The organism is Psychrobacter sp. ASPA161_9 (assembly GCF_051970275.1).
Lineage (GTDB): Bacteria > Pseudomonadota > Gammaproteobacteria > Pseudomonadales > Moraxellaceae > Psychrobacter.
Window position 1 is genome coordinate 1 of record NZ_JBEFNI010000005.1, and the last position, 57,671, is coordinate 57,671.

Sequence of the window (57,671 nt, forward strand, 5' to 3'; positions counted from 1 at the left end):
CTACGAAGCCGCGCACCTGATGTCAGGTATTCTTATCGTTATAGGCATGGTTATGGTGGCGCTGATTGCCAGTGTGAATAGGCTGAATGGGCGCTAATCTATACAAATCGTAAAAGTACATCTTGAAACGGTTATCCAATGATAGAGATGATATGCTAAATAGTATGATCATCGCCTGAGTCTATAACCCCTAAGCTATTGTATTTTAATGATTATAGGTGTGGATCTATAAGTCGGGTTGTACGTCCGTTACTGCAGCAGTAATGAGCTTGCTTAGTAGTCAGCTAGCAACGATTTCTGTAGTGACAGACGCAATGCAATAGCGTTATTGACGCGCATTGATAACTCTATCCATTCGATAATTAGAAATTTAAGGATGAATCATGAAAACAGAACAGCACGTTTTAGCCTGTATTGACGGCTCAGCGGTTACTGAATCGGTTTGTGATTATGCGGCATGGTATGCCAGCAGGTTGGGTCTACCGGTTGGGTTACTGCATGTTAGCGATGTTCCGGCGTCGACCAGACGTGACTTATCAGGAGCGATAGGAATCAATAGTCGCGAATTTTTGTTAGAAGAATTAACGGAACTGGATGAAAAAAGAGCAAAGGTTGTGAACAGTTATAGCAATGCCTTGGTACAAGATGCAAAAAGTTATCTGCAAAATAGCTTCGATGGTATAAAAGTCAATATCTATCAACGCCGCGGCAAATTGTTACCTGCCATTGAACATTTTAAAGAAGAAAATCGTGCCATCATTATGGGGCGTCGCGGCGAAGATCATAAAAATAGCCGCATCAATATCGGCAGCCAAATCGAAACTGTCGCACGGGCATCAAGCATACCTGTCTTGATTTGCTCAGAGAAATTTGAAGAACCCAAGTCATATATGGTCGCATTTGATGCCAGCAAAACCGCTATCAAAGCCACACAGATGGTGGCAAGAAGCGAGCTGTTGCAAGGGTTGCAAGGTCATATCGTGATGGTTGGTAATGACAAAGACGCTGCCAAAAAAAGCCTTGCTGATGCCGTTGAGCATTTGACGGCAGAGGGCTTTACAGTAGACGCTCATCATTTGCCTGAGCTTGATGCTGTTGATGGACTGTTGTCGTTTCAGATAGATAATGATGTCGATATTATTGTGGTTGGAGCTTATGGCCATTCTAAATTGCAGCGCTTGTTTCTTGGCAGTACTACTACAGAAATCATCGCCAGCACATTGACACCGGTGATTTTGGTGCGCTAAGACATGTCAGACGTTGAAATTATTGCAAGATAGCTAGGCGAGGTTGAAGGGTTAATATTGTAGTTAGGTCTACAATGACTACTGTAACTGCCTGCCGAATCAATGCCTGACATAGCGCGCGGGAAAGTTAGAGGAGATTGCTGCCCTTGCTGTATTCCTAGCCTCTGACGACTCTAACTACATGCATGGTTCTAACGTATTTATGGATGGTGGCTGGATTCTTGGTAGATAGAAATCATTTTGAGAATAAGCTTAAAGAACAACTTTAAAGAGAATTGATATCTCAAGAGAGATGTAGAGGCAGACTAGCTTTTGTGTCTCTTTTTGAGCTTAAACGACTGAGCAGTAATATACTGAGTAGTAATCTATATTCAAATCAGATTGTCATTGTTGAGGCGTAGCTAAATTATAAGCATATGGCTCCTGAGAGAAACTGGCTGAAGTAACTAATTGAAGAGGTAATACTAATGGATATTAAAGCAGCAGTAACTCATAACCAAGGCGCGGCGTTCGAATTAGAGCCTGTACAGCTTGCAACGCCTGAGATTGACGAGATACGGGTTAAAATCATTGCAGCTGGCGTCTGTCATACTGATGTGGTCGCGCGTGATATGGGCATCGCGCCATTTCCTATCGTGCTTGGTCATGAAGGGTCTGGGATAGTAGATGCTGTCGGTACAGGCGTGTCTGATTTGCAAGTCGGTGATCATGTGGTGCTATCGTTTGCGCACTGCGGTAATTGTGGACATTGCTTGACGGGTCATCCAACCGTTTGCGATACCTTCAACGACCTTAACTTCGGTGGTGCGATGGACGATGGCTCCCGTAGGCTCGCACAAAATGGGGAGGAGCTGGCGACTTTCTTTGGGCAATCCTCATTTGCCACTTATGCTATTGCCAAGTCTAGAAATGCAGTAAAAGTCGATCCAGACGTCGATCTAGCGCTACTTGGACCGTTAGGATGTGGTATCCAGACTGGCGCTGGAACGGTGTTAAATCGCCTGAAGCCAGAGTTCGGTTCTAGTATCGTGATTTATGGTGCTGGTGCAGTTGGCCTCAGTGCAGTGATGGCAGCCAAGATTGTGGGCTGTCAGCATATCATCGCCGTTGATGTACATGATAGTCGTCTTGAGCTAGCAAAAGAGCTTGGCGCGACTCATACTCTCAACGGTAAAAATGTCGATGTCGTAACAGAAGTCAAAAAAATAACTGACGGTGGCAGCCACTACGCTGTTGAAACCACAGGCGTGCCTACGGTTGTTAAACAATCATTGAATGCTTTGCGCTCTTTGGGAACAGTCGCAATTGTCGGTATTACACCAGAGATGAATATCGATGTCCATAATGACTTGATGGCCGAAGGTAAGAGCATGATTGGCGTCATCGAAGGCGACTCTATTCCTCGAGTATTTATTCCACAGTTGATTGCTTACTTTAAAGCTGGTCAATTCCCATTTGATAAATTGGTTAAGTTTTACGATTTTGAGGACATTAACCAAGCGTTTGAAGATTCGGCAAGTGGCATTACCATTAAGCCGATTCTGAAAGTAGGTTAATAATCAAAACGTTAGGTTAAATTAGTTTTGTATTAAAATAAAACCAAATTATTTAAAAATCTCAAAGGTACAGCTCTATGGCGATATACGTAGATTTTATGCAGATAGAATTTAAAGGCTATAAATGGTGCCACATGCTGGCAGATACCCTGCAAGAGTTGCATGATTTTGCCGCAATGATTGAAGTGGATAAGCGTTTATTCCACCGTAATGCCAGTTATCCGCACTATGATGTCACGGTACAAATGCGAGAGACAGCGATTGAATATGGCGCTATTCCTGCTGGTCGAAAAAAGATTATCGAATGTGCAAAGAAGTTGAAAGTAGAGTTACATGAGCAAATAGCACAATCTGAGAACTCCTAATAAGTTAATTTTCTAAAAACATAAAAAAGGTGGGAGTGCTTTTGCATCCCACCTTTTCGTTTGTTCAGATTTTCATTTATATTTTACTTTGCAATAGCTGCTTTACTGACACCATCAAAGGCTTTTGCGATATTCGCTAACTGGGCATCACAACCTTTTATATTATGACGGTCTTTGAGATATTCAGGATTGTTGTACGACAACCAAACTTTTTTATCAGCATCTTCACTGATGAGGATTTTTTGCGGTAAGTCGATAGCGACGCTTTGCTCGCAATTCATCAATGGCGTACCCGCTTTCGGATTACCAAACATAATCACTTGCGTCGGTCTTAATGTTAAATCGACACCTTGCGCATTTTTCTGATGATCGACGCGCGCAAATACTTTCATGCCTTTGCTTTCAATAATTGCCGCTAGCTTATCAGCGGTATCTTGAACGGAGTGATTACTTTGCATCGTAATCAGACCCTTTTCAGCATTGATAGCAGTCATCGTTTCTGGCGTCGACTGCACCTTATCCGGCGCGTTTAAAATATTTTCAACACTGGCGCAAGAGGATACGGCCAAAGCTAGGGCAGCGATAGAGATAATCTTAAGCATAAAAAAATCCTTTTTTATTGTGGTCGTTTATTCAGCGAGTGATGGCTGACAACATCGAATATTCATTGTGAACCATAACATTGTGAACCATAACATTGTGCGTAATAAACTGCGTATAGTAAAGGGTCGCATTACAACACCTCTTAAAGAATGACTAAGCCAAAACTAATTACACAGCCAAACGCTCTGCTAGATAATCTACGAGCAACCTAATCTTTGGTGATAAATGACGGTTGTGCGGATAGACGGCCCAGATACTTTCCTCGGGCTCTCTATAGTTATCTAGTAAGCTGACCAGCGCGCCTGATGCTAAGTACTTTTGCACATAATAATCAGGTAGCTGCACAATACCCAGACCTTTTAACGCAGCATCAACTAGGCTATGACCACTGTTATATTGCACCGTGCCAGACACGCGCAGGTTTTTTTCTTTATTAGCATCTTTGCCAGAATCTGTTTTTCTAGAACCTGTTTCTTTAAAATCTATAAAGTGCCAATAATCACGAGTGCCAAGTAAGCAGTTATGTTGGCTTAGCTCGGACAGAACATGAGGCGTGCCGTATTTTTCGAGATAAGCGGGCGCAGCACAAACGAAGTTGGTACGACGGCTGAGTTTTTTTGCCATCATGGTCGAATCGCTTAATTTGCCAATACGAATTGCCAAGTCATAGCCGCCATCAACCAAATCAATTTTTTGATTGCTCAAAAATGCCGTCACTTCGATATCACTATATTGCACCATGAAATCATTGACCAGTGGTAATAACTGCTGCTCGCCATAAGTGACAGGGGCGGTCAGTTTAATTCTGCCTTGGGGCTTTGACTGTAAGTTACTTACTGCTTGCTCAGCAGCATCCAATCCATCGAGCACACCGCGGCAGTGCTGATAAAACACGCGGCCTTCTTCAGTCAGTGATACCTTGCGCGTCGTGCGATACAGCAATTTAATATTCAGTCGTTTTTCTAAAGCGCTTATCTGTCGACTGACTTGCGCGGTTGAGACGCCCAACTCTTTTGCAGCGCGTGTGAAGCTCTCGTACTCCGCCACATAGACGAACTCGCTAATACCGTCCCAGCGCATGATTATTACCACTGTGTAAAAGATATTTTCAAATATAACACATTGTTATCATTTCAGAAACGACTATAATGGTAAGTATAAAATCAAACCTTTTACAGACTGTGACAACTGTGGCTTGCCTCTATACACTAAGCGCTATAAGCTAAATTGGTCTGCGTTTAATCAACAATAAAATTAATTAGAAGAGAGAATATTATGTCAGATAAATTTATTAAATCTAAAGCCGCTATCGCTTGGGGCCCGAACCAGCCACTATCTGTTGAAGAAGTGGATGTCATGCTACCGCGCAAAGGCGAAGTATTGGTAAAAATCATCGCCAGTGGCGTCTGCCACACCGATGCCTTTACCTTATCTGGTGAAGATCCAGAAGGCGTATTCCCAGCTATCTTAGGTCATGAAGGTGGCGGTATCGTTGAACAGATCGGCGAAGGCGTGACCAGCGTCCAAGTCGGCGATCACGTTATTCCTTTATACACCGCAGAGTGTGGCGTCTGTAAATTCTGCTTATCAGGCAAAACAAACCTTTGCTCTGCCGTACGTGAGACTCAAGGTAAAGGCTTAATGCCAGACGGCACCACCCGTTTTTATAAAGACGGTGAGCCAATTTATCATTACATGGGTTGCTCAACTTTCTCTGAATATACTGTCTTGCCAGAGATTTCATTGGCCAAAGTGGACAAAGACGCACCGTTAGAAAAAGTTTGTTTGCTAGGTTGTGGCGTGACCACCGGCATGGGCGCGGTTATGAATACCGCTAAGGTTGAAGAAGGGGCTACCGTTGCTGTTTTCGGTCTTGGTGGTATTGGCCTCGCCGCCATCATTGGTGCAAAAATGGCAAAAGCCAGTCGTATCATCGGCGTTGATATCAACGAAGATAAATTTGAGTTGGCTAAGAAGCTTGGCGCGACTGATTGTATTAATTCTAAAGACTATGACAAGCCTATCCAAGAGGTCATCGTCGAGATGACTGATGGCGGCGTAGACTATTCGTTTGAGTGTATTGGTAATGTCGATGTCATGCGTTCAGCGCTTGAGTGTTGCCACAAAGGCTGGGGCGAGTCGGTCATCATCGGTGTCGCTGGTGCAGGCAAAGAAATCTCAACTCGTCCATTCCAGCTAGTGACTGGTCGCGTCTGGAAGGGTTCAGCATTTGGCGGGGTCAAAGGACGCAGCGAATTGCCAGGCTACGTCGATCGTTATATGCAAGGTGACATCCCATTAAATGACTTTATCACCCACACTATGCCATTAGAAGACATTAACGAAGCCTTTGACTTGATGCATAAAGGTGAGAGTATTCGTACGGTTATTCACTTTTAACAGATGCTTTCTAAAAGTAATGGTTAACGATATTGGTTGTAAATTTAGCGTTATAAAATAACAATGCCGCTCCTAATGGGGGCGGCATTTTGCATGATGAAATAGCAGTTTTAAAATGTTTATTTTAAGATGTGCTTACGTTACAAAGGAAATTTTGCAGAGAGTATGAATATATTGTCTAGAAATTTTTAAAGAGTGACAGAAATATAGCCATTTTTAACGCATTAGAGGTTCACTCGTTCAGATTGAGAACACGCTCTATTTGTCATTAATGAACTTGACCAAAAGCTCGGCCAATTTCTCGCCTTGATCTTCTTGGAGAAAATGTCCGGCGTTGGCAATAGTCGTATGATTTTGGCCTTTGGTTCCGGGAATAAGCTTTTGCATTACTCGATCACCGCCAGTAGTAATCGGATCAGAATCGCTAAATAGAGTAATAAAGGGCTTAGTCCATTTGCTCAGCTCAATCCAAGCAGTGCGGTTATTCTCAGAGGCAGGGTCATCCGGAGTTATAGGTACTAGTAATGGAAACTGCCTAGCACCCTCCTTATAAGACTCATGAGGAAAAGGTGCATTATAAGCGTCGATTACCGCCTGTGATAGCGGTGTAGTAGTACCACTCTTTATAGCGCCTCCCACATTAAATTCTGGTGTTTCCTGTGAGAATTTCTGCCATTTTCGAAAACCTTCACCTGGATCGTGGTCGCCAGTGGGGAGCATGGTATTACCAGCCGCTACCCGAGCAAACCGATCTGGATGTGCGGCAACTAAGCGCAGACCGATCAGGCCGCCCCAGTCCTGACAAAACAAGGTGATGTCCTTTAGATCTAACTGGTCGAGTACTGATTGCAGCCAGTCGACATGACGTTGGTAGGTATAGTCAGTACGGGACGCGGGTTTGTCTGAGCGTCCAAAACCGGGGAGGTCTGGTGCAATCACGCGGTGTCCTGCTGCAGTCAGTATTGGGATGATTTTACGATACAGATAACACCATGAAGGTTCCCCATGGAGCAGTAACACCGGATAGGCGTCCCTTGGGCCCTCGTCGAGGTAATGCACGCGCAACTCACCCCCTTCGCTATCGTCAACCATTAAGTAGTGCGGGGCAAAATCATAATCGGGCAGATTCGCAAAACACGAATCGGGGGTTCTGAGCGTTTTCATGTGTCGTCCTTGAGTTAGGTAATTGAGCGCGCATTCTCACACAGCTGCTGGAAATCCCATTTATTCATAACAATATTATGAATAAATGAGTGAATCTAACTACTTCTATCGATGAGAGTTTTAGATTAGATAAAATTATATCTAACGATGCGTACCACGAATAGGGTAATCGTTTTTTCGAACAAAGGATAAACCATTCGCAAGGGCTTCAAGTTCAGGTCTAGCAAAAGGCGCGTTGGAGATATCGACGATTTGAATCTCTCCATCAGCATTAATGACAAACAAACCAGGCTCCGCAAAGGGATGATCAGTCTCTTTCTCTGAGCGTGGGTCAGAAATGTAGAGCCCTAGCGTATCCATTTGCTCAATAGTTAAACCATAAGCAATAGGAAAGTTGATATCTAATTTTTCTAAATGACTCTCTAATTGCTCTTTACTGTCACCTGATATCGCAATGATATCGACACCCGCCTCAGCAAATAATGCTTTTACGGTTTCTAACTGATTGAGGTATTTTGTACAAATTGGACAATGTTGCCCTCGGTAAACAACGACTAATTTCCAATCGTAACCGTTTTCAGGCTTGCCAAGCGACTTCATATCACCATTTAGCATTTGTACATCTATATTGGGAAATTTGACACCAGCTTGAAGTTTTTGTGCGTAATTTGATTGCATGATTTATCCTTTATTTAATGGTTTGCATGAATGTGAGTAATTCGTGTTGAGACATAGAAGGCTTGATAGGTAAATTAAACCTTCTACAATAAGTTGGCTATTTTTAATAAGCTTCAATGTTTAAAAACGAGCTTGGCATAAGCTTTTTACGAGTTCTGACTTTTAGCAATGATTTGCTCAGCAAGCGTGACAAGATCTGAGGCCATAAAGTTCGGTGTTGGCACATTGGAGGCGGGCAACATGGCGTTATAAGGACGTTTGAGAAATGCCCCTTGGCAGCCAGCAGCTTGAGCGCCAATCGTATCCCAAAGATGACAAGCCACTAAGCATAAATCTGACATTTCAACAGCCAGCTCTTTAGCTGCCATTTGATAAGTCTCAGGCGCAGGCTTGAACTTCGCAACCTTCTCAACGCTAAAAGACTGCTCAAAGAACTCACTCAATCCTGCTTTTTCAAGTGGCGTAGGAGAAGCACTACTGGCTGAATTGGTCAACGTCACTAGTCGAAACCCTGCATCACGTAGTTTGGTCAATGCTGATACTGCATCAGGATGAGCAGGCATTTTGCTCATAAGCTCTTTTAACTCATTAATATCGTCATCTGTCAGCGTGATTTCATGGATATCAGCTGTCATCTGTAACGCACCAACGCCAAGCTCCCCAAAAGGCGTATAAAGGCCTGATAAAGTCATGGTTTGCGAATAAAGCACCAATTGGGCAAACCACTCCCTTAACATGTGCTTGTTACCGAACAGGCGAGCGAATAAAGGCGTAAGGGTATCGATATCTAGTAGAGTCTCATTGACATCAAATACGATAATCGAGGGTGATTGGTTAGAGGACATAAAAGATCCTTTTTTAATAATGGTAAATTGCGTCTGTGAGGGAAGTAGGCTGATAACTACAGTTATAATTATAAAACTGATTAATTTCACTTTAAACTAGCTTGAGCAGTCATTCAAGATGAATTTGAGTAATCACTCAAATTATATTGTTATGCTTTGTTATCATATGTAAATGATATGATTTCAAAAAACAGAGAAATTGGATTGTTTACAGGGTAGATAACGCTTCATCCTTGTTAGAGTTTACTGAATCGAAATCTTTAGAGGGTCGGCACTGGAGTGTCAATAAATTAGAGTTAGGATGTAATTGAGTGTCTTGTTTGGCTTCAAATAGCATGTTTGGTCCAGATCACAACTTTGCTATTCGTCACTGTAGCGCTTTACGAAAATTTTGGAATTCCTCAGATTGATCAAGTAAGTTGCTGCCTAACTCCCGCAACTCATCAACTTGTTTAGGCTGTAGATGAAAAGTGGTTGGCATGGCATCGAACTTTGCGCGCTCTTTCTTATTCTCAACTTGATCGAAAGTTAATATGGAAAAATGCACCTCAACTTGAGGCGAGTCAGAGCTGCGCTGTGCATTCACGTGCTCACCCCATTGCAAAAATTCTTTTTTAGCTAATGAGACGGTCTCGTTATTTAAAATACCTAATGCCACTTCGCTAGAAGCTGAAACTGTCTCGAAGAACCCTGGGTCTTTACCTTCCAATGACCATTTATGCTCAGAGTAAGTTTGAGCATTGGCGACTACGACCAGCACTTGTTTAACTTGGCGGAATTTTTCAGGGCTAAACGCACCAGCCATATTGGGCACATCACCATACTGAGTCACTGGACTCATCATAGATCCACGCACACCCAAGTTATCGGTTACCCCGCCATCTACTAAGCGTAGGACGGGCATACGCTCTGGATAAGAATAACGCTTTAACGCCCGGGCTACCGCATAATTGCGCGGCAAATGACTGTCTTGATTTAAGGCATCCTCGACCCACGACTGGTAACGCTGAGGGCAGTCGGAAAAATTGCGCAGCGCTATAGGTGCAAAGATGCCAGGTACTGAGGAAGATGCCATCACAGCATTTGCCACCGGATAACTCGACAAATCTGAACACAAAAAATCAAAATGCTGCTGGGTAAAGGAAAATGTCGTTGAATTATTTAAGTCACTGGCATTCAGGATAACGTAAGGTAACTTTCCACGCCCCATATCGGCAAAAGTTTTTTGCTGAAACAGACTATGATTTAAGTTATTCGCTACCAGATCGCCACGATTGTATTCAGAGCTGCTCATCGCTATAAGGCTTTGCGGACGTATCGCGAGCTTTATCAGTCGAGACTGCCAGTCCTCATACAAAAAATCTGGCGCAAACTGCTTAAATATATCATCGCCAAATAAGCCGTAGTAGGCTGCTGTGTAGCTACCGCCCGATACCGAAGAAATAACATCCACCTCATCTAACAGTCGACGCTCCACGCCGTTTATAGTCACTGGTGTGTCGCGGAGCTTTTCTAGCACGCCGTAGCTAAGCGCTGCCGCTCGTGTACCGCCACCAGAAAATGCGAGCACAACAAAGACGTCATCTGAGTTTTTAGGTAAGTTATTGCGAAAATCGTAGCGACTTGTGGTGGTCTTATCCGTTATTGGCTTGTTCCAGATTCGTTTCGTACAACCCGTCAACAAGCTGGATATAAGAGTAATGGCTAATAGGAAGAATGCGGAGCATAATCGAGACGAAATTTCCTTATTTGGAAATCTCTGAAGCTGATTGTCACAGAAAGTAGATATATTTATACGCATTCAAGCTACCCCAAAGTGTTTGGACTACTGTGAAGCCTACGTTCTTTCGTCCTTTACCTACTGTATTATAGCTATGCAGGAAAGCTATGCAGGAAAGCTATTCAAGACACTTTTAACTCGGATTTTAAAAGCAGTTAATACCTCTATTATACGTACAGCTTATGCGGACAACCTAGTCGGCCAAAATTGAATCAGACAAGATGCAAATCGAAAGTGCTGATGATGTGCTGATACAGTAACGACAATCCTCCTTTCTCCTTTGCTTATTTATTCAGTATTATTGTGGCTAGTCGTTCTCGACAATCAATAGTCTGAGCCTTGTTAATAAACTTTAACTGGACTGTAATAGCTAGTCAAGATAAAATTGAGCAGTCACTCAAGTTGTACAGTCATGCTCATTTCATTATATGACGCTAAGGCTGTGAGAAAACGGAATATATTATGTCACGCACCGCACTTTATAGCCGACAAGAATCTTTAGAACGAGCTTTACAGCTGTTCTGGCAAAAGGGTTTTCATGCGACGTCTTTAAAAGATTTAGAAAAAGCACTCGATATGCGACCGGGGAGTATTTATGCAGCTTTTGGTAGCAAGGATGGACTGTTCCAAGAAGTACTAGAGTACTATGCTCGTCTGACACTGACCGAGCTAGAATATACTTTGAAGACCCATAGTTCGCCATTGATGGGGCTAGCTGCCTACTTGCGACAGCTTGGCGGAATTCTCGATAAGGGGCTGCCAAGTCGCGCTTGTATGCTGGTCAAAAGCTTGTTGGAGCTTGGCGCCCGTGAGCAATCAGCCTTACAAAAGGTTGAGGCCATGCTGGCTGGTATGGAAGCGCGATTTATTGACTGCTTTACGGAAGCTCAGCGCATAGGGGAGCTTGATAGTGAGCTTGACCCTGTTAGGCTGGCTCGGCGTTTACAAGCTGAAATAATGGGGCTGCGCGCTTTTGCACAGCGTGATGTAGATAGTGCTGCCGTACATGAGCTTGCCGAAGATATGGCGCAATCGATAGAAGCATTGCGTAATAACACGTTTGCTGGCTAGTTCGCTAACTGGCTCTGAATAATAGGTCTAGTTAAGTGTGCTTGCTAAGTTAATCAGAGGTCAAACTGAGAACTAATTAACAGTGTAAATCACCCTTATAAATTGATGAAACCATAAAAAAGGCTACTTGAAGTTTCAAGTAGCCTTTTTTATATCTAAATTTTAATGGCCAATTTTCAATGGCCAATTTTTAATATTCATCAAAAGTGTCGTTTATTCTGGCAGATCTGCCAATTGCTGTAAGATACTTTTGAAGTTCTCAACCCCTTGTGCACCGCTAACCAAGTGTTTTTGATTAAAGATAACAGAGGGTACGCTTTGAATACCTTGCTGACGCCACTGTTGTTGAGCTTGACGTACTTCTTCTGCAAAGCGTTGATCCTTTAATACTGCTACCGCTTCGCTACGATCTAGCCCAATCTCTGCTGCAATATCTGCCAGCACTTCTTTATCCGAGATATTGCGACCATTAGTAAAGTGAGCGGCGAACAAGGCTTGCTTTAGGTCGTGCATACGGCCTTGCTGATCTGCCCAGTGCAGCAGCTGATGCAAATCAAAGGTATTATAGGTGCGAGTCTCCTCAGTGAAATTAAACTCAAAGCCAACCTCGCTACCAGCCTCAGTCATTCTAACTCGGCTAGCATCAGATTCTTCTCTGCTTGAGCCGTACTTCTCAGTGATATGCTCGCGCAAGTTCTGACCTTCGATTGGCATATCAGGATTTAACTCAAACGGATGCCAGTGAATTTTATGCTCGGTATTGGTTTGCTCAAGCGCTTCTGCCAGCTGGCGGTAGCCGATGACACACCAAGGGCAGACCACGTCCGATACAATATCTATGCGCAGTGGTTGCTCTGATGATAACTGCTTTGAATTTTCCATATGACCTCTCGTTAGCTACTATTTATGATTCTAACTGATATCTGTAATTCTAACTGATACGTATGACGTTAACTGAGAAAACAGCTGCTCGAACATTTTCCGAACAACAGCTTCTTGAACAATAATCTCGCATCGTTAACGTAATGGTTAATCTGCTTTATTAGTCGGCTTTGTGCCATTCAAACTTTTGAAAAGGCTTATCGATTGGCGTGTTGGCCAGATGGTTGGTGTAGTTGCTCATCACTTTTTGCGCGGCAGCAAGGACGACTTCTAAAATCTGGCGCTTGGTGAAGCCTGCATCTAAAAATGCTTGTACGGCATCATCATTAACGTTACCACGATCACGGACAACAGAAAGCGTAAAGTTACGTAGCACTTCTAATTTATCAGTCGGTAGTGGGGTTTCATTACGTAATGCTTCGGTAATCGCGTCATCTACTTTCATACTTTTGGCAATACCAGTATGCGCAGGAACGCAGTAATGACAAGCGTGCTCAACGTTGATAGTTTGCCATACAACAGTAACTTCTTCATCATCAAAACTACTGTCTAAAAACAATTGATGTAGACGTTGATAACCTTCGAGTAAGCCCGGCGCTTCGGCCATTACCGCGTGTAAATTTGGAACCATGCCAAAAGCATTGATAGAAATATCAAGCAGCTCTTTGCTATCTACTGGTGCGCTCTGTTTGTCGTGTAAAGTAAATTCAGTCATGTAAAAACCCTTATTGTGGTTGTTAATTATTTAATGATTACTAAAGTAAGGTAGCTCAATCAACAATAGACGTAATATTATATTTGAGTGATTGCTCAAATTGATAGGTGATGCTTGCCTAAGTAAATCAGCTAAAGCCACTATAAATGATTTTGAGCGAACGTTCAACCTTGATTGAGTGATTGCTCAATCAAGTTACAAATCAATTAAGTGACGAATCAATTAGCTTATAAACATAGCTACTTAATTGTTATCTCATTGATAGCAACGCTAATTTGACAAAATAATTTAATGAAGTAGCTTAAAAAGGTGGTTTTACACTTAGCAAGTTAGCTCATTTTAGGAAGATATTGAAAGTGTTTCCGGCTATAGCTACTTTTTGAAGCACAACACTTTCATTACAATGGGTGCTATTACGATGGATAAAATAGTACACAAATCCAAAACTTGAATAATAATTTAAATAACAACTCAAACAATAAGGACGTCTCATGACTAAGACTATTTTAATCACTGGTAGTACTGATGGCATTGGCAAATTGGCAGCTTTAAAACTGGCAGAAGCGGGACATCAAGTGTATGTGCATGGCAGAAATGCCGACAAACTTGCCAGTGTCATTGCAGAAGCCAAAGCAGTAGCGACAGGCGCAGCAGTAGATAATATTGACGGGTTTGTGGCTGATTTCTCCGATTTAACCGCTGTACTCAAGATGGCAGCAGAAGTGAGCGAAAAGCTGCCAAAGCTTGATGTACTCATAAACAATGCAGGGATTTATACAACCGCATCGGCAACGACTAAAGATGAGTTGGACATACGCTTCGTGGTCAATTACTTAGCGCCTTACGAGTTAACCAACGCCTTATTACCACTACTCAAAAAGTCTAGTAAAGCTCGTATCGTAAATCTAAGCTCAGCGGCTCAAGCTCCGATATCCTATAAGGCATTTGCAGGACAGGACCGTCTCGCTGATAAAGATGCCTATGCTCAAAGTAAGCTAGCATTAACGATGTGGACTATGGATTTAGCTGACACAGTCGTGGCAGATGACATCAATGTAATTGCTGTGAATCCAGGCTCGCTATTGAATACAAAAATGGTAAATGAGGCTTATGGAGAATATTGGTCACCAGCGGATAAAGGAGCGAACATCCTAACTGAACTTGCCATCTCGGATGAGTTCGCTAACGATACTGGTAAATATTTCGATAATGATATTAAAGATGGCGTACATGGTGACGCAAGAGGAGAGTTCGGACAACCGCATGCAGACGCTCTAAATAAAGAAGCCATTGCAGAGCTTGAACGCCAGACTCAGACAGTATTGCAGTCGCTTTCTACATAAGATTTATATCTAGCCGCATCAATTAATGGTTAGAAATTAAACCATTACAAAGTATCTCATTAAACTTATCATCAAAAACTGGGACATACCCTTATGCAAACTGTCAAAGCCATTGGTTATCAAAACAACCTACCTATCGATGACGAACAAGCGCTACAAGACATTACTCTTGATAAACCGACTGCTTCAGGCCATGATATTTTGGTAGAAGTTAAAGCCATATCCGTCAATCCGGTAGATTATAAAATCCGTGCATCGCGTCCTGCACCAGAGGGTGAGTATGCTGTTATTGGTTGGGATGCTGCTGGTATCGTAACGGCTATCGGTGAAGAAGTCAGTCTGTTCTCAGTAGGAGATAACGTTTATTACGCTGGAGATTTGACCCGTTCAGGCAGCAATGCTGAGTATCAGCTGGTCGATGAGCGTATCGTTGGCCACATGCCGACATCCTTATCTTTCGCTGAGGCAGCGGCGCTTCCGCTCACTACAATTACGGCATGGGAGATGTTATTTGACCGTTTGCAAGTACCTGTTTCTGATAGTTCGACGGATGAAAACGGTAATGATGAGGATACTAATGACATTTCAGTATTAGTGATTGGCGCAGCGGGCGGGGTAGGATCAATATTAACCCAACTATTAAAATCTCAAACAACAGCCACCATTATTGGTACCGCTTCAAGGGATGAGAGTATACAGTGGCTCAAAGATTTGGGCGCTGACTATGTTATCAATCACCGTAATGCATTGTCTGATGAGCTGCAAAAAACAGGCATTGCTGAAGTAGACTATGTCGTGAGTCTCAATAACACCGAAGAGCATTATGAAGAAATTATTAAATGCTTAAAGCCCCAAGGTAAACTTGGACTGATTGATGACCCAGCAACATTAGACGTCCTACCGCTTAAGACTAAAAGCTTAAGCCTGCATTGGGAGTTTATGTTTGCGCGCTCAATGTTTAATACGCCAGACATGATTGAACAGCACCATTTATTAAATGCAGTGGCAACATTAATTGATGCTGGCGAGATTAAAACCACGGTTGCTCACAATCTTGGCACTATCACAGCCGAGCATTTACGCAGTGCGCACCAAATGCTAGAGAATCGTCAAGCACATGGCAAAATCGTATTAGAAGGCTGGCCTGTATAAAGCGTTAAATTATCGTTTAGCTTTACAAGTCTAATTTAACGCTTTGAGCAAATATATTGAACCTGCTTAAATGAATTTATTTGAAATAATTATAATATTAAAACATAGGAAGAATTTATGAACACGCAAGCAAACAAGCCACTCACCATCGTTGCTACTATCAAAGCCAAACCTGAGCACGTTGAGCGAGTCAAATCTGAACTACTTAAACTAACAGCAGCATCACAAGCTGATCAAGGTTGTATCCAATATGACTTACATCAAGACAATGCAAATCTTAATGGATTTATCGTTTATGAGATTTGGGAAAACAATGAGCTTTTGCAGCAGCATGTACAAAGCCAGCATTTTCAGAACTATGTAAAAGTAACAGATGGCATGGTCGATGAATTTGTCATAACTGAAATGACCGCTATTTCGTAAATTTCACCTGTGCATTTATCTATCATTAATAATAAGATAGATAACGATTCCACTTTAAACTTAAAACATTTGAAAATGTACGAACAGGAATAATGTATGAAAGATATCACTGATGCGATGAATTGGCGCTATAGCGTTAAAGACTATGACCCTACCAAAAAGCTGTCAGCTGATGACTTTCAGCGTCTAAAAGATGTGTTGCGCTTGAGTCCTTCAGCGACCAATATTCAACCTTGGCACTATGTGATTGCCGATGATGATGCTGGTAGAGCTAGAGTTGCTAAAGGGACTGATGGGCATCACGAGGCTAATTCATCAAAAATAAAGAATGCCTCACACGTTATCGTTTTTTGTAGTCGTGCTTATGCAGATGATGAGTATTTGAGTGAATTACTCGAAAAAGAAGACGCTGATGGTCGTTTTACTGAACCAAAGCGCAAAATACAAATGGATGAAAAACGTAAGAAATCGGTTAATAATCACCGTTTTTCAAAAAAAGATGAGCCGTTTTAGTTGGCTAAGCAGGTTTATATTACGATGGGTGCTTTATTGCTTGGAGCGGCAACGCTCGGTATTGACGCGACACCGATGGAAGGTGTTGATTTTGAGGTGCTCGACGAAGAGCTTGACTTGAATAGTAAAGGCTTAACCGCTGTAGGCGTTGTCAGTCTTGGTTATCGTAGTGGTGATGGCTATAATGTAGAATTACCGAAATCGCGCTTGAGTGAAGAGGTTGTTTTTAGCAAAATATAAGTTTTATCAAGATATAGGTTTTACTAAGCTATAGTTAGTTCAATATAAAAAGAATACGGTGGAACTGGAATTAATTTTTTGCAGCCTCTGTCTACGTAGGCACAGCAAGCAAAAAAATTATCAACCATCAGTGATAACTAACCTCATAAATGAGATATATTTATGAGGTTTTTCTATGATAAATAATACTGGATTTAGCATTAAGACTCGTAACTGCTATATAGTAAGCCAATCAATGTACAATCAATCAGTGCCTAACAGGAGATAATCTCATCATGATTTGGCTAAAAATGCTTGTTGGCGCGTTGGTGGTACTGTTGATTCAACTATTCGCTCAAAGCAGGTTCTTTTATTTGGCAGCACTTGCGCCACTTTTTCCGACCTTTACTTTAATTAGCCATTTTTTAGTTGGCACTCAGCGTAGTGCTGCAGATTTTAAAATTGCATTGATATTTAGTATGCTAGGTGTGATACCGCATCTCATTTATACGCTGATTGTATTTTTTAGCTTTAGCCATATTGGCTTGTACAAAGCATTATTACTAGGTGTGGCAGGCTGGTTGATCGCTGCTGCTGTTTTGATATTTGCGTGGCAACATCTACAAATATAATAAAGGGTGTACGAGCTTATTAGGCGCTTCTTTTGTTGTTCATACAATCGAACCATGCATCGTCATATACGGTAGCAGCAGAATCAAAGTGCACGTATATTTTTTCATTATTCAATGTCGCATACCAATGCTCATCGTTATAGCCTGTGAGCACTTGAAAATACTTTTCATTCACAAAGTCACCTACAACGTAGGTATTTCCTGCTGCATAAAAAGTATTGCCAGCCGTACACAGTAGTTTATCACCAGTATTTATCATAACATTCTACTTGTATATTTTAGTATATTCGGAAAAGGTAATATATTATTCTAGCCGAATATAGCGTGAAATACTACAATGCGGAATGCAATCAATACGTTTTGTAACGTAATTTTTTATCGGGTGTCTCATGTATTTGCAAATTTAAACATGAATAATTGGAGTATTATCAAGGTACTGATTAACTGAAAAACAGGCACGATTTTGCTGTGCCAAAGTTTAAAAATAAGTGTTGAGTAAGTGAATCTAGGCAATGGCAGCTTCTTTATCGTCTAAGCTTTTAGCTTAGGTTTACAGTTATAAGGAATGGTTTAATGACTATTTTATCTTTGAAATTGTATCGTTGAAACAACTTCGCAAAGGAATGCCACTATGAGTTGTCTTTTACCCGATCGAAAGCTATCCCACTATCGCAAGCCACTAATGGCGTTGTTGTTAATAATGTCTTGTGTCAGTAGTCATGCTGCGACCTATAATATTGACCCAGCCCGCACCAATGTACGTTTCGCCATCGACTATTTTAATAAAAACTCCACCCATACGGGTGGCTTTTACAATGTGACGGGGCAGCTACAATATGATCCAAATGCACACACGGGCAACATCTCGCTTATCATTCCAATAAAATCCTTAAGTACAGGTAGTCGATCATTCAATCAAAAGCTGACGAGTCGTGATTTCTTTGATGTGGCACAATTTCCCTTGGCTTACTTTGAGTCTACTAAGTGGTATTTTATGACGGATAAAACACGCTCAGAGGTCACCCGAATCGATGGCAAACTAACGCTACATGGGGAGACTCATCCAGTCACGCTAACGGCTACCAATTTCGATTGCTATGTCAGCCCCTCACGCAAAAATTCAGTTTGTGGGGGAGGTTTTACCACTACGATTGATCGCACTAAATGGAAGATTAATAAATACGCCTTACTGGGAATGACGAGAAATCTGACGTTAGATATCAGAGTGGAAGCAGCGACAGAGTAATGTATTATTATATAAATGAATATATTGAAATAAGTTGAAATCTGTAGATATAATATACAAAATAATATACTATTTTTAATAGTGAATGGTCTTTGATAGTAATTTTAAATGTTCAACATGCCCTATACTTTTTGATGTCTAAGTTGGCTGCCTTAGGTGTTTTTATCATAACAATACCTATCAAGCTGTTCTGATTTGTCTACCATATTTTGAGGTATAACTATGAAAACCCCACAGGATTTAGTAAGCGCTGCTAAAGCACAAATCACTGAAGTTGCACTGGCGCAAGCAGCTGCTGCTTGTGATAAAGCCGATATCGTTATCGATGTAAGAGAACCTGAGGAATACGCTACTGGTCATATTGAAAAGGCAGTACTGATACCTCGCGGGTTATTAGAGTTTAAAATTGACGATCTAACAGCCACTACTGGTGCTGATACCAACATTGTGCTTTATTGTAAAACCGGTGGACGTGCAGCGTTGGCAGTGCAGTCGTTAGAAGCGCTTGGCTATAAGCAAGTAGTATCTATTGCAGGTGGTTTTGAGGCATGGACTGAAGCTGACATGCCAATAGTAAAACCGAATGATGAAATTGATTTTGGCTAGTATATTAGGCAGTCATTTATTTTGAGTAAGGCATTTTCGGCATTAAAAGCAAGGCATTAGATGCCTTGCTTTCAATGTTTTGCTTCTTAGTTCAATTGTATGGCTTTTCAGTTTAATTATATGGCTTATGAGTTAAATAGATTAGCGCGCATACTTAGCACAGGATGCTGGTTGCCAATAAAACTCAGTGGCAAAGAATTCGTCGTCACGTATTCTGCCTTCATAGCTATTATCAAAGATTATTTTGTATTGGCAAGTCTCGACTCTTTTATCAGCATCGTAGAATTTGAGAATATAATCCCATTCGCGAGCGTTAAATCCTTCACTAAAGTGAGGTGTGCCAATTAACTGGTAGATTTGATCTTTGGTAGTACCTACTTGAATATTAGCAACATCATCATGATTGACGATACTACCTCCTTTTTGCCACGCTTTGTTTGGATCAGGGAACACCAAGTCATTGGCATCAACAGATCCATGCTGGGCACCAGGCGTCAAATGCCAAGTCGGCGTTATATTTTTTTGGGTACAGCCAGTCACTGTGAATAGTAAAGCAGTCGTTGCCAGCACGCCGTAATGATATGCAGATTTTTTCATTATCTATCCTTTAATATATTTTATGAGTAATTTGACAGCGCCTATCTATTTATAACCAAACCTACTGGCAGACAAACGCTGTCGTGAAGTAACGTTGTTATACTAGAAATGGAAGCCTGCACCAATTGCACCGCCAGCATTCCCTTGCGTATCTGCCGTACCATTCACTTTAATTACCCAACGACCGTTATCAGACACTTTAGATACACCAACAGCCACTGCACTTTCGCCATTGTATGACGCGATACCACCGCCGACCATTGACTTACCTGGAATATAAGCTTGCGGTAATGAAGACATTGCCATCGCTGCTGAGATACCAGCGTTTGCATTGTCTTCGACTTCACCAATTCTGTATCCTAGCGCGTTGACGCTATCGCCCAGTTTTTTATCAAGAGCAGTGAGTTGACCGAAGTTGACCGCATCTTTTTCATTGGTACCAGCTTCAACTCCAGTAATGACAGTGTTGGCTGCATTAAAGCCTTCAGCGGTCATGCTAGGACCATCTTTGATGGTGACGCCTGTGTTATCAACCACCGTATTGCCTGTGGTGACACTATCGACTTCGATGTTGCCATCTAGGCCAATTTGAATACCGCCATTAGCAGTGCTGGTCGTAATGTTATTACCGCCTTCAAACTGAATACTGCCACTATTACCGCCGACGCTCTGACTGATGTTATCCCCATTATCCGTGCCAAAGCTGATACCTGCGTCAAGACGACCAGTGTTGTCTGTGATCTTCTCGTTATTGGCTTGGATATCTTCATTGGCCTGAGCATTGCCTTGGTTAACAGAGGCAATAGCATCACTGATATTACCTTTGCCAGTACCACCAATGTTATTAGCAGTAAGGTTGCCATCAGCATCATAGGTAGCATCGCCGCCAATGATGCCAGCGACACCGTTGCCAAGGTTATCTAACTGACCTTTATTAACTGCATCTGATGCTCCAACCCCATTAGCCACGTTAGTAATAGTGGTACCTTCAGCTCCGCCACCTAACGTGATGCTGCCTTTATTGACAGTATCATCTGGGTTTTTGTCATATTGGACTGCTGCATTATTGAGTGATGCATTGCTATCACCAAGTGCGTCACTGACTGCTTTTAACTGTGAGACGTTGACGGCATCAGAGTCTGCGGTACCAGTAGCAACACCAGTTACTTGACGATATACACCGCTCGCAGCATCGCCTACAGCAACTGAACCTGTAGTACTCGTAGTAGCCATAATCGCCGCATTACCGACTGCGCCAAAACCAATAATTCCAGCACCTGTCATCGCTGCAGAGCCAGTGCCCAATACCACTGAACCTTCAACGGTTTGGGTGACATTGTTGCCGAAAACAAAGGTGTCATCACTATCAATAGTATTGTTATTACCTACTGAGTAACTGTTATTACCATCGATAATACTTGGGTCACCAAAGGCCCCTGAGTTATTGCCATTGACGATGTTGCCTGTACCTACACTAATAGACTGAGTACCGTTGGCTTGAGCACCGTCGCCGATAGCAACAGAAGAAGCACCATTGACTTGAGAGCCTTGTCCGATAACGACAGAATTTTTGGCATCAGCTGATGCTTTGGTGTTGTGACCTAATGCGAGAGTGCTCTCAGCACCAGCTTCTACAATAGCATTGACACCAATGGCTGTTGAATTAGCACCACCAGCACTTGAGTCATTGGTAATACCTAAATCACCATCAGCACTGACGGCATTGGTATGGGCAAATTTCACCCCTTCGGTGTTCATTTTTTGCACGGTTTGACCGATCCTTAAACGATCGGTAACTCCTTGACCTTCGACATCGTAGGTTAAGAATAAAGATTCTAAGTCATTGTTGTTTACATTGTTATTGACCACTTGATCTGCGACATTTACCGTGACTTCCTTACCGTTTTGATCAAAAACTTTGACCTTAGTGACACTATCAAGCTGACCTTTATTAACTGCATCAGCAGCATTGATACCATTGGCAATGTTAGTAAGAGTGGTGCCACCACTTACTACGATATTATTATCGTTATCGTCTTTACCAATCACCGCCGGTGTACCAGCAAAGCTGACTTTATCGTAGTTCACTGTGCTGACTGTGCTGTCAGTATTACGATCATACTGAACCCCACCTGCAGTTATTCCACCAGCAACAGCGGTTAATTGACCAAAGGTTGCTGCATCGCTAGCTACTGAACCATTGGTTAGGTTAGTAATTTTAGTATCATTTGCATTGATGCCTTGTGCCGTGATGATTGGCCCTGTTGTGTCGCCTGTGCCATTAATGAAGCTTATGCCGCCTTGGTTGACAGTGACGCCATTGTTACCAGCATTGTCTGTGGCACTAAAGCCTTCTGCGCCATAGTTGCTGGTATTAGTACCGTCAGTAACGTCGGTGCCTGCACTAGTCATGGTCGTGATGTTGTCTGCACCATCATCAATGCTTACACCAGCAGTGTTGGTTACGGTATTGCCGGTCGTCACGCTAGTAAGTGCTAAGTCATCCTTGGTTTTGACTTCATAGTCAGTAGAACCATCAGTGTTGACCGTTTCGGAGACGGTGATGTTCTTACCTGCAGTGACGGTACTTTTCGCTTTCGTAGCCGCATCTTTAACAGAAGAGATGGCACCGTCAATCGTATTAACACCAGTGCCGCCAATGTTGGTTGCGGTAACAATACCGTCAGCGTTCGTTGCATTGCCACCAATGACAGTTGCAAGAGCAGCCGAACTACTATTTAGCTGATCACCAGTCACCGCTTCGGTTGAACCTGCGGCAACGTTGCCATTAGCAAGACCACTTAAAGTACGTACGCCATCAGTACCAGTAAAGCTGACGCTTGTACCACCAGTTGTAGCGCCAACCGTAATCGCGCTTGTACCGGCGTCTTGACGGACGATACCGGTGCGACCAGCGTTGATGTCGTCGATATCGCTGGTGTTGGTGCTGGTTCGACTATCAAGGTTACCTAGCGCATCACCGACATTGTTAAAGTCAGTGGTGGTCGCATCATTATTGCCGTTGTTTAAGGTATAGGTAGGGGCGCTGACCATGCCCGTATCCGAGTCATAAGCGGCATTGCCGCCTAAGTTACTTGCCGTGCTGTTGCCTAGAGCATCGGTCTTTATGTTACCAGCGCCTGCTATCGCGTCTAACTGGCCTTTGTTGACAGCATCGCCGTCAGCGACCCCAGTTGCAACATTACTGATAACCGTATTATTGGCATCAATACCTGCTGCCGTGATATTCGGTCCAGTAGTAGCACCTACGTTGTCAGTAAAGCTTATGCCTGTCTGATTAACGATTGTGCCATTGTGACCTGCAGCGTCAGTAGCCGTAAAGCCTGTCGCACCATAATTACTAGTGTTGGTACTGTCGGTGACGTTGGTGCCAGTGGCACTTAAGTTGGTGACGTCGTCGCCTATACCATCATTGACCACTAATCCATTGGTGTCTAAGACGCTGTTGCCAGTGGTAACACTACCATTCGTACCGAGATTAATATTCTCAGCCAATTTCACAGTTAATGAGTTATCAGCACCATTAGCGACCACACCAATATTATTGTCCGTCAGAGCAGCTGTAGACGGTGCACCACCTTTTACGACGAGTGCCTGACCGAGTTTACGAGTCACTGTAACTGTTGTATTGTCGCCAGTGAAGCTAAGCGGTGTTTGTACAGCTGAATTTAGTGCAGTGATTGCATCACCAACGGTACGGACATTAGTAGCTGCGTTTGATGGATTGCTCACGACAGAGAAAACAGGTGCAGTGTAAACACCAGTTGACGCATCGTATGCTGCATTGCCACCTAAAGCGGTAAGGTTGCCTTGAGATAAAGCTGAGTTATCATCAACTGTAGTACTTAAGCCTTTTAGCTGACTGACGTTGACAGCGTCGGTATCTGCACCGCCGGCGGCGACGTTAGTCAATCGACGTTCACTACCTGCATTACCGATACTGACTACATTGCTACCTATTGCTGTTCCTACAACGGTTGTACCAGTAGGGGCAAAACTTGCGAGGGTAGAGGCTGTCACCGTGGTATCGCTACCGATACCTACCGCGCCATTTAAGCCGGTAGCGATAGTGACGTTGTTACCTATGACAAAGGCGTTGTCAGCATCAATGGTGTTCTCAATACCTACAGCTGAGCTGGCTTCACCTGATATGTTATTAGCTACACCTATAGCAGAACTGGCTGCACCTGTTACGTTATTAAATACACCAAAGGCTGAGCCAACCTCACCTGATACATTGTTTAAGGTACCAAAGGCCGAGCTACCAACAGCTGAAGCCTGATTTTCAGAACCTACAGCAGTCGCCTTGAAGCCAGTAGCTGAAGTGTCTTTACCGATAGCAATTGCATCTTCACCTGTCGCCCCCTCATTGTTTTCGTTAGTACCACCAGTTGAGTTGACGCTGAAGTATTTGGTTTTTTGAGCTTCTAAGGTTGCATTTGTTGCTGCCAATTGACCGCCGTTAATAGCATCTGTGCTATTAGTTGCAATAGTACCATCTGCCACACCAGTAATGACGGTACCACCAGCATCGATACCACTAGCAGTAATGCTAGGACCGATAGCATTATTGTTATTGTCTAAAAATCTGATCCCACTTTGGTTGAAGACCGTACTGGTAATACCGTCGGTCGCTGTGAAGCCATTTGCACCGTAGTTGCTTGTATTAGTACCATCTGTGACGTTAGTGCCTATGGCAGTAATAGTGGTGGCATTACCATCAACAGTACCGTCATCAACTCTCACACCAGTAGTGTTGGTTGTGGTGTTGCCCGTGGTGACACTACCAGTTGCACCCAAGTTAATATCTTTGTTGAGCTTGACGGTTAAAGTATCGCCGTTACTGGCAACCACACCGATGTTGTTATCGGTCAGATCTGCTTCAGTCGCACCGCCACGTACTTTTAGCTCTTCACCAAGCTTACGAGTGAATGGGGTAGTGCTGTCACCTGAGAACTGTAAACCTGTATTGGTGAGACCAGTTACCGCAGTGTTTACATCACCAGCATTCACTGCAGTATTAGCATTGGCAGGTAAGCTTATGTCACCTGCACTTGCCACGCCGGTTAGTTGACGAGCATCGCCATCTACATTGGCAAAGCTGACACTGGTGCCACCAGTTTGGCCACCAATGGTAATAGGATCAGTGCTGTTGTCTTGACGGACAAGCCCTGTTTTACCAGAAGCCAGATCAGCGATGCCCCTAGTGTTAGTAGTAGTACGAGTATCAAGGTTGCCAAGGGCACTACCAACGTTATCAAAGTTTGCTGTGGTACCAGCATTGCTACCATCGTCTAGGGTATAGGTAGGTGAGGTATAAGTGTTAGTTACAGCGTTATAAGTTGCACCGCCACCAAGTGCAGCTAAGTTCCCTGTTGCAATATTATTGGTGTCTGTTAACTGACCGAAGGTTGCTGCGTCATCTGGTGCAACGCCATTAGCTAGGTTGGTAATTCTATTATTACCGTTATTGAGTCCAGATCCGCTAAGAGTAACGGTATTGTTAGGACCGTCAACAATGGTAACGCCAGCATTATTCAATGTACTGTTACCAGCAGTGACTCTGTTAACATTGATATTATCGTTCAGAGTAACTTGTACGCCATCTGCTGTGGTAGTAGATGTGATATTGCTATCGCCTTTGACATTGATAGTGTCACCTAGCGCAAAGTTGTTGCCTGTCGTGCCATTACCGAAGTTGATACCTTTGTTGATCTCAGTGGTGTTACTAGCAGCACGAGTGTCAAGGTTACCAAGGGCATCGCCGACATTGTTAAATGCTGGGGCGTTAGTACCCGTGTCAGTCCCGTCGTCTAAGATATAGCTTGGGGCGGTATAAGTATTGTTTGCCGCATCATAAGCGGCATTGCCACCAAGTGCAGCTATATTGCCAACAGAGCGATTGCTGTTGTCGGTGACATTAGTATTGGTAGTATTTAACTGATCACCTGTGACAGCTTCCGTTGAACCTGTGGCAACGTTACCATTAGCAAGGCCACTTAAGGTACGCACGCCATCAGTACCAGAAAGGTTAACGCTTGTACCACCTGTGGCAGCACCCACGGTAATCGCACCAGTACCGGCATCTTGACGGACAAGACCTGTTTTACCAGAGGCGAGGTCAGCGATATTGCCAGTGTTGGTAGTGATATTACCTGTATTAGCAGTAACGTCAGCATTGGTAGCATTCAGCTGATTACCAGTCACTGCATCTGTTGAACCAGCTGCAATAGTGCCATCTGCAATATTGGTAACTTTATCACCACCGACGTCTAAGCCAGTAGCCGTACTGGTCAACACCGTATTGTTAGTCGTGTCACCGATGGTTGCTTGGGTCACACTGATATTGTCCGCTAAGTTGTAATTGATACCGTTATCAACAGTGTTGGTCACAACTAGATTGCTATCAGTATTTGTGAAGTTGACATTTTCACCTAATTGAACGTTATCGTTAGTACCACCAGCCGCGCTGATGTTAAAGCCAAGATCTGCTTGTGCTTGAACGTTGGCAATGTCACCAGTATTGACCGTAGTACGAGTGTCTAAGTTACCTAAAGCACTCCCAACATCATTAAAGTCGGTTGTTATCGCATCATTGTTACCGTTGTTCAGGGTATAAGTAGGTGCGCTGACAATGCCAGTATCTGAATCATAAGCTGCATTGCCTCCTAAGTTGCTTGCCGTGCTGTTGCCTAAAGCATCAGTTTTAGTGTTACCAGCCCCTGCTGCTGCGTCTAATTGACCTTTATTGACAGCGTCGTCAGACACAATACCGTCAGCAACTTTAGTAATACGATTACCACCGTTGTTAAGACCATCATTGCTTAGAGTCACTGTTTGGTTCGTACCACCGGTTAAAGTAATGCCAGATCTATTAACTGTAGTATTACCAGTTCTAACGCTACCATTTACCCCAAGGTCAACCTGCTCATTGAGGCTCACTTGTACGCCATCAGCGGTGGTGCTGCTGGTTAGATTGCTGTCACCAGTGACGTTAATGGTATCGCCTAACGCAAAGTTGTTGTCTGTCGTGCCATCGCCAACGTTGATGCCTTTCGCAATATCAGTGGTATTAGTAGTAGTACGAGTATCAAGGTTGCCTAGCGCATCACCGACATTGCGGAAGGTGGAGGTCGTGCTGCTGTTAGTCCCATCATCTAAGAGGTAGCTTGGAGCGGTATAAGTGTCAGTTGCCGCATCATAAGCAGCATTGCCGCCCAATGCAGCTATATTGCCAACAGAGCGATTGCTGTTGTCGGTGATGTTGGTATTAGTAGTATTTAACTGATCACCTGTGACAGCTTCGGTTGAACCTGTGGCAACGTTACCATTAGCAAGGCCACTTAAGGTACGCACGCCATCAGTACCAATAAAGTTAACGCTTGTACCACCTGTGGCAGCACCCACGGTAATCGCGCCTGTACCGGCATCTTGGCGCACAAGACCTGTTTTACCAGAAGCGAGGTCAGCGATGTTGCCAGTATTGGTTGTAATATTACCTGTATTGGTTGTGACATTAGTATTTGTCGCGTTAAGTTGACTGCCATTAACCGCATCAGTGCTTGTAGTATTCAAGCTACCATCTGCGACATTAGTAATCTTATCACCACCGACATCTAAACCATTAGCCGTACTGGTCAATACCGTATTGTTGGTGGCATCACCAACAGTGACTTGATTGACACTGATATTGTCCGCTAAGTCGTAATTAATGCCATTATCAACAGTATTGGTTACAACTAGATTGCTATCAGTATTTGTGAAGTTGACATTTTCACCAAGTTGGACGTTATCGTTAGCACCACCAGCCGCGCTGATGTTAAAGCCTTGATTAGCTTGGGCGAGGGCACTATTTGCCGTAGTGTTTGCCGTGTTTGCTGTTGTTTGAGCAGTAGTGACATTGCTATTAGTAGTATTTAACTGATCACCAGTCACCGCCTCGGTTGAACCCGCAGCAACGTTACCATTTTTAAGACCACTTAAGGTACGCACGCCATCAGTACCAGCAAAGTTAACGCTTGTACCGCCAGTCTGAGCGCCAACCGTAATCGCGCCTGTACCGGCATCTTGACGGACGATACCGGATGTGCCACTAGCGGCAGCATCAGCCGTTGCCTGAGCACCTCTGATATCATCAACCAACTTATTCGTGACTGAAAAAACCTGACTGCCATTAATCGCATCGGTAGAGGATGCAGAGATCTCACCTGGCGCCACGTTTTTGATCTGGCGCTCATTACCTATGAGACCTACAGATACTTGACGCCCAGCATCGCCTACATTACCAGCAAAACCTGACGCACCGTCAAACCCTGTAAAGGTGATGCCGTTAACTGTCTGGCTTTCGACCTTTGTTGCGCTACCATCCGTTTTACTGCCTGCACCGATAGCAACCGAGCCTTCTTTGGACGCACTAGCAGAGACACCAAATGCGGCGGATGCAGTACCTCCAGCATTGGCCTGCGTACCAAACGCAGTCGACAGTGCTCCAGATGATACTGCTTGTACACCAATGGCAACAGAAGCGGCACCGCTTGATGCAGTATTTGGATATTGCATACCTGCAGCGGTATTTACCAAATCTCGACCACCAGAGTACTTTTTAAAAGTCGTATTGACTTCACCACTGTTGACTGCGCCAACAGTCTCTGTACCATCTGGGTTTACAGTAGTTCCAGAGGCTTTGTTTAGATCATCACCACCGATGGCAATTGACGAGCTACCTGACGATACTGTGTTCGCACCGATAGCAGTAGACTGATCACCACTCGCTGTAGTGAATTGTCCACCACCTACTCCCCCGATTGCTATTGACTGACCACCTGTTGCTTGAGCATTTTCACCAATGGCTACCGTATTATTACCATCAGCACGGGCATTAACGCCCATTCCTACAGATCCAGAGCCTGTTACTTGAGCATTCGCGCCTAAGCTTACTGAATCACTTGCATTAGTAGTCGCGTTATTACCTATAGCAATACTATTAGTGCCACTAGCATTGCTTTCACAGCCTATAGCGATATCACCAGTAGACTTATCTGCCATGGTATCTGTGCCAAGAGCAGAAATAAGACACTCGTTAGTATCTATTGAACTAGCTCCTACAACAGCTACTGCTTGCATACTAAATCCAGCACTAGCTAGCCCCACGCACAATGCACTAAGGCGCAAGAGTTGCGCGCATCCCGTTAGCGTGTCATTGGAAGCACTTGCAGCGTTAGAGCTTACGACGGCACTTGATGATTTGCCGCGACTTTTCGCATATTCTGCTACTGCCATAAAACAGTTTAATGACTGATTCCAAATAACTTTATAATTGCGATTCATAAGGTAACATCCTGTAGTGGTCAAAACCCTGCTTGATAACAGTAAGATCTACTGACAATAAATTGACATTAGTAGAGAAGAAATAACTAATACTTTTAATTAAAGAATAATTTATAATTAATGGTAATACAAAAGTAAAACAAAGTGAAGTTAATTAATTTTTATAAACCATAATTAAATTTTTATTTTAACTGATAATTAATATTCGATTTAAAGAACATAAGTATTTTATATAAATATTTTTATATTCATTTAAACGAATATAAATAAAAGGTTTTTATTTTTTATAGATGAGTTATAAGTTTTATATAACTAAAAAAATAGCTTTAAAAGTCATTGTTTTGAGATTGTTTTGAGATTGTTTTGAGATTGTTTTAAGATTATTAAGCAGGTGTTATCAATGCCTTGTAAGGTATAGTGTACGAAGTATCGATTAGACTATATGAGCATTATTGATATATGGATTTTCGATAATATAAAAAATAAATATGATTTAACAAATAATAAAATATATTAAATTTTATTTATTAATTTTTAATATTAAAATATTAAGATGTAGGATTTTAAATAAAATTATAGTTTTATATCATATTAAAAATTAATTAAAAAATAATGATATTTTTAATTATGTAAATAAATAATAAGCTAAGGATTGTTTTTTGATTTATATAAATTTAACTATAATAAAATATTTTTTATTATTCCTAAGAAATATAATTTATAATTAAATTAAATAAAATAATTTTCTCTAAAGTATATAGGCTTATTTATGATCGTTATCTATGGTGTTAAAGAGAATCTCAATCCTATTTAAGCAGCGCTGTCTACTGTCATTCATAGCTGCAAGCAGTCGGTGCTTGGACTACCAGAGGATAAAAGGGCACAGCGCTTCATACCGCTAGACTCTGAGGATTTTTACTATCCTGCTGATAGGTCTGCAGCTTATACTGTCATTGAGATTAATATGATGGCTGGTCGTACTATCGCTACTCAGAAGGCGCTGATCAAAGCATTGTTTCAACGTATTGAATCAGAGGTAGGAATCGCACTGATAGATATCGAGATTACGATAAAAGAGCAACCAGCGCATTGTCAGGGGTTTCGTGGGCTGACGGGTGATGAGGCACGTAATTTGAAGTATAAAGTGAATGTATAGCGGCAGAATGTAGTAAATGTTAGGAGAGTTAGGCACTGGACGAAGCAGGCAAAATATCATGACGCAAAGAGTGCTAACAACAGAACGGCTTTACCTCAGGCAATGGCAACCAAGCGACTTTGCTGTGTTTGCAGAGATGAATGCTGATTCCGAGGTAATGAAATACTTTCCCAAGCTATTATCGCTAACATTGAGCGATGTGATAGCCAACAAGTGCCAGCAGCTTATTGAAGATAAAGGCTGGGGGTTTTGGGCGGTGAGTCTAAAAGGCAGTTTAGAAAAGAAGGAGGCCTTTATCGGTATGGTTGGCTTGAATGAAGCACATGCTGATATGCCTTTTGCGCCCAATGTGGAAATTGGTTGGCGACTACACAAAGACTATTGGGGACAAGGTTATGCAACTGAGGCAGCAAGAGCCTCGTTAAGGTTCGCATTTGAAACATTAGAGCTTGATGAAGTCGTCGCCTTTACTGCCGTTATTAACAAGCACTCGCAATTGATTATGCAGCGTATTGGTATGACTGATACACAAGAAAACTTTTATCATCCAATGCTTAATCCCAGCCATCCACTTGCTGAGCACGTCTTGTATAAGGTTACTCAACAGCAGTGGCAGGAATCTATTGTTAATAGTTGATTAATAAACTCTAAAGGCAAAAAATACAAACCATAGTGGTTAGTAGGATTTTTTCTTACAAATCAGAAACATTTTTGTTAGAAATTTAATAAATTGCCATTATAGTTTTAAGTCAGATTTTTCAAAATCCCTCAAAAATCTTAACTATTTCGAGAAAACGTCAAGATATGCCCCTTAAACGGTAGATCCAAATAAGTAGTATCTTCAGGTTTTATGTGTTGACTACTAAAGCCTGATTCAATCATTTTTGTCGTCAGCTTGTTTTTGCGTCCGCGACCGGGGTCAACGATGATGACTTCACAGTTGGAGCTGGCATGGCGATCAATGAATGCGGCCAATATATCGATATGCTGATCTTCGTAGAGTAGGTCGCTACCGATGATCATATCAAAGCGTCCAAGTTGACTGTTGTCTTCGGCCCAGTCTAAGCGCTCAAAGTTAATTTCTTTATTATTATTTAACGTGGTATTGCGATCAAGGAAGTACTCGACCGTCGGATGATAGTCCGTCGCCGTGATGTCCGCATGCCGATGATTAAGTAGTAGGCTGGATAGTGCCATCCCGCAGCCGACCTCCAATATACGCTTACCCGCGATATTATAATCGAGCATATGGTTAGCCAGTACCAAGCTTGACGGCCATATCACCCCAAACAGTGGCCAAGATGCCGAGCAAATACCTAAATTGAGTGCCTCATCGTCAGGGTCACTGAATTGTTGGTTGTCGCGTAAGGTGCAAATGTGAATATCGGTATTGCCAATTTCAATCGTTTGATAACGCACGCGCACAGTAGTAAGCGAAGTCATAAACTGTCCTAAAAAATGAGCAAGAGTGCAAGGATTGGCAGAGGTTGCCACTATCAGGAGTTGGATAATAAAAAGGTGGGAAAGACTGAGTAACAGCCTATATAAAGAGGTGGGTGTAATTAATTTAAGATTAACTGGATAATATTATGCCTGATAGCTCGGTGAGTTATTGTTATTTCGCAAGGTACTAATATTACTAGTATTACTGATGTTGCTAGCTTTTTAAAGTCTGCTATTAAAAGGAGTCTTCTATAAGACGTGCTACTAGCATAAGCTTTTCCTGTGTGCTGTTCGCCAGAGTGACAGAGGCTGCAAAAATTCATTCCAGCAGCACTGGCTGACTTTTAAAGTGAATGGGTTGTAAGCGTGCACTTAGTTTGGACATATTAGATGCACGATTGCTTGATATGGGAGAGTTTCAGTACGAAGTCATGTCTTGACGAAGTCATATCTTGCATTGACGTTTTTTTATAATGGAGCTTTAGTTATCAAATCGTAGCCCAGAGGTTTTGATGCCCCAGATTAGCTCAACAAAGGCACGATTATTGGTCAAGGGTTCACCGTCGATAATAAGTGCATAGCCGCCACCATCGATCCACAAAAATACAAAGCTGGTCTCAGGAATCAATAAATCAACTTGTTGGAAGAAAGATATGGCTTGGCTTTCAACTGCCCAGCCGCGCTGTTTTTGACGTAGCATAAATCCAGAAAAGTCCGCTGCTGCTACGCTAAGCATGTCGGCTTCTTCTTGGCTGTAGCCAATGCGCGCCAAACAAAACCCTTCGTCTGAAGCGATGGCAGCGCGGCGCTTGCCGGATAAGCTTGCCACCACATACGGCAAAAACTGATCAAGTGGTAAGTTGGGAGCGGGCAAAAAGGTAGATAGCTTTTCAATGAAACCTTGTTCAACGAAGCTATTTAACCATCGTTCTGAATACTCCTCCAGCCATGCTGCGACCAGCATCGTCTCGCGATGTGACAACAGTGCCTGTAATGCCAACTGCTGTGCGGTCGGTTCACTTTGGGAAAATGCTTCAAACACGCCAGCAGGGGTTAAGGTAATATAGGTTTTGTCAGCATTATCAAAAGTGGACATAAAAGTTACCTTATCGACAGGATGGAATAAAATAGGGGTTAATCAGTTGCAATGTTAAACCAGCAATAGCTACGCGCTTGCCTTTTTGTCTAAGCTTAGCGTGTTTTTTACTGGCTTAGAGCCTAAGATTTCTTTTGTAGAAGTTGAACCCGTTTGTTCTAATTGCTGTTGGCAATCACTCCAGTGTTCATCAAATTGCCAGTCGCTTTTACCTAAGCGAAACCAAACGATAGAGAAGGCTAAGCGATCATTACAAGCCAAGCAATGAGCAAAAAATTCACGCTCAATTTGCTCAATCGTATTCCAGTCCGCCGCATCACGTGCGCTCATTAGCTCATTGGTAATGTTCCGAGCGATCTCTTTGGCATCATCACTGCTGATACGTAGGCGATGGGTTTGCACGTTCAACGATGGCGTTACCAGTACGCTCCAGCGCGTCGCAAACTCACTGCTGTGCCTTATATAATCAAGCTTGTTGATACAGTTATGAAATGCGTGCTCTATCTGCGGATGCAGGCGACCTTGAATACGGCTAAAGATATCTTTGACATCGTAAGGAATGTCATACCAACAGCCAAAGAAAAAGTCAGCGACCGCGCCTTGTAGTGGTTCTTTTTCATTAAGCAGCAAAGCGGCATTGATACGCTGTTCGTGATAGTAGCGGTTATTGGGGGCGGCGAAAATCTTCCGAGAGTAATAACGAAACGTGCGACGTGCAGTCATCTCGCCGCTTTTATGTAAAAGTAACTCGTCAGTTGGAAATAAATCAGCCATGACGGTATCCTTAATATAAGGGATATTATAGGTTTTAGCGCGACAGACGATACATGATTTTATAAGGGAACGACCTTTTAAAACTTAATCAAGTAAGGTTTCCATCAAATCCAACATAAACTCGCCATCTTCTTCGCTCATCGCCTCAAAGCCTTGCGGCATACCAAGTTCGGCAAGCGCCTCTTTACCACTATCATCTTCATGAAAGGTCAATATCGCCTGACTTAATGCATCCGCTTCAACGAAATCCTCTTTAATCAGTAGCACATGACTAATATCTGCCAAATCACTTTCGATCAGTACCGAGAGTTGTGCTTTGGTCAAACGTGAGAAGCTATGAAAGATTTCTGCTAAGAAGAACGCAGCTTGTGCGTCACCTTTGATGACTTGCCTTGCCGCCGCTTGATAGGTTTCAGTCACTTCCCAGTTTAGATCTGCTTCTTCTAAGTCTACCGCTTCTAGTAAGCGCAGACCGATAAGCTTCACATCGCGGTTGTCTGCCATAGCGACGGTTGCGCCTTTGCTCAAATCTTCTAAATGATTAATGTCACTATTGGCGGCCGCTGCAATGACCATTTCATCAGATTTACCGATTGGACGTGCGATGGCGCGATAGCCTTTTTCACGAATCAAAGCGGCAGCATCGAAAGGATTGGCATAGATAATATGTATGTCACCAGCATCGACCATCTCTTCTTGTTCAGCATGAGAGGTAGGTGTATTGAGATGCAAGTGAATGTCCGCACGCTTTTGGATTAAGGTGTTAAACATATGCCAACCTGCAAAACGATCAGGCGAAAAATCAGGGGCGATTAATAGGTTATACATCTTCTCGTTCATGATTTAACCTTCCTCATTCTGTTTCATTTCGGCATATTGCATAGTCGCCGCTTCAATCTTGCTACGCGAGGGCTTACGGCGCACGGACGTATAGCCGACGGTTTGTCCACGGCGTACATTAGGCACGACAGTCGCATATACCCAATAATGGCTGCCATCTTTGCATAAATTTTTGACATAGCCATGCCATTTTTGTCCTGCTTTCACCGTTTGCCATAAGTCTTGATAAGCGGCATTGGGCATATCAGGGTGACGCAATATATAGTGCTGCTGACCGATCAGCTCGTCTGTCGTATAGCCACTGATTTCGACGAACGCATCATTCACATGGGTGATGATACCGTCTAAATCCGTACGCGAGACGATTAGCTTGCCATCAGGATAGGGACGTTCAATCGCAGAGTCATAAACGCTGCGTGAAGTACCGTCATGATAAGTCAGTGCAACTTTCTCAGCTGGCATATCAGGCTTCGCGGCATCGAGAAGGGGAAAGCCCATAATAACCTCCTATATTTATCATTATAAATTTTCAGTCGTCTATAGTCATAAAACCGCTACGGTCTCAACTTCGCTCGCCATATTAATCTATAGCTTGCTCTTGGTTTGCTTTGGTTTTTTGGCGTCGATATTATTGTGGATCGACTATGCTAGACGACAAGAATGATTTTTATTACCTAGATCTATTACTTAGATCAGCTTGGCAAGTGCTTCTGAGGCGCGTTTAATGTCCAAAAATATCAACCCAAGTTTGGCATTGGTTTTGGCCATAATCGTAAGGACTGCTTCATCACCTGATGAAGTCATAATTACATAGCCTTTTTCACCTTGAATCATAATACGGTCAATACTGCCACGAGCCAACTCGCGACCTGCGCGGTCACCCAACGATAATAGCGCTGCTGACATAGCGCCAACACGGTCTTCGTCCACGCCTGTCGGCAAAGCTGAAGCTATCATTAGGCCATCGTTTGAGATTAGAGCAGAGGCTTCGACGTCTGCTGATGAGCTATTAAGGTCTTCTAGTATTTGTTGGAACGAATCTGTACGCATAGATATCTCACAATCTCTCATTGTTAAATGGACACAAACCATTCATTGATAATATTCAAAAATAACTTTGTATTTAAACAAAGGATGTATTCAGGTAAACGATTATAATACCTTACTAGCAATGTGGATTATTATAATGCCTTACTATTAATAATGATATGAAATTATCGAATTTAAGTTAAGTTTTTTGCCATTTGCTTTACTTTTTATACCGCTCATACGCTTATTCAGGCCAATATATGATAAGAATCAATGAGATACCTTAGGATGTATTCGTCTATAACCATAGCCGTTCATAATTAGTAGCATTTATATTGCAATACGGGATTGACTTTTTTCAGTAGCAGGGTAAATTAAATAGGAGATGTCAAGTAACCAACCGTTTTGACCCTATAAGCTGCGCACCACAATTACTGTCTTTGTAATACCGATCCCATCTGTACATACTCAGTAGTCTCAAAGTGATATGCAATAGACATATAAATGTCATGACGCCTGTCGGTTGCTTAACTTATCGGTTTTTAATCCCGCTAGCCTTTTGTGTACCGAACGCAAAAAATCAATCCTGCATCAGTACTTGCAATGCCGTAGTCTACTGAGTACGGTATTGTAGAGATGTAATCGAGTACCATCACACGTTCTATAGTTAAGGAAGATCTATGAGTATCAGTCAGGCCATCGAAAAAGTTGAAGCGCGCTATGCCCATCAACCTGAGTTTGTTCAAGCAGTCAAAGAAGTTGCGCTTACCATTGCCCCTTTATATGATGCTCATCCTGAATACCAAAAATTCAAAATATTCGAGCGTCTAGTAGAGCCTGATCGTATTATCGCTTTTCGTATTAACTGGGAAAACGATAAAGGCGAAGTTCAAGTCAATCGCGGCTGGCGTGTTCAGTTCAGCAACGCTTTGGGACCTTATAAAGGTGGCGTACGTTTTCATCCATCGGTGAATCAATCTATTTTGAAGTTTTTAGGCTTTGAGCAAATCTTCAAAAATGCATTGACTGGTCTACCTATGGGCGGCGGTAAAGGTGGTTCTGATTTTGACCCTAAGGGCAAAACTGATAATGATATTCGTCGTTTTTGCTATGCTTTTATGCGCGAATTACATCACTATGTTGGTAAAGACGTTGACGTACCAGCGGGCGATATCGGTGTTGGCAGCCGTGAAGTCAGCTATATGTTTGCCATGTACAAGAACTTGACTCACGAGCACGGCGGTGTGTTAACCGGTAAAGGCGTAGGTTTTGGTGGTAGCTTGGTGCGTACGGAGGCCACAGGGTATGGCGCAGTTTACTTCCTAGAGAATATGCTGGCCGCGCAGAACGAAGATATCAAAGGTAAGAGGGTGTTGATATCAGGGGCGGGTAACGTCTCACTACATGCTGCTGAAAAGGTCTTTATGCTCGGTGGTATTCCAATTACGGTGTCTGATTCAAAAGGTACTTTATATGATGAAGCAGGTCTCGATCAAGAAAAAATTGACTGGCTTAAAAAGCAAAAAGAACAAAGTAAGCCGTTAGCTGACTATGTCGATGTCTATGGTGGCGAGTGGTTTGCCGATCAAAAGCCATGGCAGTTTAAGGGCGATATCGCTATCCCTTCAGCCACTCAAAACGAAGTTGATGAAGATGATGCCAAACTGATGGTTGAAAACGGCATAAAATACGTAGTTGAAGGCGCTAATATGCCTCTGACTGCCAAAGCAGTTGATTATATCTGTCTGCATCGTGTGCATTATGCGCCAGGTAAGGCAGCAAATGCTGGAGGGGTCGCAGTATCTGCGCTTGAGATGTCACAAAATTCAGTACGTCAATATAAAAGTTTTGATCAAATTGATGAGCGTCTAAAACTTATAATGAAGAATATCCATGATTGCGCGGCTGAAGCGTCAGAGAAGTACAATCAGACTGACAATGGTTATATTGACTATGTAGCAGGTGCCAACATTGTCGGTTTCAAACGAGTGGCTGATGCATTATGTGCTTATGGTATTTTAAACTAACTTGTGATGTAAACTAGCTTGTGACATAAACTAATAAGACTGTAAGGTAGCTTGTTCTCAGCTCTCTTAAAGCAGTCTGAAAGCAGTGTTAGAGCATTCTTAAATACCGCATCTATATCTTATAGGTGCGGTATTTTTTTGTGCAAAATAAAGCCATAGAAATCAATCTATACATAAGACAAGCATCACCTTAACCAACCTTTATAGCATTAAAGAAATAGCTATTAACATGACGTGTATCTTCGAGTATTTATCGTTAGCTATCAACCAATATGATTAATGTATCAAAGACGATAGATAGAGTTATATGGACGCTAAGCGACTAATATAGCAGCGTTTTTACAATAATTACGTGGCGTTACACTACGGGGTGATTATGTACATTTCACAGGTAAAGACTATTATTTCTTTCAACTATCATAGATTTTTATACAGGCAGATAACGATAAGACTTTGAATAATATTACTCAGATAAAATTTAAGACTAATACAAACTGAGTGTCAATTAAGCAGCTATAAGTACATGGGTTGACCCTCTCGCTGATAGATAAATTATGACGATTATAGAAACCGACAAGTTTCTATTTTTCGTTTTAATTTCCTTCTTAGTTAACGGGTAAACACAGGGACAAGACATGAGTATCAATAAAGTAAATTATTCTACAAAAACGTCATTATTTATAAGTGAGGAAACCATAAGACAGAATGCTATAGAAAGGAGTGCTATAGCAAAAGGTGCCATAAGGAGAGATGGTATGAAAGAAGCTGACGTAAATGCAAACCAATACGTTGTCACAGATAATAAAACAAAAAACATAAATAGCTTGAGTTTAACCAAGAATAATACATTAAAGATTCATAGTTCACCAAAGACTGATAGTTCACCTGCTTATCATCTAAAGAATTCTAAAGCTCAAACTGAGAGTCACGGCAGAAGCGATCGTAGCAATAACTTCGAAGAAAAAAATCTCAATAGAAATATCCTGAACAAAACTCTTCTCAATAAAAACATTCTAAATAGAGCAGACAGCCAGACGTACAAAGCTGTATCAAAGAATGCCTATGTTAGTAAAGAAACGCCTATACGTTTAAGTTTTCAGCTAATGACTCGTGCTGAGCCAGCAGCGCTAGTCATTGAGACAATTAAATCATTATTAGCTATCAAAGCAGACGACGATGAAATTCTAATCGTCGATAATAATAATACCCAAACGACCTTATACGAGCCATTAGCACAGTTCTGTGCCAGTCTTGCTGCGCGTCATAATGTACATTTTTATCATATTGATTCAGTTGCAGGCTTTAAAGCAGGTGCGCTCAATTTAGCGTTGGGACTCATGGATCCTAATTGCAGTCATATAGTAGTAGTCGACAGTGATTATCAGGCGTTACCGCAGGCGCGAATATCAATTGCAAATGCTATCGAACGCTATCCGTCTCATGCGCTATTGCAATTTCCGCAGTTTTATCGGGACGCAGGGCGAGTCGATATTCATAGCGAGTTAAATCATTATTTCAATCATCATTTATACCGTCCATTCAACCGTAAACGTGCGCTATCGACAGGGACTTATGCGGTTATTCGCCGTCGCGCGCTACTAGATTTGGGCGGTTGGTCAGGTGCATCAATTACCGAAGATGCGCAGATGGGTGTGCTGATGCATGGTCGCGGCTTGCGTAGTCAGTTCGTTCCTGAGGTTATCGCAACAGGTCTACTGCCGACTACCTTACACGACCTAATGAGTCAGCGCCGACGCTGGATCTACGGCAATATGCAAGTGCTTAATACTTACTTTTCAGCGTCATCAAACTTGCCTTCCACAAGTTCATCCACCACAGATTCACCCGTCACAGACTCATCCGCCACAAAAAAGAAACTTAGTGAGCGTCTAGCTTATATGGGTGCGCACTTATCTCAGCTTAGTGCTTGGGTGAACTTTACCGGTATCTTTATCGTATTACAGCTATTGACGCTACTCATTATTACGGGCGCACTACTATTCAGCACCAGTTTGAATATTCATGCTTTGCTTGCTCCTTTATATATCGTGTATGCAAGCTACGCCATATTTTTGGGTAGGCGATTATGGGCATATATGCATGATAGTGCACCGCTCAATCAGCAAACTAGCCATGGAGCTGCGTTAATTTTGGGTAGTCGGTTGCGGGCTTGGGCTGTGCATCTGAATTTTTGGGAGTTGGGCGCTTTATCATGGTGGCCAGTACTATGGGGACAAGAAAAGCCGTTTATCTGTACACCGAAACAAGAGTTGATAAGTACACGGAAATCAGTTTATGTTGCCAATTTAATGGCGATGCCTAAAGTGCTGCTAATGTTAAATATAACCACAGCTATAATCGTATCGCCATTTTCACTATTGTATTCACCGCTACTGTTTGGCTGCGCTGTGATGGTTTGTCTCCTAAAAGTATGGGCTGCCAAAGTGATGCTAGCTAATTATAGCTATGAAGAATATAAGGTTGCGAATGAAAGGGTAGCTGCTGAGAGTTTCATTACTAGGAGTCTAAGTACTAAAAACCTCGGCACTAAAAATTTTGATGGTAGAAGTCTCGGTGCTAGAAACCTAAGCGCTAAAAGCTTCGTTACTAAAAAATCGTCTCATCCGCATAAGATCAGTATTGCGAAGTCAAAAGACAAACCTTTGACGTCTTCATTCAAAGACGATAATGCTGTTAATTTTTAAGAACATTAATTTTAAAAACATTAGTTTTAATCTCTACAGTTTTTATCTGTATTTAATGACTGTTAATTGGCTCATATTTACTTAATTCATATTGGACTCGTTATGTTATCTAGCCTTACCGTTGATATACCAAGTGTTACTACTTACCGTAGTGCTAGAGTAATGGATACTCCAGTGTTGCGCATTGCCATTATTGCGCATTCTCTATATCCAATTGCACAGCCATACGCTGGCGGTCTTGAGATGATTACCGAGCTTATCTGTGATGAATTGGTCGCTCAAGGACATGAAGTGTTGCTCTACGCGCATGCAGACAGTCAGACTAATGCGACACTCGTGCCCTTTATGACGCGCATGCAGTTTGATGAGTTGGTCTATGACAAGGAGCATGATTCGGTAGGTATGAGCCGTGAGGAGCTGTATCAATATTTGGTCTATCAGCAAGCCATGCGCGATATCATCAGTCGTGATGAGCAGGGCATGATCGATGTGGTGCACAATCATAGCTTGCATCATATACCGATGATGATGGGTCAGGCGTTTGGCGCACGCTTCTTTACCACCTTTCATACGCCGATTTTTCCGCAGTTGCGTTTGGCATTATTGACACTACGTCAAGGCACGCAAACTCAGTTCACCGCGATTAGTGGTCATCAGCAGCAGCTATTTGATGAGTTCGTGCCTTCTCATGTGGTCTATAACGGTATTGATGTACAGTCATTTGATGCCAATACAAAACCAATTGAAGATGAAGTTTACTTTTGGTATGGGCGCATTTGTGTGGAGAAAGGCACACATCTAGCGATGGAGTATTGCAAAGCGGCAGGCAAGCGCCTCATTATTGCAGGGCCAAAAAGTAATGAGGAATATTTTGATGAGTACGTTGCGCCGTTACTAGAAGAAGATAAAAACGATGGGTCTTTATTCGATTACGTCGGTCATCTGAGTAAAGATCAAATCAATGAACGCTTAAGCCAAGTGACTGCTATGCTATTTACCAGTACATGGGACGAGCCTTATGGCTTAACGTTGGCGGAAAGTTTGGCTTGCGGTACGCCAGTGATTGGCTTTGATGTTGGTGCGAGCGCTGAGATTGTCACGTCATCGACTGGCATTATCGTACCTAAAATGGATAAAGACGCTTTTATTCAAGCTTTTGATGATATCAAACATATTTCCCGCGTGGCATGTCGTCTGCGTGCTGAGCAATTTTGTTCCGTTGCTACGATGGTCGATGGTTATCTGCGGCTATATGAGCAAGCATTAGAAAGTAGTGACAGTGATAGTGTTAGCGCTCAGATTCAGGCCTTGTCTGTTTAGGTATTCAGTCTCAGAGTATCGGTTTTAGAGCACAAACCATTCTATTTGTCATTATCTAAGTGTCATTATCTAAATGTCATTTCTCAATAAGTAAGTTCTAGGACATCTTTTATGCGTATTGGCTATTATGCCCATCATCATGGTTCAGGTCACTGCCGCCAAGCAGATAAATTGGCTGCTTTACTGCCGCCTAAATTACGCAAGAAGATGACAGTGTTTACCAGTTTGCCTAATGATGGTTATCGCTTTAGCGCGATAGCTGATGAGCAAATCGTACGTTTAAGCGCTGAGGATCAGCTGCCAGAAGATGTACTGCCAGGACGAGCTGGAAAATATTGGCAGCCAAGTAGTTTGCATTATTCACCGGTAGGTAATCGTAATGTGCAGACGCGCAGTTGGCAGCTGCTCAATGAAATCCGTCAGCGTCAGATTGACTTGATGATTATTGATGTCAGCGCCGAAGTCGCCATGCTGTGTCGCGCGGCTAGTGTGCCTTACTTATATGTAAGGCTGGCAGGCGAGCGCGATGATATGCCGCACTTGAATGCCTTTGCTGGCGCGCTGGGATTATTAGCCCCTTATCCAAAGGCGCTTGAAGCGCCAGCAACGCCGGACTGGGTACGCCAAAAAACGCTATATCTTGATTTCATGCCCAATAAGACGGATGAGCTGTTAACGTTTACCGCCTTTATAAATAAGCTCATGACGCTCACTACTGATAATACTATTCATGAGCGACTTTACTCGCGTTTAGACGCTGTCAATAAATCAGCTGAAGGCAATGCTAACGAAGGCAACATTGTTACTGTCATCAAGGGCTATGGTGGGCATGATGCTATTGATGCCAAGCTGCCAGAGCTACGCCGTGCATTACCGAACGCATTGATTATATCGCTTGGGCCTATTAATGATGAGGCACGTGATTATGTCGATATTGCTGCTCACGTAGATGATGTGACCCCATTTATTGCCTATAGTGATCTGCTTTTGATGGCTTGTGGTTTGAACGGTATTGCGCAAGCGTATGACTATGCGACGCCGCTCGTCGTGTTGCCAGATGAGCGTCCGCATCGTGAGCAAGAAGTCATGGCAGAGGCTCTGATTGAGCAAGGCCGTGCTTTAAGTTGGCCGCAGTTTATCGCTCAAACTTCAAGTTTGGGTAGTCAGGATATACCGTCTTTTTTATCAGTTAACAATAAGTCAATTAACAACGAATCAGTTATCAATGAATCAATCAACACTGATAAGACTGCTTTGACGGGTAACCAAGCTAATATGCTAGCGCAAGAATTTATGGATAGTTTCGCTGACTATACTTCCGTTAAAGCTTGGTTTGAGGAATGGTTATTGCCGCAGCTAGGTATAAAACCTGAAAGATAATAAGAGCAAATATTTCTATGACAACGATAACCAAAGCGCAAGACGCCATTCCCATGAGTGTAATTACTACCTGCTATGGACGCAATCGACACCTCTACAATCTACTCAGTAGTTTGGCGCAGGGTAGTGTCAAACCAGCAGAAATTATTATCGTTAATGACGATGCTGAGCATGAACGTCTAGCAGAGTACGATTTAAATATTATTAAGATAGCAACGACTACAGCGACTGAGGATGGATTAGCAAGTAGCGCATCATTTGATATTGGTCGTAACCGTAACCTTGGAGCCGCGCGCGCCACGTATGACGCCATGGCTTTCTTGGATGTAGATTGTATCGTCGCCCCAACCTTTATTGAGCAGCTACATTATAAACTCCAAGCACATTCCAAAGCCTTATTGATGGGTCAACCGCGTTATCTGATGCGTCCTTTAACCGATGATGAGGGTAATCAGCTACAACAAGGTAAATTGGCAGCCAACTTTTTAGACAAGCTGTCCGTATTTAACCCTTATCGGGACAACTTCTATTCGCAACAGCAGGATTTAGAGCAGCGTGATTCACAGCAGGACACAGAGAGCTATACGCCTATTAAACAGACACAAGATTATGGTGCATTTTGGAGTCTTTGTTTTGCGATAATGCGCAGTCAATTTGAGCGAATTGGTGGCTTTGATACGGATTATGTCGGCTACGGCGCTGAAGATACGGATTTTGCTTTTATGGCGCGTGCGCTCAATATCGATTTTTATTTAACTAACGATGTGATTTACCATCAACAGCATAGTGTCTATCGGCCGCCGCTTAATCATTTAGATAGTATCGTTATCAATGCCAACCGCTTTTATGAAAAATGGCAACATTGGCCGATGTCAGGATGGTTAGCAGAGTTTGCACAGCTGCAACTGATTAACTGGCAAGATACGCAAACAGTGCCGATTGCTATCAATCGACAGCCAAGTGAAGTTGAGATTAGAGCGGCTCATTATCCGGATGCGCCTTATGTTTAGTATGCTGTATATCTAAATGATATAGAGGCTCTGTTTTATTAACACTGATTCATTAGTGCTGATGTATTAATACTGACGAATAATATCGACGCTATTAGGTGGCGTGGCAAGCTCTTGTCTCTCAAACGCCCAATTATGGCCATCCCAAAAGTGCGCTGTTTTATCATCATTATTAAAGCCCAACATGACTATCGATAGCGGAGTCGCAGTGTTTTGTCGCTGCTGCACATGTAAGCGCGCCGCTAATAATAGCCGATATAACAGAAACCCTGAGGTCGGCGCTGATGAATGGATATCAGCAAAAATAGGATAATCTGCCACCACGCTATGCTGATCTGATAGCACGCGACAATGCTCATCGCTATGCAATAAATGATTTAGCAGTTCTGGAATCTTTAATACTCGGCTGGCTGTTATCGGATCATCATTAGGGCTAGGGTCGTCAGCTGGTAATGGAAACTGGTAGTCAGCATTCCCAAACAAGATGCCAAGTGGTGCATGCTTTGCCATATCTAGCATTGCAGTTAAGTTGTTACTACGCGGCGGCATGCCAAAATGCAATAAACTGTCGCCGATTTTTCTAAAAAATAATAGTTTTGGTAGATCTTTAGCGCTAGGATGGTGGGCAAAAAAATCAGCATGAATAAAGTCATTAAACAAAACCAACATATCTGTCGGCTGCAACAGCGCCTCTAAGCTCGCTGTATCTATTGAAGGATTGTTTGCTATCAATACAATCCGTTTACTCTGCAACATTTGCTCTTGAATGATAAGCGGTAAGCTTGCAAAAGCCAAGGCCGACTCAGTATCAAAACCAGAAGTATCAAAATCAGCAATAATGTCAAAACTAACGCCCGTTAAAGAGTGATAAGTATTATCGTATAGTGAGTCTGTTAGGTGGGACGTATTTAGCATAGAGGCTTAAATGACCTAAAAAGGTGAAGTAACATTATAAAAAACGGAATAACATTATACCTTATTTCTACTGCAATAGCATTACCTAAGTGTATGATAGTCATAGAAAAAAGGTAATTATTAGATAATGTTTTACAGTACATTAGTGCTACATTACGCTACCTTTTTGTCTCATGTTTATCCTTATATATCCGTATCATAAAAGCAATTCCATAATGGCTATAAGGATAAAGAGATATGAGTAATATTATTAAAAAATTGCAACTGACTACATTGGGCGCTTGTCTAACTTTAGCATTGAGCGCAGGTGTAGTGAGTACAGCTGTTAGTGCTGCTAATCATACTGACGAAGTGAGTGCTGCTCAAACAGCGAAAATTAGTCTAAAGCAGGCTATTACTACGGCGAGCAAAGAAGCTTCCGGTACTTTAATCAGCGCAGAGTTTGATGAAAATGACAGCGATGCTGAGGGTGATGGCGGTGTCTATGAGCTGGAATTCAGTACTAATACCACTGGTTATGAAATCAAAGTTGATGCTATAACTGGCAAAGTCGTAAAGTCTGAAACCGAAAATTTAGATAAAGATGATGTCGATAGTTATGAAGTTCAGCAGCAAGCAAAAATCAAGATTATGGATGCTATCAATACTGCGGAAAAACAAACCAGTGGTCGTGTCTTAGAAATTGAATTCGAAAATGATAATGATTATGCTGACCATCAGACCTACTACGAAGTTAAAGTACTAAAGGCTGATCAAATTGTTGAACTAAATATCGATGCCGAAACAGGTACTGTATTTGAAAATTCAATCGAAGATATAGACGCTGTGCCAGATATGACCGCAGTAGAGTTATAATTTCGACAATAAAATTTAGTTATTCATTTTTAGTCAATAACGAATAGACTGATATGTGATAGCAATTTAGCAGCTCCCATCAAAAGCCCCAATCAATCATTGGGGCTTTTTTAATGATAAATGTTTATGGTAATTCGCTATACCGTCTCGCGCCATTTACCTTGAACCATAATACCCGCAATAGGATTTAACCCCATTTGATAAGCAAGGTCAGCAGGGCGGGCGATGTCCCATAATGCCAAATCAGCATCGTAACCCACTTCTATTTTACCTTTGTTGGCTAGACCTAACGCTTGTGCTGCATGAACCGTTGCGCCTGCCAACACTTCTTCAGGGATTAAATAAAATAGTGTACAGCCCATATTCATCGCTAATAACAGCGACGTTAATGGGGAAGTACCGGGGTTGCAATCTGTTGAAACGGCAATCGGAACTTGATGTTTACGCAATTCTTCAATCGGTGGCAACTTAGTATCACGTAGCGTATAAAAAGCACCTGGCAATAGCACGGCTACCGTGTTGCTTGCGGCCATTTTTTTAATATCGTCTTCTACTAAATGTTCAAGATGGTCGCTTGATAGTCCTTGGTATTCTGCTACCAAAGCACTAGCGCCTATGTTTGAGAGCTGCTCAGAATGCAACTTCACTGGCAGGTCTAACGAGCGGGCAACCTCAAAGACGCGCTTAATTTTCTCAGCAGTAAAGGCGATGTTTTCACAGAAGCCATCGACCGCATCGACCAAGCCCTCATCATGCAAAATTGGCAACCACTGACAAACTTGCTCAATATAGTCATCGGCACGGTCTTTATACTCCGTAGGTAGCGCATGGGCAGCCAGATAAGTGGTGCTGACATGAATGTTGTGTTTGTCACCGAGTGCGCGGGCGACTTTTAGCATTTTTCGCTCAGTTTCTAAGTCCAAACCATAGCCAGATTTGATTTCGACACTGGTCACGCCTTCTTTAATGAGCGCGAGCAGACGTTTTTCACTTTGTGCAAACAATTCTTCCTCATTCGCTGCGCGGGTGGCGCTAACGGTTGAGACAATGCCGCCACCTTGTGCCGCGATATCTTGATAACTGGCACCTTGCAATCGCGCTTCGAACTCGTTGCTGCGGTTACCGCCATAAACGATATGGGTATGACAATCGATGAGTCCAGGCGTGACCCAGTTACCCTCAACGTCTTTGGTTTGATCGCTTTTATAATGGGTCAGATACGGCTTTATTTGCTCATGCGTACCAACCCATGCAATTTTGCCATCTTTGATACCGATAGCGGCGTTCATTAATTGACCATAAGGGGTGCTATCTTGTTGACTATCGCTATAAATATCAAACCCGTATTGCTCTGAAAAGGTGGCGAGATTGGCATTGATAATAATGTTGTCAAATGATGTCAAAGTGGAGTTGTTTATAGGCATTTGGTCTGTACCGTTTGTTGTGTTAGTCATGATGTGCTCCTACTTATTAGTATAGATTTAGTGCAGCCATCCATAGTCCGTTCACTTTAAAATAGACATTGTGTCGTTGGTAAAAACTCTTCTTGCTGTGGGGCTGCTGACAGAGGATGTGCAAAATTTACTTCAGTAGCCTTGTATGGTTGGTTTATTTTAAAAATGTTATAGCGTGACTGGTACAAATTTTACTCGCTTGTTGTGCGCAAGCGAGACAAAGGCTTCGCAAAATTCATCCCAGTCACTTGTATGAATACTCAGAACACTTTTATTCTGTATCGATTTATTTATACTAAAAGTAGATGCTGCTCGATAATAGTTGCCAAGAGGCGAGCGGCGACTTTACAGCTGCGCGCATCAATATCAAAGGTTGGATTAATCTCGGCAATGTCAGCCATTCTTACTTTGCCAGATGCCATAATAAGTTTGACCGCGCGCTCAATGAAGGGTAGCTCGATACCATAGGCCGCTGGTGCACTGACACCAGGAACGACGCTCGATGGCAAGCAATCCATATCGATAGTTAGATAGACCACATCAACTTCATTGATAAAATCCTCTATTTGAGCAGCAATTTTTTTCCATTTCTTATTGGTGCAATCTTCGTCACTGATAATATGTACGCCTAACTGCTCAGCACGGTCGAAGAGAGCGGCAGTGTTGGAAAACCGACTGACGCCGATACAGCAATAGTGAAATGGCTGACCCTGTTTATCAAGGTGCTCGGCAATCTGGCGAAATGGCGTACCAGACGTGGCCACATCAGATTGGCGAATATCTAGATGCGCATCAAAGTTAATCACCCCGATAGTAGGTATTGCGCTCGCATGGCTTTTAACATGGCTTTCGACATTATTTTTGACATTGCTAACGTCATTAGTAGGCTGATCGGCTTTTGATGACAGCGCCTGCCATAATCCTAAAAAGCTGCCATAAGCAATGGCATGACCACCACCAAGCCCGATAGGTAGACCGCCTTCCTGGATAATGTGACTTACTTTATCTGCATAGGTTACTTGGGCTTGCTCAAGGGTACGCTCGGCAAAATCATCATTATCATGACAATGGATATCACCAGCATCACCTAGTAGAGTCGGCAGTTGACCCTCATAGCGTTGTTGTAACTCAGCGATGACCGGCAGCGCCGCAAATGCTTGGCGAATCAAGGGCGGCGCAGCTCTTGCACCTACGCGTCCTTGATTACGTCTGACGCCTTGATCACAAGCAAAACCGACCAGTCCAATGCGCTGACCATTTTGCTGACTGGTGCTATCAAAGGCATAAGGCTGAGCTATTTGATACCAGTAGCGGGCGCGCGCAGACTCAAACGGCTCTGCACGGCCTGTCCACCGACTCATATCAGCTGCGGTATGGCTAACGGCTATTGTCATTGTTGACCTCCTTTCATAATATAAAACCTGACTCTCAATTCAGGATGGCCTACGCCAATAAAATTAGATAATTGAGAGTGGATTTTAAATATATAAAACTTTCCTATTTAGACTCGTACCAATCGCTGCGCAATGACTGCCAATACTTGGTGAGCGTGCCATCTAATACTAGTTGTTTTGCTGCTTCAATATCAGGGGCTAGGTAACGATCTTTATCATAAAAAGTCACTTGCTCGCGTAGTTTCTGATGCGCTGTCTGTAACGCCTCTGAGGTATCTAGTCCACGATGGAAGTCGATACCTTGACCAGCAGCCAATAGCTCAATGCCGATAATAGTAGCGGTATTTTGCGCCATCTCATATAGGCGTCGTGCACAATAAGTGGCCATCGACACATGATCTTCTTGATTGGCAGAAGTTGGAATACTATCGACGCTGCCTGGATGGGCGATAGATTTATTCTCTGAGGCGAGTGCTGCTGCCGTCACATGAGCAATCATAAAGCCTGAGTTCACCCCAGCATTATCAACTAAGAATGGCGGTAAACCGCCTGACAAGGTTGCATCAATCAATAAAGCCACACGGCGTTCAGACATAGAACCAATTTCAGCAATCGCCAAGGCTAAAATGTCTGCGGCAAAGGCAACTGGCTCAGCATGGAAGTTACCACCTGAGATAGCAACAGGGCCATCATCGTTAGTGAAGATAAGTGGGTTATCTGTCACCGCATTAGATTCAATTAATAAGGTTTTGCCTGCTTGATTGATGATATCAAGGCAAGCACCCATGACTTGTGGCTGGCAACGCAAGCAATAAGGGTCTTGTACTCTATCGTCCTGTTCGCCATCGTGCGAGGCACGAATAGCACTGCCTTTAATCAGCTGACGATGCGCTTTAGCTATTTCAATTTGACCATGGTGACCACGCACTTCATGAATACGTGCATCGAATGGGGCATCCGAGCCTTTGGCCGCATCAATAGACATTGAGCCGACGATGGTTGCTGTCTCGAGTAAATCTCGTGCTAAGAAATAACCGCGCAATGCCAGTGCGGTGGATACTTGGGTGCCATTAATCAGGGCAAGCCCTTCTTTTGCCGCAAGGGTAATGGGCTCAAGACCATGCTGCGCTAACGCATCGGCAGCGGGTACTTTTTTGCCGCCAACATAGACATCGCCTTCGCCCATCATTGCCAGCGTCATATGCGATAAAGGCGCTAAGTCACCAGATGCCCCAACGGAGCCTTTGGCAGGAATGTTTGGGGTAATTTGATTATTAATTAAGCCGAGTAGGCTATCGACTACGACGCGGCGGACGCCAGAGACGCCCTGCGCGAGGCTAGCAACTTTCATCACCATAATCAGTCGAACTACGTTGTCTGGCAGCGCCTCACCAGTGCCCACCGAGTGAGAAACGATAAGGTTACGCTGGAGTAGCTCAAGTTGATCATCACTGATACGGGTTTTTGCCAACAGGCCAAAACCGGTATTGATGCCATAAGCGCTCTTATCACGCGCAATGATGGTACGTACATCTTCGTGTGAGGCATCTATCGCTTCATAAGCACTGTCAGGTAACGTCAATATGACAGGTTGCTCATAAATATCGCGCAAAATCTCGAAGCTTAATTGGCGCGGATGTAGGGTTAGTTTTTTGATATCAGTCATGCGATTCATCCTAATTTTATGAGCTATATTAATTATATTTTTTGTTGTCTATACATTTTAGTTTATGCTTTGTTGTTTATAAACAGTTAAAAGCTATGCTGTTTAAATTTTCTTAACCAATCCTGCTTGTTTCAGTCGGTCTAACTGATCCAGCCCAAATATATCGCTAAGTGTCCAAAAGGTGCAGCGATTAGAATGCTAAGCACCACTCGCTCAAACCAAATAATGACCATCTTAGGTACTGACAGCGGAATCTCAGTTGCCAATACACAAGGAATCATCGCTGAAAAAAACAGCACGCTACTAATCGAAACCACTCCTGCCACATAGCGGGTCAAGATCTCAGCTTCCGTTAGCAAGAGGGCAGGCAAAAACATTTCAGCCAGTCCCGCTGACATACCTTTGGCAGCAACTAGTGGCTCAGGCATACCGGTTACCCAAGTGAATGGATACAAGAGCAAACCTAAGGCATCAAACACTGGCGTATATTTGGCTAGTAATAAACCCGTTAACCCTACCGCAATAATCGAGGGTACAATCGCTGCCGCCATCGTCACCCCATCGCGAAAGTTCGACCACATAATTTGTTTGAGGTCAGTCGCACGGCGCGAAGTAGCCAGTCCCAAATGATACGCTGCTGCTAAGCGATTACCTTGTTGGTGGTCCAAGTTTGGACGCTCGACGCTATCATCAAAACCTCGAATAGGTGGAATACGTGCACTAATGGCGGTGACAATAAAGGTAATAATCAGTGTCGACCAAAAAAACAGATTCCAAAATTCCATTAGACCAAGGGTCTTAGCAACGATGACCATAAACGCTGCCGACACCGTAGAAAAACCAGTAGCAATAATGATGGCTTCACGAACCGAATATTGATTTTGCAGAAAGACCCGATTGGTAATGAGCAGCCCAATAGAGTAACTGCCAACAAAAGAGGCGACCGCATCAATCGCTGATGAGCCGGGTGTTTTCCAAATAGGCTTCATAATAGGCTGCATGAGTACTCCAAACATCTCCAGCAAGCCAAAACCGAGCAAAAAAGCGAGAATTAATGCACCAATAGGGACAATCATGCCGACTGGTAATGCCAGTTTTTCAAACAAAAACGGCAACATGTCCTTTTCCATGATGATAGCAGGCGCCATATCAGTGATATACATGATGGCGAGTACCAGCCCGATAATCTTAAAGGCGGTTAATATCATATTGGTGATATTTTTACGCCATGAACCATCGTAAATGGGTTTGCCAACACCATAAATCATCAGTAGAAACAGTAAAAATACAGCAAGGGTATGCTGCTGAGTGACCAGATAAGTTGCCCCGTGGTCAAACAAAATCGTGCTCTTTTCACCAATAGTGAAGGGCACAAAGAACATCACCAGACCAATAGCACTAAATACGATTAGCTGTATTAGCGCTACAGGTTTGGACAGCAGCTTTTCAGGCGGCGGGCTAGCAGGTGCTGGGCTGTCTAGAGGCGTTCTAGGCACGGAGCTACCTGGGGGCAAAATATCACGTTCAGACATATTATCGTCCTTGATAAAGTGTTGATGATGTCCTTATATCATTTGAGCATATAAGGACAAGGGCAAGCTATTTAATCATCGGCAGATTTAAGCCATAGTCTTTTGCTGTTTTGATGGCCAGCTCATAGCCTGCATCCGCATGACGCATCACACCTGAGCCGCAATCATTGACCAGTACTCTTGCTAAGCGCTTGGCAGCGGCATCTGTGCCATCAGCGACGATGACCATGCCAGAGTGCTGCGAGTAACCCATACCCACGCCGCCGCCATGATGCAATGAAACCCAAGTAGCACCGCCTGCGACATTGAGCATGCCATTTAATAATGCCCAGTCAGATACCGCGTCCGAGCCATCTTTCATACTTTCTGTTTCGCGGTTGGGGCTGGCAACAGAGCCAGTATCTAAATGGTCACGACCGATAACGATAGGACCTTTCAACTCACCACTTTTGACCATCTCATTAAAGGCTAAGCCTGCTTTATCACGTTCACCAAGACCTAACCAGCAGATACGCGCTGGCAAGCCTTGAAACTGAATGCGTTCTTTTGCCATGTCTAGCCAGCGATGAATATGCTGATTTTCAGGGAACAGCTCTTTAATTTTTTGATCGGTTTTGTAGATATCTTCTGGATCACCTGATAATGCTACCCAGCGGAATGGGCCTTTGCCTTGGCAAAACAGCGGGCGAATATAAGCAGGGACAAAACCCGGGAAATTAAAGGCATTTTTCACCCCTTCATCAAAGGCAACTTGACGAATGTTATTACCATAATCAGTCGTTGGGATACCCATTTCTTGTAGATCTAGCATGGCCTGCACGTGTACGGCACAAGACGCGGCGGCATCTTTGGTTAATGTGGCATGTTGGTCCGGATTTTCTTGTGCCGCTTTCCATTCTTCAACTGTCCAGCCACTTGGCAAGTAGCCATTGATTAAGTCATGAGCGGAGGTTTGGTCAGTGACCAAATCAGGTTTTATCTCGCCTGCATTGGCACGCTTAACCATCTCAGGCAAGATATCCGCCGCATTACCAAGTAGCGCGATTGAGACGGCTTCACCCGCGTCCGTATGTTGTTTAATCAGCTCATAAGCATGGTCAAGATCGTCTGCTTGCTTATCGACGTAACCAGTACGCAAACGGAAATCAATACTAGACTGTTGGCATTCGATGTTTAAAGAAGTTGCGCCGGCAAAGGTCGCGGCTAATGGCTGTGCGCCGCCCATACCACCAAGACCAGCGGTCAAAATCCAACGTCCTGCCCAGCTGCCATCATAATGCTGGCGACCGGCTTCGACAAAAGTTTCATAAGTGCCTTGGACGATGCCTTGAGTGCCGATATAAATCCAGCTACCGGCAGTCATTTGGCCGTACATAAATAGGTCTTTGCGATCAAGCTCATTGAAATGCTCCCACGTTGCCCAGCGCGGGACAAGGTTGGAGTTGGCAATCAACACACGTGGCGCATTTTCATGAGTTTGAAAGACGCCAACTGGTTTGCCTGATTGCACTAATAAGGTCTCATCGTCTTCTAATTCTTTGAGTGACGCGAGTATTTGATCATAGCTTACCCAGTTACGGGCTGCACGTCCGATACCGCCATACACAACCAAGCTTTTTGGGTTTTCGGCCACATCAGGGTGTAGGTTGTTTTGCAGCATGCGATAAGGCGCTTCGGTCAGCCAGCTTTTGCAATTGAGCGTACTGCCAGTCGGCGCAGCAATATTACGACTCTCATCACGACGCGTAAATTCATTATTGTTGCTGGTTCCGTTGTTGCTCATTCCATTATCGGTAGTCATGATCATGTCCTTGTGATTATCTATACGATTTACTATTAACATTATTTGGTGTTGTTAATGAGTTGTATATACAAATTATCAAAGATTATTTTTTCATGCAAGCATTTTTTTATAAATAGTTAAATTATTTATGAAGTTGCTTTGTTAGATAGGCTGTTCTCATGGTGATTATGATAACTGTCATGATATTATGTCAGCACTTTTATAGCTGCATACCTGTATAGTTGAAGTCGACGGTTAAAGATGAGCATGACAAAGGTGAAGAGTGACATGACAAAAACAGTTCCAGCATATCAGCGGATTAAAAACGCAATATTGGATAATATCCATTCTGGAAAATGGCAGGCGGGCGAAGCTATCTCTACCGAAATGGCGTTGGCGGAAGAGTTTGGCGTATCGCGAATGACAGTAAACCGCGCCTTAAAAGAATTAAGCGAAGAGCGGGTATTAGAGCGTCGGCAAGGGTCGGGGACATTTGTCGCACAGCAGCAGTTCAATCATACCTTTGTAGAAGTGCGCAATATCGCTCAAGATTTAAAATCAGCCAATCGCGACTATCAGGCACAAGTGGTGAGCAAACGCGCTATTACCGCGAGCATGTTAGATGATGAGATGCGCCGTAAATTTGGTATTGATGAAGCAGTTGTATCTTCTAATTCTAAGGGTGATGATTCAAAGGACACTGATAGCAATACTAATAGCACTGAGCCAGCTGTTTTATATGAAGTAAAAATCATTCATTTCGCTGACGGTCAGCCTATACAGTTTGAAGAGCGTTGGGTGGATGCGACAAAAGTACCAGAGTTCATTGAGCAAGATTTTAGCGTGGTGAATACCAGCGACTATCTCATTGCCGAAAGCCCACTTGAGCGCGGTAACTATACCATTCGAGCCTTAGCAGCACCTGATGAGATCGCTGATGCCCTACAGATTGCACCGCAGTCACCGACGTTAGTTCTACGTCGTCAGACTTATTCGGCAGGGAAGGTGTTGACCTTTGTGAAGATGTGGCATGCAGGCGATCGCTATCAATTCTCTGGCAAACTTTAACAATCTTACGCGTGCTCACTGTTTTTGTACGGTTATTCTTGCCAAATTGCGATAGTATATGAGCTAGACGCCGTTTAAATAGTATGGATTAACTTTGATTCTGCTACATCGAATTCTTTTGTTAAACGTCCATAAAAGAAAAATAATATAAAATAGTATTGAAAGACACAAACAATATCCTCAAATCGGGCAACCAAAGCAAATATTGCAGTGCACATGTTTTATTGTGATATTCATATTATATAGTTTTATTTAACTTTGTTTGCCTTATACATTTTTGCATTATCCATTCATCTTATAAGGACGCCTTATGAAACGTCGTAATCTTTTAGCCCTTGCCGCCAGTACTGTATTGCTTGCCGCTTGTGGTCAGTCTACTACTAATGAAGCTGAAACCAATGCAACCGACAGTGCTGAGACTGCCGGTTCTGATTTGCTACAACGTATCAATAATGGCGGCACTATTAACGTCGGTACCGAAGGCACCTACCCACCATTCACTTATCATGATGAGAGTGGAAAGCTGACGGGTTATGATGTCGAAGTAACGCGTGCAGTCGCTGATAAATTAGGCGTTGATGTTGAATTTAAAGAAACTCAGTGGGACGCCATGCTGGCAGGTCTGGACTCAAAACGTTTTGATATGGTCGCCAACCAAGTCAGTCTAACTACCCCTGAGCGTTTAGCAAAATATGACAAATCTCAAGCTTACAGCTGGTCAGGCGCTGTGGTTTTAGCGCCAACTGATGACAATCGCTATAGCTCGTGGGAAGCGTTAAAAGGTCTACGTTCAGCACAGTCGCTCAGCAGTAACTATGGTGAGCTAGCAGAACGCTATGGCGCAGAAGTCGTTCCTGTTGATGGCATGGCACAAGCGATTCAATTGGTTAAACAAGATCGTGCTGACTTTACAATGAACGATAACCTTGCAATATTAGACTATCTAAAAAAATTCCCAGACAGCGCGCTTGAGATTAAATTGGTTGCACCGGCCAGTGAGCAAACTGGTTCAGGATTAGTCTTGATTAAAGGCGATGAAGCCGTCGTCGCAAAATTAGACGAAGCAATGGCAGCATTAGCAGCCGATGGGACGCTAACCAAACTTAGCGAAGAGTTCTTTGGTGCTGATATAAGTCAACAAAAATAATGCTAGCTTCTATCACGTCAGTGCTAGCTGAACTACTGGCATTATTGCCATTTATGGACCCTGATCGGGCGCAAATTGTTATCAATTCATTTTGGCCAATGCTGAAAGGCGGTATCTATTATTCGATACCGCTAGCATTGATCTCGTTTGCAATTGGTATGGTAATTGCGCTGACGGTAGCACTAATTCGTATCGTGCCGCGTGCTGGCTGGTTTCACGAGATTATCTATAGACTTGCCCGTATTTACGTGTCTGCGATTCGCGGTACACCGATGCTGGTGCAGCTATTTATCATCTTCTATGGTTTGCCCAGTGTTGGATTGAAGCTTGATCCATTCCCTTCTGCGATTATTGCCTTTTCACTGAATATCGGTGCGTATGCGTCTGAGACGGTGCGTGCCTCTATTTTATCTATTCCAAAAGGCCAGTGGGAAGCAGGCTCAACCGTAGGGTTAACGTACCTACAAACCTTTCGCCATGTAATTTTGCCACAAGCGCTACGGGTTTCAGTGCCACCGTTATCCAATACTTTTATCAGCTTGGTAAAAGACACGTCTTTGGCCTCATTGGTACTCGTCACTGAGCTGTTCAAACAAGCTCAGATTATCACGGCGCGTAATTATGAATTTATGCTGGTCTATACTGAAGCGGCGGTTATTTATTGGGGTATTTGTCTGTTCTTGACCTTTATTCAAGGCAAGCTTGAGATTCGTCTTGATCGCTATATCGCTAAATAATTTATAAATACGCCTTATAATATTGCCAGTATTATCCGCACAACAGGAACCTTTATGATTCAAGTCACCAATATTCACAAAGCCTTTGGTAGTAATCAAGTGCTCAAAGGCATTGATTTGACCATTCACAAAGGCCAAGTAGTCGTGATATTAGGGCCGTCAGGATCGGGAAAAACTACTTTTTTGCGCTGTTTAAATGCGCTGGAGATTCCTGATCAAGGTGTCATTGCGTTTGATGATGGCAGCTTGACGGTCGACTTTGGCACTAAGCCTAAGAAAAAAACCTTGCTGGCACTGCAACGTAAATCAGGCATGGTGTTTCAGTCTTATAATTTGTTTCCGCATAAGACAGCGATTGAAAACTTAATGCTTGGACCTACGGTGGTACAAGGGCAAAGTAAAGCACAAGCCCGTGAGCAGGCTTTAGTTTTATTGGAGAAGGTTGGTCTATTGGACAAAGCGGATCTTTACCCGTTTCAGCTATCCGGTGGTCAGCAGCAGCGAGTTGGTATTGCTCGTGCGCTGGCCATTGAGCCGTCGTTATTGTTGTTCGATGAACCAACTTCGGCGCTTGATCCCGAGCTGGTCCAAGACGTACTCGAGGCTATGAAAAAACTGGCATCTGAAGGCTGGACGATGGTTGTAGTAACCCACGAAATTAACTTTGCGCGTGATGTTGCTGACCATGTCGTCTTGATTGAAGATGGTTATGTGGTCGAAGAGGGCAGTGCGAAGCAGTTATTTGAAGACTCCGAGCACCCTCGTACGCAAGCATTTCTACAGCGTATTGTGCAGTAATAAGGTTAGGGTAATCCAAGTTATTTATCAAATCTGTATATAGTCAGCCCTAAATAAAAGAAGTACAAAGATTATAATGTGCTACTGAGATAATTTTTCCTTGCTTGCTGTGCCTACGCAGACAGAGGCTGCGCAAAATTTATGTCAGTAGCGCTGT

Annotated in this window: 47 protein-coding genes and 2 pseudogenes; 26 read left to right on the top strand and 23 right to left on the bottom strand. The window is 43.1% G+C overall.

The annotated features are described in order from the left end of the window. Positions 1 to 383: 383 nt before the first annotated feature. The 4 genes and pseudogenes from ACTQ9S_RS07075 (at position 384) to ACTQ9S_RS07090 (ending at position 3,168) form a co-directional block, all read left to right on the top strand. Entirely contained in the window at positions 384 to 1,247 is an 864-nt protein-coding gene (locus ACTQ9S_RS07075; RefSeq protein ID WP_440454531.1) for a universal stress protein, read from the top strand. Between the two features lie 127 nt (positions 1,248 to 1,374). Then, positions 1,375 to 1,479: pseudogene (locus ACTQ9S_RS07080) on the top strand (SDR family oxidoreductase); the annotation flags it as partial. 235 nt (positions 1,480 to 1,714) lie between these two features. Further along, positions 1,715 to 2,803: an NAD(P)-dependent alcohol dehydrogenase gene (locus ACTQ9S_RS07085; RefSeq protein ID WP_440454532.1), complete on the top strand. Its 1,089-nt coding sequence runs from the start codon at positions 1,715 to 1,717 to the stop codon at positions 2,801 to 2,803. Between the two features lie 77 nt (positions 2,804 to 2,880). Continuing rightward, the gene (locus ACTQ9S_RS07090) at positions 2,881 to 3,168 is read left to right on the top strand and encodes a DUF4031 domain-containing protein (RefSeq protein ID WP_068328869.1); all 288 of its coding nucleotides are present in this window, start codon (positions 2,881 to 2,883) and stop codon (positions 3,166 to 3,168) included. 83 nt (positions 3,169 to 3,251) lie between these two features. Here the strand turns inward: ACTQ9S_RS07090 and ACTQ9S_RS07095 are convergent, their stop codons facing one another. Together ACTQ9S_RS07095 and ACTQ9S_RS07100 are read right to left on the bottom strand one after the other, a co-directional pair. After that, a complete protein-coding gene (locus ACTQ9S_RS07095; protein WP_440454533.1) occupies positions 3,252 to 3,770 on the bottom strand; it encodes a DUF302 domain-containing protein in 519 nt (172 codons plus the stop codon). A 169-nt stretch (positions 3,771 to 3,939) separates the two neighbouring features. Next, entirely contained in the window at positions 3,940 to 4,851 is a 912-nt protein-coding gene (locus ACTQ9S_RS07100; protein WP_440454534.1) for a LysR family transcriptional regulator, read from the bottom strand. Between the two features lie 210 nt (positions 4,852 to 5,061). Between ACTQ9S_RS07100 and ACTQ9S_RS07105 the strand changes: the two genes are divergently transcribed. Beyond that, the gene (locus tag ACTQ9S_RS07105; protein ID WP_440454645.1) at positions 5,062 to 6,171 is read left to right on the top strand and encodes an S-(hydroxymethyl)glutathione dehydrogenase/class III alcohol dehydrogenase; all 1,110 of its coding nucleotides are present in this window, start codon (positions 5,062 to 5,064) and stop codon (positions 6,169 to 6,171) included. 258 nt (positions 6,172 to 6,429) lie between these two features. On the opposite strand, the gene ACTQ9S_RS07110 is transcribed toward ACTQ9S_RS07105, so the two are convergent. From ACTQ9S_RS07110 to ACTQ9S_RS07125, 4 genes are all read right to left on the bottom strand, one after another. Continuing rightward, positions 6,430 to 7,335: a haloalkane dehalogenase gene (locus ACTQ9S_RS07110; protein WP_440454535.1), complete on the bottom strand. Its 906-nt coding sequence runs from the start codon at positions 7,333 to 7,335 to the stop codon at positions 6,430 to 6,432. A gap of 141 nt (positions 7,336 to 7,476) precedes the next feature. After that, the gene (locus ACTQ9S_RS07115; RefSeq protein ID WP_440454536.1) at positions 7,477 to 8,013 is read right to left on the bottom strand and encodes a peroxiredoxin-like family protein; all 537 of its coding nucleotides are present in this window, start codon (positions 8,011 to 8,013) and stop codon (positions 7,477 to 7,479) included. Positions 8,014 to 8,159: 146 nt separating this feature from the next. Beyond that, on the bottom strand, positions 8,160 to 8,858 hold the full coding sequence (locus ACTQ9S_RS07120) for a haloacid dehalogenase type II (protein WP_440454537.1): 699 nt from the start codon (positions 8,856 to 8,858) through the stop codon (positions 8,160 to 8,162). A gap of 367 nt (positions 8,859 to 9,225) precedes the next feature. Further along, positions 9,226 to 10,428 carry a patatin-like phospholipase family protein gene (locus tag ACTQ9S_RS07125; protein ID WP_440454538.1) on the bottom strand — a complete coding sequence of 401 codons (1,203 nt, stop codon included), beginning with the start codon at positions 10,426 to 10,428 and terminating at the stop codon, positions 9,226 to 9,228. A 672-nt stretch (positions 10,429 to 11,100) separates the two neighbouring features. Between ACTQ9S_RS07125 and ACTQ9S_RS07130 the strand changes: the two genes are divergently transcribed. Next, a complete protein-coding gene (locus tag ACTQ9S_RS07130; protein ID WP_440454539.1) occupies positions 11,101 to 11,709 on the top strand; it encodes a TetR/AcrR family transcriptional regulator in 609 nt (202 codons plus the stop codon). A 213-nt stretch (positions 11,710 to 11,922) separates the two neighbouring features. Here ACTQ9S_RS07130 and ACTQ9S_RS07135 read toward each other — a convergent pair whose 3' ends face one another. Together ACTQ9S_RS07135 and ACTQ9S_RS07140 are read right to left on the bottom strand one after the other, a co-directional pair. Further along, a complete protein-coding gene (locus ACTQ9S_RS07135; protein WP_440454540.1) occupies positions 11,923 to 12,591 on the bottom strand; it encodes a DsbA family oxidoreductase in 669 nt (222 codons plus the stop codon). Between the two features lie 160 nt (positions 12,592 to 12,751). Continuing rightward, a complete protein-coding gene (locus ACTQ9S_RS07140) occupies positions 12,752 to 13,306 on the bottom strand; it encodes a carboxymuconolactone decarboxylase family protein (RefSeq protein WP_068037072.1) in 555 nt (184 codons plus the stop codon). A gap of 491 nt (positions 13,307 to 13,797) precedes the next feature. Here ACTQ9S_RS07140 and ACTQ9S_RS07145 point away from each other — a divergent pair, with 491 nt between their 5' ends. From ACTQ9S_RS07145 to ACTQ9S_RS07170, 6 genes are all read left to right on the top strand, one after another. After that, a complete protein-coding gene (locus tag ACTQ9S_RS07145) occupies positions 13,798 to 14,649 on the top strand; it encodes an SDR family NAD(P)-dependent oxidoreductase (RefSeq protein WP_440454541.1) in 852 nt (283 codons plus the stop codon). A 93-nt stretch (positions 14,650 to 14,742) separates the two neighbouring features. Further along, positions 14,743 to 15,801 (top strand): zinc-binding alcohol dehydrogenase family protein, encoded by a 1,059-nt coding sequence (locus ACTQ9S_RS07150; RefSeq protein WP_440454542.1) that lies wholly within the window; start codon positions 14,743 to 14,745, stop codon positions 15,799 to 15,801. 117 nt (positions 15,802 to 15,918) lie between these two features. Next, entirely contained in the window at positions 15,919 to 16,224 is a 306-nt protein-coding gene (locus ACTQ9S_RS07155) for a putative quinol monooxygenase (protein ID WP_068328838.1), read from the top strand. A gap of 96 nt (positions 16,225 to 16,320) precedes the next feature. Next, positions 16,321 to 16,737 carry a nitroreductase family protein gene (locus ACTQ9S_RS07160; RefSeq protein WP_440454543.1) on the top strand — a complete coding sequence of 139 codons (417 nt, stop codon included), beginning with the start codon at positions 16,321 to 16,323 and terminating at the stop codon, positions 16,735 to 16,737. Further along, entirely contained in the window at positions 16,738 to 16,977 is a 240-nt protein-coding gene (locus ACTQ9S_RS07165; protein WP_440454544.1) for a nitroreductase family protein, read from the top strand. A 275-nt stretch (positions 16,978 to 17,252) separates the two neighbouring features. Then, positions 17,253 to 17,588, top strand: coding sequence for a GlpM family protein (locus ACTQ9S_RS07170; protein WP_068328832.1), 336 nt, complete (start codon positions 17,253 to 17,255; stop codon positions 17,586 to 17,588). Between the two features lie 19 nt (positions 17,589 to 17,607). Here ACTQ9S_RS07170 and ACTQ9S_RS07175 read toward each other — a convergent pair whose 3' ends face one another. Continuing rightward, complete coding sequence (locus ACTQ9S_RS07175; RefSeq protein WP_068037056.1) at positions 17,608 to 17,847, bottom strand: hypothetical protein; 240 nt, start codon at positions 17,845 to 17,847, stop codon at positions 17,608 to 17,610. A 372-nt stretch (positions 17,848 to 18,219) separates the two neighbouring features. Between ACTQ9S_RS07175 and ACTQ9S_RS07180 the strand changes: the two genes are divergently transcribed. Both ACTQ9S_RS07180 and ACTQ9S_RS07185 read left to right on the top strand, forming a co-directional pair. Further along, positions 18,220 to 18,834, top strand: a complete 615-nt coding sequence (locus ACTQ9S_RS07180; protein WP_440454545.1) for a YceI family protein — start codon at positions 18,220 to 18,222, stop codon at positions 18,832 to 18,834. A 222-nt stretch (positions 18,835 to 19,056) separates the two neighbouring features. Continuing rightward, the gene (locus tag ACTQ9S_RS07185) at positions 19,057 to 19,440 is read left to right on the top strand and encodes a rhodanese-like domain-containing protein (protein ID WP_068328818.1); all 384 of its coding nucleotides are present in this window, start codon (positions 19,057 to 19,059) and stop codon (positions 19,438 to 19,440) included. Positions 19,441 to 19,581: 141 nt separating this feature from the next. Here ACTQ9S_RS07185 and ACTQ9S_RS07190 read toward each other — a convergent pair whose 3' ends face one another. Beyond that, positions 19,582 to 20,037 (bottom strand): outer membrane protein assembly factor BamE, encoded by a 456-nt coding sequence (locus ACTQ9S_RS07190; protein WP_440454546.1) that lies wholly within the window; start codon positions 20,035 to 20,037, stop codon positions 19,582 to 19,584. A 102-nt stretch (positions 20,038 to 20,139) separates the two neighbouring features. After that, positions 20,140 to 29,373: pseudogene (locus tag ACTQ9S_RS07195) on the bottom strand (YadA-like family protein); the annotation flags it as partial. A gap of 865 nt (positions 29,374 to 30,238) precedes the next feature. On the opposite strand from ACTQ9S_RS07195, the gene ACTQ9S_RS07200 reads away from it, so the two are divergent. Both ACTQ9S_RS07200 and ACTQ9S_RS07205 read left to right on the top strand, forming a co-directional pair. Continuing rightward, a complete protein-coding gene (locus ACTQ9S_RS07200) occupies positions 30,239 to 30,541 on the top strand; it encodes a tautomerase family protein (RefSeq protein WP_440454547.1) in 303 nt (100 codons plus the stop codon). Between the two features lie 58 nt (positions 30,542 to 30,599). Next, positions 30,600 to 31,178, top strand: a complete 579-nt coding sequence (locus ACTQ9S_RS07205) for a GNAT family N-acetyltransferase (protein ID WP_440454548.1) — start codon at positions 30,600 to 30,602, stop codon at positions 31,176 to 31,178. A gap of 140 nt (positions 31,179 to 31,318) precedes the next feature. Here the strand turns inward: ACTQ9S_RS07205 and ACTQ9S_RS07210 are convergent, their stop codons facing one another. From ACTQ9S_RS07210 to ACTQ9S_RS07235, 6 genes are all read right to left on the bottom strand, one after another. After that, the gene (locus tag ACTQ9S_RS07210; RefSeq protein ID WP_068328801.1) at positions 31,319 to 31,984 is read right to left on the bottom strand and encodes a class I SAM-dependent methyltransferase; all 666 of its coding nucleotides are present in this window, start codon (positions 31,982 to 31,984) and stop codon (positions 31,319 to 31,321) included. A gap of 481 nt (positions 31,985 to 32,465) precedes the next feature. After that, positions 32,466 to 33,080, bottom strand: coding sequence for a hypothetical protein (locus ACTQ9S_RS07215; RefSeq protein WP_440454549.1), 615 nt, complete (start codon positions 33,078 to 33,080; stop codon positions 32,466 to 32,468). Between the two features lie 69 nt (positions 33,081 to 33,149). Further along, positions 33,150 to 33,854 carry a hypothetical protein gene (locus tag ACTQ9S_RS07220; protein WP_440454550.1) on the bottom strand — a complete coding sequence of 235 codons (705 nt, stop codon included), beginning with the start codon at positions 33,852 to 33,854 and terminating at the stop codon, positions 33,150 to 33,152. 84 nt (positions 33,855 to 33,938) lie between these two features. After that, a complete protein-coding gene (locus tag ACTQ9S_RS07225) occupies positions 33,939 to 34,694 on the bottom strand; it encodes a phosphate/phosphite/phosphonate ABC transporter substrate-binding protein (protein ID WP_440454551.1) in 756 nt (251 codons plus the stop codon). Positions 34,695 to 34,697: 3 nt separating this feature from the next. Next, the gene (locus ACTQ9S_RS07230) at positions 34,698 to 35,192 is read right to left on the bottom strand and encodes a PAS domain-containing protein (protein WP_068328793.1); all 495 of its coding nucleotides are present in this window, start codon (positions 35,190 to 35,192) and stop codon (positions 34,698 to 34,700) included. 189 nt (positions 35,193 to 35,381) lie between these two features. After that, positions 35,382 to 35,744: a roadblock/LC7 domain-containing protein gene (locus ACTQ9S_RS07235; RefSeq protein ID WP_068037029.1), complete on the bottom strand. Its 363-nt coding sequence runs from the start codon at positions 35,742 to 35,744 to the stop codon at positions 35,382 to 35,384. A 659-nt stretch (positions 35,745 to 36,403) separates the two neighbouring features. Between ACTQ9S_RS07235 and gdhA the strand changes: the two genes are divergently transcribed. The 5 genes from gdhA (at position 36,404) to ACTQ9S_RS07260 (ending at position 44,165) form a co-directional block, all read left to right on the top strand. After that, a complete protein-coding gene (gene gdhA / locus ACTQ9S_RS07240; protein ID WP_068037026.1) occupies positions 36,404 to 37,750 on the top strand; it encodes an NADP-specific glutamate dehydrogenase in 1,347 nt (448 codons plus the stop codon). A gap of 755 nt (positions 37,751 to 38,505) precedes the next feature. Then, positions 38,506 to 40,455: a glycosyltransferase family 2 protein gene (locus tag ACTQ9S_RS07245; RefSeq protein WP_440454552.1), complete on the top strand. Its 1,950-nt coding sequence runs from the start codon at positions 38,506 to 38,508 to the stop codon at positions 40,453 to 40,455. Between the two features lie 102 nt (positions 40,456 to 40,557). After that, positions 40,558 to 41,775 carry a glycosyltransferase gene (locus ACTQ9S_RS07250; protein ID WP_440454553.1) on the top strand — a complete coding sequence of 406 codons (1,218 nt, stop codon included), beginning with the start codon at positions 40,558 to 40,560 and terminating at the stop codon, positions 41,773 to 41,775. 111 nt (positions 41,776 to 41,886) lie between these two features. Then, positions 41,887 to 43,155: a hypothetical protein gene (locus ACTQ9S_RS07255; protein ID WP_440454554.1), complete on the top strand. Its 1,269-nt coding sequence runs from the start codon at positions 41,887 to 41,889 to the stop codon at positions 43,153 to 43,155. A 17-nt stretch (positions 43,156 to 43,172) separates the two neighbouring features. Then, positions 43,173 to 44,165 (top strand): glycosyltransferase family 2 protein, encoded by a 993-nt coding sequence (locus ACTQ9S_RS07260; RefSeq protein WP_440454555.1) that lies wholly within the window; start codon positions 43,173 to 43,175, stop codon positions 44,163 to 44,165. A 66-nt stretch (positions 44,166 to 44,231) separates the two neighbouring features. Here ACTQ9S_RS07260 and ACTQ9S_RS07265 read toward each other — a convergent pair whose 3' ends face one another. Next, positions 44,232 to 45,080 carry a hypothetical protein gene (locus ACTQ9S_RS07265; protein WP_440454556.1) on the bottom strand — a complete coding sequence of 283 codons (849 nt, stop codon included), beginning with the start codon at positions 45,078 to 45,080 and terminating at the stop codon, positions 44,232 to 44,234. A gap of 237 nt (positions 45,081 to 45,317) precedes the next feature. Here ACTQ9S_RS07265 and ACTQ9S_RS07270 point away from each other — a divergent pair, with 237 nt between their 5' ends. Beyond that, complete coding sequence (locus ACTQ9S_RS07270; protein WP_068328777.1) at positions 45,318 to 45,935, top strand: PepSY domain-containing protein; 618 nt, start codon at positions 45,318 to 45,320, stop codon at positions 45,933 to 45,935. A gap of 137 nt (positions 45,936 to 46,072) precedes the next feature. Here ACTQ9S_RS07270 and hutI read toward each other — a convergent pair whose 3' ends face one another. From hutI to hutU, 5 genes are all read right to left on the bottom strand, one after another. After that, entirely contained in the window at positions 46,073 to 47,389 is a 1,317-nt protein-coding gene (gene hutI / locus ACTQ9S_RS07275; protein WP_440454557.1) for an imidazolonepropionase, read from the bottom strand. A gap of 290 nt (positions 47,390 to 47,679) precedes the next feature. Continuing rightward, positions 47,680 to 48,783: a formimidoylglutamase gene (locus ACTQ9S_RS07280; RefSeq protein ID WP_440454558.1), complete on the bottom strand. Its 1,104-nt coding sequence runs from the start codon at positions 48,781 to 48,783 to the stop codon at positions 47,680 to 47,682. 103 nt (positions 48,784 to 48,886) lie between these two features. After that, on the bottom strand, positions 48,887 to 50,449 hold the full coding sequence (gene hutH, locus ACTQ9S_RS07285; protein ID WP_440454559.1) for a histidine ammonia-lyase: 1,563 nt from the start codon (positions 50,447 to 50,449) through the stop codon (positions 48,887 to 48,889). Between the two features lie 140 nt (positions 50,450 to 50,589). Next, positions 50,590 to 51,981 carry a YjiH family protein gene (locus ACTQ9S_RS07290; protein WP_440454560.1) on the bottom strand — a complete coding sequence of 464 codons (1,392 nt, stop codon included), beginning with the start codon at positions 51,979 to 51,981 and terminating at the stop codon, positions 50,590 to 50,592. 67 nt (positions 51,982 to 52,048) lie between these two features. Next, positions 52,049 to 53,764 (bottom strand): urocanate hydratase, encoded by a 1,716-nt coding sequence (gene hutU / locus ACTQ9S_RS07295; protein WP_440454646.1) that lies wholly within the window; start codon positions 53,762 to 53,764, stop codon positions 52,049 to 52,051. Positions 53,765 to 54,052: 288 nt separating this feature from the next. Here hutU and ACTQ9S_RS07300 point away from each other — a divergent pair, with 288 nt between their 5' ends. The 4 genes from ACTQ9S_RS07300 to ACTQ9S_RS07315 all read left to right on the top strand — a co-directional run bounded on the left by ACTQ9S_RS07300 (position 54,053) and on the right by ACTQ9S_RS07315 (position 57,514). After that, positions 54,053 to 54,832, top strand: coding sequence for a UTRA domain-containing protein (locus ACTQ9S_RS07300; protein WP_227514056.1), 780 nt, complete (start codon positions 54,053 to 54,055; stop codon positions 54,830 to 54,832). 310 nt (positions 54,833 to 55,142) lie between these two features. Then, complete coding sequence (locus ACTQ9S_RS07305) at positions 55,143 to 55,979, top strand: amino acid ABC transporter substrate-binding protein (protein WP_068036993.1); 837 nt, start codon at positions 55,143 to 55,145, stop codon at positions 55,977 to 55,979. Next, complete coding sequence (locus tag ACTQ9S_RS07310) at positions 55,979 to 56,716, top strand: amino acid ABC transporter permease (protein WP_440454561.1); 738 nt, start codon at positions 55,979 to 55,981, stop codon at positions 56,714 to 56,716. The genes ACTQ9S_RS07305 and ACTQ9S_RS07310 overlap by 1 nt, the downstream gene beginning before the upstream one ends. Before the next feature lie 54 nt (positions 56,717 to 56,770). Beyond that, complete coding sequence (locus tag ACTQ9S_RS07315) at positions 56,771 to 57,514, top strand: amino acid ABC transporter ATP-binding protein (RefSeq protein ID WP_440454562.1); 744 nt, start codon at positions 56,771 to 56,773, stop codon at positions 57,512 to 57,514. Positions 57,515 to 57,671 lie beyond the last annotated feature (157 nt).

Bases quoted from the DNA above. Each gene is read 5' to 3' on its own strand.
- ACTQ9S_RS07075 (WP_440454531.1), top strand. From the start codon at position 384: ATGAAAACAGAACAGCACGTTTTAGCCTGTATTGACGGCTCAGCGGTT.
- ACTQ9S_RS07085 (WP_440454532.1), top strand. From the start codon at position 1,715: ATGGATATTAAAGCAGCAGTAACTCATAACCAAGGCGCGGCGTTCGAA.
- ACTQ9S_RS07090 (WP_068328869.1), top strand. From the start codon at position 2,881: ATGGCGATATACGTAGATTTTATGCAGATAGAATTTAAAGGCTATAAA.
- ACTQ9S_RS07095 (WP_440454533.1), bottom strand. From the start codon at position 3,770: ATGCTTAAGATTATCTCTATCGCTGCCCTAGCTTTGGCCGTATCCTCT.
- ACTQ9S_RS07100 (WP_440454534.1), bottom strand. From the start codon at position 4,851: ATGCGCTGGGACGGTATTAGCGAGTTCGTCTATGTGGCGGAGTACGAG.
- ACTQ9S_RS07110 (WP_440454535.1), bottom strand. From the start codon at position 7,335: ATGAAAACGCTCAGAACCCCCGATTCGTGTTTTGCGAATCTGCCCGAT.
- ACTQ9S_RS07115 (WP_440454536.1), bottom strand. From the start codon at position 8,013: ATGCAATCAAATTACGCACAAAAACTTCAAGCTGGTGTCAAATTTCCC.
- ACTQ9S_RS07120 (WP_440454537.1), bottom strand. From the start codon at position 8,858: ATGTCCTCTAACCAATCACCCTCGATTATCGTATTTGATGTCAATGAG.
- ACTQ9S_RS07130 (WP_440454539.1), top strand. From the start codon at position 11,101: ATGTCACGCACCGCACTTTATAGCCGACAAGAATCTTTAGAACGAGCT.
- ACTQ9S_RS07135 (WP_440454540.1), bottom strand. From the start codon at position 12,591: ATGGAAAATTCAAAGCAGTTATCATCAGAGCAACCACTGCGCATAGAT.
- ACTQ9S_RS07140 (WP_068037072.1), bottom strand. From the start codon at position 13,306: ATGACTGAATTTACTTTACACGACAAACAGAGCGCACCAGTAGATAGC.
- ACTQ9S_RS07145 (WP_440454541.1), top strand. From the start codon at position 13,798: ATGACTAAGACTATTTTAATCACTGGTAGTACTGATGGCATTGGCAAA.
- ACTQ9S_RS07150 (WP_440454542.1), top strand. From the start codon at position 14,743: ATGCAAACTGTCAAAGCCATTGGTTATCAAAACAACCTACCTATCGAT.
- ACTQ9S_RS07155 (WP_068328838.1), top strand. From the start codon at position 15,919: ATGAACACGCAAGCAAACAAGCCACTCACCATCGTTGCTACTATCAAA.
- ACTQ9S_RS07160 (WP_440454543.1), top strand. From the start codon at position 16,321: ATGAAAGATATCACTGATGCGATGAATTGGCGCTATAGCGTTAAAGAC.
- ACTQ9S_RS07170 (WP_068328832.1), top strand. From the start codon at position 17,253: ATGATTTGGCTAAAAATGCTTGTTGGCGCGTTGGTGGTACTGTTGATT.
- ACTQ9S_RS07175 (WP_068037056.1), bottom strand. From the start codon at position 17,847: ATGATAAATACTGGTGATAAACTACTGTGTACGGCTGGCAATACTTTT.
- ACTQ9S_RS07180 (WP_440454545.1), top strand. From the start codon at position 18,220: ATGAGTTGTCTTTTACCCGATCGAAAGCTATCCCACTATCGCAAGCCA.
- ACTQ9S_RS07185 (WP_068328818.1), top strand. From the start codon at position 19,057: ATGAAAACCCCACAGGATTTAGTAAGCGCTGCTAAAGCACAAATCACT.
- ACTQ9S_RS07190 (WP_440454546.1), bottom strand. From the start codon at position 20,037: ATGAAAAAATCTGCATATCATTACGGCGTGCTGGCAACGACTGCTTTA.
- ACTQ9S_RS07205 (WP_440454548.1), top strand. From the start codon at position 30,600: ATGACGCAAAGAGTGCTAACAACAGAACGGCTTTACCTCAGGCAATGG.
- ACTQ9S_RS07210 (WP_068328801.1), bottom strand. From the start codon at position 31,984: ATGACTTCGCTTACTACTGTGCGCGTGCGTTATCAAACGATTGAAATT.
- ACTQ9S_RS07215 (WP_440454549.1), bottom strand. From the start codon at position 33,080: ATGTCCACTTTTGATAATGCTGACAAAACCTATATTACCTTAACCCCT.
- ACTQ9S_RS07220 (WP_440454550.1), bottom strand. From the start codon at position 33,854: ATGGCTGATTTATTTCCAACTGACGAGTTACTTTTACATAAAAGCGGC.
- ACTQ9S_RS07225 (WP_440454551.1), bottom strand. From the start codon at position 34,694: ATGAACGAGAAGATGTATAACCTATTAATCGCCCCTGATTTTTCGCCT.
- ACTQ9S_RS07230 (WP_068328793.1), bottom strand. From the start codon at position 35,192: ATGGGCTTTCCCCTTCTCGATGCCGCGAAGCCTGATATGCCAGCTGAG.
- ACTQ9S_RS07235 (WP_068037029.1), bottom strand. From the start codon at position 35,744: ATGCGTACAGATTCGTTCCAACAAATACTAGAAGACCTTAATAGCTCA.
- gdhA (WP_068037026.1), top strand. From the start codon at position 36,404: ATGAGTATCAGTCAGGCCATCGAAAAAGTTGAAGCGCGCTATGCCCAT.
- ACTQ9S_RS07245 (WP_440454552.1), top strand. From the start codon at position 38,506: ATGAAAGAAGCTGACGTAAATGCAAACCAATACGTTGTCACAGATAAT.
- ACTQ9S_RS07250 (WP_440454553.1), top strand. From the start codon at position 40,558: ATGTTATCTAGCCTTACCGTTGATATACCAAGTGTTACTACTTACCGT.
- ACTQ9S_RS07255 (WP_440454554.1), top strand. From the start codon at position 41,887: ATGCGTATTGGCTATTATGCCCATCATCATGGTTCAGGTCACTGCCGC.
- ACTQ9S_RS07260 (WP_440454555.1), top strand. From the start codon at position 43,173: ATGACAACGATAACCAAAGCGCAAGACGCCATTCCCATGAGTGTAATT.
- ACTQ9S_RS07265 (WP_440454556.1), bottom strand. From the start codon at position 45,080: ATGCTAAATACGTCCCACCTAACAGACTCACTATACGATAATACTTAT.
- ACTQ9S_RS07270 (WP_068328777.1), top strand. From the start codon at position 45,318: ATGAGTAATATTATTAAAAAATTGCAACTGACTACATTGGGCGCTTGT.
- hutI (WP_440454557.1), bottom strand. From the start codon at position 47,389: ATGACTAACACAACAAACGGTACAGACCAAATGCCTATAAACAACTCC.
- ACTQ9S_RS07280 (WP_440454558.1), bottom strand. From the start codon at position 48,783: ATGACAATAGCCGTTAGCCATACCGCAGCTGATATGAGTCGGTGGACA.
- hutH (WP_440454559.1), bottom strand. From the start codon at position 50,449: ATGACTGATATCAAAAAACTAACCCTACATCCGCGCCAATTAAGCTTC.
- ACTQ9S_RS07290 (WP_440454560.1), bottom strand. From the start codon at position 51,981: ATGTCTGAACGTGATATTTTGCCCCCAGGTAGCTCCGTGCCTAGAACG.
- hutU (WP_440454646.1), bottom strand. From the start codon at position 53,764: ATGAGCAACAACGGAACCAGCAACAATAATGAATTTACGCGTCGTGAT.
- ACTQ9S_RS07300 (WP_227514056.1), top strand. From the start codon at position 54,053: ATGACAAAAACAGTTCCAGCATATCAGCGGATTAAAAACGCAATATTG.
- ACTQ9S_RS07305 (WP_068036993.1), top strand. From the start codon at position 55,143: ATGAAACGTCGTAATCTTTTAGCCCTTGCCGCCAGTACTGTATTGCTT.
- ACTQ9S_RS07310 (WP_440454561.1), top strand. From the start codon at position 55,979: ATGCTAGCTTCTATCACGTCAGTGCTAGCTGAACTACTGGCATTATTG.
- ACTQ9S_RS07315 (WP_440454562.1), top strand. From the start codon at position 56,771: ATGATTCAAGTCACCAATATTCACAAAGCCTTTGGTAGTAATCAAGTG.